Source organism: Stenotrophomonas sp. STEN035 (assembly GCF_056759935.1).
In genome coordinates this window covers 1-54,983 of sequence record NZ_JBRRDY010000007.1, presented here as the reverse complement: position 1 = coordinate 54,983, position 54,983 = coordinate 1, and the positions used below count along the sequence as shown (strand labels likewise).

The following is a 54,983-nucleotide window of genomic DNA, read 5'->3' as shown; positions in this document are numbered from 1 at the left end:
TGCGCGGCTGACGCGTGTGGATATCGCGGCCGATGACTTCGCCGGCCTGTATCCCGTGCAGTGGGCCATTGATCGCTACAACGATGGCGATTTCGACCGCCGCGGGCAGCGCCCGAAAGCGCGCCTGATCGATGACATGGGCAACCGCACTGGCAAAACGTTCTACGTCGGCAGTCGCAAGTCGGAGAATCAACTACGCGTCTACGAAAAGGGCAGGGAGCAAGGTGATCCTGCGTCCGAGTGGGTGCGCTATGAGGGCGAATTCCACGCCAGCAACCGGCGCGAACTGCCGCTCGACATGCTGGTCGATCCCGCGCCGTATCTGGTTGGCACCTATCCGGTGCTCGACTTCGTGGGCGGCATTGGCGAACGCCTGCGGATCGCGGTCGAAAAGATGATGGCGAACTGCAAGCGGTACGTGGCGCATTTCCGCCGGCAGTACGGCCCAATGCTCAACGCGATGTTGCACGCCGCTGGTGGCGATGAGGCCACGCTCGCACGGCTGGTGCTGGGCACCGCGCGCTCGACGTTGCCGGCGTGGTGCCCACGCCCTGATGACGCTGCACAGCTGTTGGTGGCCGTCCTGTTCGCACCTTCAAGCGAGATCGAATCCGAAACCCGGCAGGTGCCTGCCGGCGATTGAATCCTGCGCGCCTGATAGCTGCGGGCGCGGATGACAGGTAATGCAGCTGACTTTCGCCCGACATAGCGGGCACAACGGAGAAGAAATCATGAGCGGTATCAAGGTGACGGTTCTGTCGGCCCAGGTGGATGAGCGTGATGGCACGTTCGAGGGTCGCAGTGGCGAACAGATCAACTACACCACGCGCAAACAGAAAGCAAAGCTGGAAGTGGGCGGCTTCGCCTATCCGTTCGATGTGCGTCTGGAATCGGGCCAGCGGGCCTACCCGGTCGGCGAGTACCAGCTGGACATGGCGTCGATGGTCACCGTCAACCGTGGCGCGCTCAACCTGAGCAAGTACACCGCGCTCGTTCCGTTCAAGGCATAAGCCATGTCCACGCCGGAACCGCTCTACGTCGCCGCGTGTGCCGCTGAAAACATTCAGCAGGACGGCACGTGCGCGGTTCCCGTGTGGATGCCGTACCACCAGCCACTTCTTCCTCCCCTGGACTTGGCTGATGGAACCCTTGTGGCCTTCGCGATTGTTGCGGTTTGGGCTGTAGGGGTTAAAGCGCGCCTCGTATTCCGCGCGGCGCGTCTAGGGGTCTACTGAGAGAGAAAAAGCCATGAAGAATGTTGTCAATACTGCCCGCCGTTTCGGCGCTTCCACTGCCGGCAAGATCAGTGCCGGTGCTTCCGCCCTGATGGCGTCGGGTGCCGCGTTCGCCAGCGGCAGCGGTTCCCCGGGCTCGGCCATCGCCGGTGAGCTGGCGTCGGGCAAGAGCGAGGTCAACCTCGTGATCGCGGCGGTGGCTGTGATCCTGGGCGTGATCATCCTGTGGGGCTATATCAAGCGCGCTCGCTAACGGACGGGCGTCATGCCCGCGCTGTTAGCGGTCCTTGCGACTGCCGGCGAGGTTGCGACGGTAGTCATGTCGGCCATCGCAGTGATCCGTGCAACGGTGATGCTGTGGGGCTACGTCAAGCAAGCAAGGAAGTAGGGGGCTTTTGCCCCCTGCTTTTTTAGGGAGATAGAAACATGGGCTATTTCGTCATCATCGCAGTGTGCGGTGCCTGCTGGCTCGCATTTGAGGGCGTGTGATGCGCTGGCTTGCTCGCGTGTTCGCAAGCGCTATTGTGCGGCGTGTGGCTGCGCTGCTAGTTGTTTCTGTGCTGGCATGGTTGGGCATGGGTAGTGCGCATGCGCAGTCGTGCACGTTTGAGGCTCCTTGTGACCAGGGCACTGCTTATTCGGCCGCGAGTTCTTTGGCATCGAGCTATGAATCCCAGGTCAATGCAGAGCCGGGTTCGTTTGGTGATTGGAAGGGGGCTGTTCAAAACCCATCTTGTGCCGGCGATAGGTGTTATTACCGCTGCTACGTTTGGCGCCGCGTATCCGGCACTGCTGGCTGCTATGGTGGCAATCCGCTGGGTGATTACTACTACTGGAAAGATCGGACGTGCGATAAAACGCCGTCAAAAACAACGCCTTTCTTGCCTGTCACGGGTTCAACTGGTTGCAATCTCGGTTGTGTCGTGAAGTATGCGCAAAATGCCGATGAAACCAGCACGGTAAGCACTACGGGTGCAGTTTGTACCCCGGATGATTTGAAGAAAAATTGCCCGTCTGGGAGTTATTGGAATGGCTACATGGGTGTCTGTGAGCCGGTAGATAAGCCGTGTCCGCCGGATCAAAAAAAGGTCAACGGCCAGTGTGTTCCGGACGGTAAGTGCCCTAGTGGCATGGTTGCAGTGCCGGGCACAACACCGGGTGCCATTGAGCAAGGCGCCCTCTATTGCAAGCCGTCAGAAAATGAGTGTCCCGCAGGCAATGTAAAGAGTCCTTCCGGTCAGTGCCTTCCCGGTGAAGGTCAATGTGCAGCTGGTGAGGCTAAGGGCAAAGATGGCACGTGCAAGCGCGATGCTGATGGCAATGGGAAGCCGGACTCGGAAGAGGGGCCGGATGATCCAAACAAAGATTCCGCATCTGGCGGCGATAGCTGCAATGCGCCTCCGTCGTGTTCGGGAAATGCGATCTCCTGCATACAGGTAAAAATTCAGTGGCGCATTGATTGCAATACGCGCAAGAACAGGAACGTCACTGGCGGTACATGCTCGGCGATGCCGATCTGCACCGGGGACAAGTGCGACGCTTTGGAATACTCGTCGTTGCTACAGCAATGGAAGGCTGCATGCGCGCTGGAAAAGCTCGCAAAAAATGGTTCTGGTACGGGGACGCCGGGTGATGGTCAGGGCTGCGGCGCAGGTGATGCGAACTGCAATGGTGTCGCGGATGTGCTGGAAGGTTCGGGTCAAGCGAGCGATCCCGGCGACGGTACTGCCGATGTAGATGGCGCTAAAAAGTGGGGCATCGGTGTTTCTGCCAGCATGCTGGATCAAGGCAACATTTTCGGCGGCGGTTCGTGTCCGCAGCCGCCTTCCTTCCAGCTAATGGGTGTTGCGATCAGTGGCGCTGATTTCCCGTACTGGTGCAAGGCCATGGCAATTCTTCGCGGATTGATCCTTGTTTTCGGCGCGTTCACCGCGCTCAAAATTCTCATGGGTGGGGTGGGCTGATGGGTATCTTCAATCCGGGCGGCATGGTGTGGGATTGGATCGTCAAGGGCGTTACGCATGCTCTTGGCAAGGCTAAGGATGCTGCTGCCGGCATCGTCGGCAAGGTGCTTGCCACCTTCGGCCTGACCACGGTGACGTTCGATGCGGTGTTGCCCAACCTCAAACAGTTCATCCAATCGCAGATTGGCGGATTGGACGGTCCTGTTGCCCAGGTACTTGGCTATCTCGAAGTGGGTACGGCTATGTCGATGATCCTTTCCGCGCTCACGATTCGCATGGCATGGAAGGTGTTCGTCGTGCCTAAGTCCGTTGCCGATTCGCTTGGCGGGGGTCACTGACATGATCTACTGGTACACCGGCCAGCCGGGTCACGGTAAGACGTTGCATGCCATTGATCGGCTTTTGGAATTCAAGGATCAGGGACGCATTGTCTACGCCTGCAATATCCGCGAGTTCGACTATGCGAAAACTGGCGTGCTGGAAATGACGCCGGAACAGTTCAAGGATTGGCCTAATTTTTTGCCTGACGGTGCTGTCGCGCTAGTTGATGAGGCCTATGAGCACGGGATGCTGCCTAAGCGCCCTTCCGGCTCCAAAGTGCCGGAGCATGTCGAACAACTTGCGAAGCATCGTCATCGTGGCCTGGACTTCATTTTCGTCAGTCAGAGCCCGGACAAGCAATGCGATCAGTTCGTGCATGATCTGATCGAGCGCCACGTCCACGTGCGCCGTCGATTCGGAACCAAGTTCGTGCACCTGCGCGAATTCGACCGTTTTGAGGCTCAGGCGGAGAAAGCGGTTCCGTTGGTCACAAAGCGCAAGGCGCTGCCTAAGCGCCCGATGGGCACCTACAAATCGACGGAATTGGACACCACGGAACGGCGCATTCCTTGGTACTACATTGCGTTTCCTGTCGCGGCCGGGCTTGCGTTGTTCCTGATGTACTACTCCTTCGGTTCGATGGGTAAGCGGCTCGGTGGCGGCGAGGAAACGTCAACGGTTGCGGCACAGCAAAGCCACGCGGCAACGCCGCGCGACGGAGCGAATGCGACGGCGGGCGGCGGTGCTGCTGGCGCCCAGGTCTCTGCGGCCGACTATGCCAAGCGCTTCATTCCGCGCATCCCATCGGAGCCGTGGAGTGCGCCGGCTTACGATGACGTGCTGTCGCTGCCGAGCGAGGCTCCGCGCTTGTTCTGCATGTCGTCCATGGGCGGTGCCAATGCCCAGGGCAAGCATGCCGAGCCGTCGTGCAGCTGCGTTACAGAGCAAGGCACGCTCTACGTTGTCGATGAGCCGACCTGTCGTTTCGTCGCGCGTCGCGGGCAATATGAGCCGTATCGTGATGAGCGCAATGACCGCTTCGTTGATGGCCCTACGCAGATAGAGCGCAACCGGGAAGCCATTGCCGAGCGGGGCAGGGAAGGCGGTGCAGTGATAGGGCACAGCAAGCGCGGTCAAGGCACGTTCCCTGAGTCACCCGGCTACCAGACCAGCACGGTTACGCCGCCGACGACAAGCCTATGACTACCGGCGGCCGTGAACTGTTGAAGTGGCTGGCGCTGGCCGCGATGACGTGTGATCACGTGGCAAAGGTGCTGCTTGGCGGCTACGTGCCAGGTCTGTCGGAAGCCGGCCGCATCGCCTTCCCGTTGTTCGCGCTGGTGATGGCCTACAACCTCGCCCAGGGCGCGGATGCGGGGAAGTCGGTTCGTCGTCTCGCGCTGTGGGGTGTCATCGCACAGCCGGTCCACGCGTGGGCATTTGGTAACGCGTTACCGCTGAACGTGCTGCTTTCGTTCGCGCTCGCGGCGGCCTGCGTGTGGAGCATCCAGCGCCGGCAATGGGCGTTGCTGGTGCTGTTGGCCGGGCCTGTAGCGATGTTGGTGGACTACGGATGGGCTGGCCTGCTGCTGGTGCTGGCCGGCTGGTGGTTCTTCCTGCGGCCGACTGTAGGGCGGGGCGCGCTGGTCGTCCTTGCTATGGCCGTGCTGTGCGCTTGGAACGGCAATAGCTGGGCGCTGCTGGCGTTGCCGGTGCTTGGGCTCGCGTTGGCCAGCGTCCGGGTCCCGCGCACACGCTGGGCGTTCTACGGCTATTACGTGGGTCATCTGACCCTGCTGGCGTCGATCGCCACGGTTTTGCTAATCTGAATCGCAGCATAGGGGCTGCTTGTCTAGTGATTGGGGGTTTAATGTTCGGTCTATTCAAAAAGCAGCGTGGTGCCGATGGGCTTGATCCTTCACGTTGCATTGCTATTGCTGAAATGCATGAGCGTCGCGCTTCTGATCTTCGCAGCCGTTCAGCACCCCATGAGGTTGTCCAAGGGCAATTAGATTTGGCAAGTCATTGGCGTTCGCGGGCGGTCAGGGGCCGTTCTTTGGCTGTTTGATGAGCTTCCGTTTCTTGCTACCCTGAATTGCAGCGCAGGGGCTGTTGGCCTAGCAGATTTCAGGATGAAATACAATAAGGCAAGAATCGTGCCAGTTATCTGGTGTTCAGTTATCGTTTTGACTTCATTCATATTTGCGCAAGCGTGTCTTGCGCAGCGCGTCCATAGCGCTGTTGGGCCTGGAACGCCCCGAGTTACGGATACTCCGAAGGCGGCTCATAACTCGATGGCGAAAGGCGTTGAACCTTTTAACTGCGAGGCGCAGCGCAATAACCCGCATCCAACCATGTACGGGTTTTGTAAGCGCCTTGAGGCTAGGACTTTGTCCGATGAGGCTAGGCGCGCTGGCCGGCCCGGCCCTTCGTCTGACGTGATTACGTTGCCATCACTGGGGGCGCCTGGCGCTAAGGCCGTCGGTAGTGTGGTCTGCATTGGTGGTCAGGCAATGCGTCGGCTTTCCAATGGCTGGCAGCAAGTTTCTGCGCCAAGTGGTGGTTGGCAGCGGTGTCGTGAGGGGTGATCGGGGTGCAGGGGCTTTGCCCCTGCGGTGACGCCGTTACCCGGCGCGCGTCCCGAAGTGGCGCTCTCGCCAGTCGCCCAGGTCCACGACGACAACCTTCACCAACGACTGCTGACGGGCTTTTCTGGCCGCGTTCCGGGCGCGGGTAGCGTCCCGTAGTTCCGTGGCGTCCGCGCGCCACAGCAGGCCGCGCAGGCGGCGTTCTGGGATGCGTTCGCCGCTGGGAGCCACAAGGTCACGGCCGGCGAGTCGCCAGCCGGCCCATGGCCCGTGCAGGTCTACGTGGTTGTCCAGGACGTGCCGTGCGTGGTCACGGGCGCAGCTGTTCGGACAGGGTTGGCCGGACGGCCAGCACGGCGGCCGGCGGTCCATGTCGTAGGTGTTGCTCACGCCTCAATCTCCGTATCGGACGGTTGACGCTGCGGCAAGCAAGAGGTGATCCAAAGCCAAATCCAGCGCAGCCGGCGCAGCGCGGCCGCCTTCGCCTGCGCTAGGAGATTTCGCATAATGTATACAGCGTGGACGCCTGAATGCCCTTTTCTGCCGCCTGCACGTGCGCAGGGGAGGCGAGGCCGACCCCTATTGCTAGGGTCATAGCTGTCCCGGCCACTGTCTTCCATAGCGCTTTCACGCGAGGCGTGGGAGCGACCTCGATCTCGTGGGCGGCAACCGTGCTGCGGACATCCCAGCCGAGAGCTTGGGCGCAGCCAATAACGGCATCTACGTCCATGTCGCGTTTTCCCAGCTTGTAGTTGCTGAATCGCGCAATTGACAGCCCGCAGCGCTTGGCGATGGCTGTTTCAGATTCCCCGGCGAAACGCTCAAACAGTGCGTTTATCAGCTTTTCTTGCGTGGTCACTTTCGACACCTGTTGACATGCTCTCGACGGCTGTTTATACATTGCTCGCCCTCAACACACGTTGACGGCCCCACCCCGGTGCACCCCCACCGGGTGTGGGCATTCCAGGGTAGGGGAGGGGATACGGCATGATCGCCGCTCTGCTGCTTATCGCACTGACGTACATCGCGGTGGGTCTTGCCCGCTTGTACATCTGGTCGCTGAACTACACCGCTGCCGGCCTTGAAGCCGGTTACCGCGCCGAAGAACTGGTTGCCCAGGCACGTGCGGAGGTACGCCGATGAGCCGCCCGACCGATACCGAGCGCGGCGCCCGCATCGCACTGAGCTACGCCCAGGCGATGTTGTCGGCTGCTGATGGCGCCGACCTGTTCCCCGTGCGTCTGAGCCCCAAGCAGCGCCAGTTGTGGATGGGTATTGCCCGCGTGTCGCAGGAGCACCTGGCTGAGTGCAAGGCAATGCGGGAGGTGCGCCGTGGCTGATGGCGGGCAACTCGGGCGACTCCCCTCGTCTAACAGGGGAGTCAGTCGTTCAGGTAGCAGCGATGCCCGCCGCGAGGCATTGGCCCGTGGCCGTGAACGCCGTGGCCCTGCCGAATCGGAACTCCGCAAGGCGGCGGAATCTCCCTCCCGCACCTGGGCGGGCATCGACTGGTTGGCCGGCTCGGTGGATCTGTGGGACCTGCTGGACGCCTGCGGCTGGCGCGCCAAGACGCGCAGTATCAGCGGCGACGTGGGCGACCTGATGAGTATGGATGGGCTGGCCACCTACCTGCGTGCGTTCGGGCCAAAGCCTAAGGACGAAACCGAAGCGGGGGAGGGCGGCGAACTGGTAACGGGCCGTCGTGTGCCGTTCGTGCCCGCAGATGCGGTGATCGTGAGCATCGTCCAGGCGGCATTCCAGTACCTGTTTGCAGGTAGCGGATTGACGCTTGGCGTCGATGCAGGGCCGGGTTCGTTCTATGCCTACAAGTTCTCCCTGACCAACGTGTGGGGCGATTTCGCAGGCTCCATCGAAGTCGGTGGCCAGCTCACCCAGCGCAAGGGCGGAAGGCCCTCACTGCGCTTTGAATTGACAGGTCTTGGGTGCGGCCTATTCGAGCAGCGGGGCGACGTGAGCGCAGACCACGCGCAGCGGTGGTGCGCGCTTGGAGCGAAGCTCCAACACGTCGGCACGATGCTCACACGAGTGGATACGGCGTTCGATGACTTCGATGGCGTGCGCAACCTCGCCTTGGTGCGTGCGATGTATGAGGTGGGCGAGTTCGATTACAGCTTCGGCGGTGAGCGGAAGCGCCCCAAGCGCAAGGAGTTCATCAGCTCCGGCGACGGCGATACGTTCTACGTAGGCCAGTCCAGCAGTGAAAAGCAGCTGCGCGTGTACGAGAAGGGCAAGCAGCTTGGTGACCCGGATAGCCCGTGGGTGCGCTGGGAAATGCAGATGCGCAGCAGCACGCGTAAGCGCATTTCGCTGGACGTGCTGAACAACCCGTTGGACTACATGCGCGGGGCCTATGCGTGTCTGGACTTCGTTGCCTGCTGCGTTGCGCGACTGGTGGTCACTGAGGAAGTGACCAAGGCGACGTTCAAGTCGGTGATGCGCCATGCCAAGCGCATGTATGGCGCTAGCTTCAACCAGGTGATGCACCTGGCACCTACGCCAGAGCATTTCATGGATTTCATGGAGTTCATGCGGACCGACAAGGTTCCGAAGTGGGCGAAAACGGGGCGTCCAACCTGGGCGGACGTTACCGGCCCTTTTCAATGCCCAGATGATCTAGAGGACAACAGCCATGGCGCTGAATGAAGAAATCATCGTTGAGATTTTCCCCGGCTCGGTTGATGAGCGGTCGGGTACGTTCAAGAACGACGCGGGCGAAAACGTGGAATACACCACCCGCAAGCAGGGCGCGAAGCTGGAAACCATGGGCTTCGTGTACCCGTACGAAGTGCGCCTGGACAAGGGGCAACCCGCGTTCCCGCCGGGCCGCTATCGCATGGTCACCGGCAAGATGCTGACGGTGAACAAGGGCGTTCACAACTTCAGCAAGTTCGCTGTGCTGGAACCGGCTCCGAAGGGGGCCTAAGCATGTCTGGTCCCACTCTCTACCTTGCATGCAACGCAGAAGACTACGTTGTCGAGACGGGGGAGTGTGTCCAGCCCTACTACGCCTTGCCGCCCAGTTTCATCCCGTACCTGTCCTATCAAGATGGATTTCTCATTGGAGGGGCAATTGCGGGTGTGTGGGCGCTAGGCGTGGGGTTTCGGCTGTTGGTCAGAACAGCCGATGCCGCAAGACCGTAGTTCAACCACAACCAACCAACGAAAGGGGATACCCAATGAAGATTCGCAATCAGATCAAGAAGTACGGCGCTCACGTGAAGAGCGGTTACGGCAAGGCCGCTGCGGTCGTCGGCAGCGCGTTGTTCTCCGGCATGGCCATGGCACAGAGCGCGGGTCTCGGTGCCGACGCACTGACCGAGGTGTCGGCGATCAAGTCCGACGTGAGCGCCATCCTGAAGGTGCTGGTCGGCGTGGTGTTCCTGCTGGTCGCCTGGATGTACCTGAAGCGGGCGAAGTAAGCCGCATCGGGTCGATCAAGGGGGCGGGGTGGCCCCCTCTTCATTTCAGCAGAGGGGAAGGTTATGGATGGCTATTGGGTAATCATCGCGCTGCTCGGCGCGCTCTGGCTGGCGTTTGAGAAGGTATGAACCTCGCGCGTATCTTTGCCACTGCGCTTGCGCGTCGAGCGGCTGCGGTCATTGTGGTGTTTCTTCTCGCTGCGTTGGGTGTTGGTCATGCACGAGCTCAGGCTTCGTGCAATTTCCCCACCGAGTCTCAGGCCTATGCCGCTGCGCTGGATGCTGCAAAGAGGTGCGCCGCGCAGAGGGGGGCGGGCTGGTCGCCGCGCACGTACAAGAGTTCTCATCATGTATGCGCTGGTCAGTGGAACGGTGATGCGGCATACAGTCTTGGCGGGTATGCAGGGTGTAACGGAATCGGTGCTTCGTATACGTGGGGTTCCGGCGGCTCATGCTCTGACCGGCCCATCATCAACAATGCCGCGTTCTACGGTGGAACCTTCTGCAGTCAGGGTTGTGCTTACGAACCCGATGATGTGCCCAATAACCCTAACGCCATTACTTTCGGAATTAGCGATAAGTCGATCACGCAAGCAAAGCGGCTGCGGCCTACAGGCGGAACTTGTGAGTCGCTGCCTAATGATCCGATTCAGCCCAAGGATGATGTCTGCGTTCAGCAGGGTACGTTGACGCAATGCGTTACTCAGGATGGAAGAAGTTGCGCCGTGAGTAGCACCGGCAAATCCTTCTGCTGGGATCCCAGCGAACGTGGCACCAAGACCAGTGGTAACGAAGCCGCGACCAAAACGGACGCGGGCAAACCGCCCACAATGCCGCCTGTTCCACCTAAGAACGGTGGCGAGTGGGAGAACAAAGGTCAGGCCAACGTTTCCATCACCAATAACACTACGAACACCACGAACAATTACACCACCAATAACTGGCAATCCAGCTACGGCAGCGCGGGTTCTGGCGCGGCTGGAGGCGGCGCTCAGGGCGAAGGCAATGCAGGCTCTGGTGACGGCTCCGGCAAGGGTGATGGCGAAGGTGAGGGCGAGGGCAACAACGACCACGGCAGCGTCGGTGGTGGCGGTACGTGTACCCAGGGCTTTACGTGTACCGGTGGCGATCCGGTGCTGTGCGCGATCGCCCAGCAGCAGTTCATGGCGCGTTGTGAGGCTGAGAAGCGGGCTGGCGAGGGCGCAGCAGGTGCCGGTGATTTCCCAGGCGGTGGGGGTGACGGTGATCCAGACCCGAAGGATTTCAACAAGACCGTGACGGTCGGAGTTTCGATGATTGACCAGGGCGGGCTGGGTCTGTCGGGTCAATGTCCGCGCTTTGAAGGTGCGAGCACTAGTTGGGGTGATTTCTCGTTTGATGATGAATCTTGGTGCGAGGTCCTGAGCACGGCACGCACGTGCCTGCTCTTCATTGGGGCCTTCGTGGCGCTCGGCATTCTGATGGGGTGGGGAGGTAAGGACTGATGTGGGATACGCTGAAATCGATGCTGGTGGGGTATGCAGGGCATTTTCTGGCACTGCTTAAGACCGCTGCATCTCTTATCGTCGCGCGGGTCCTGGCCGCGTTTGGGCTGACGTGGGTCACATACGTCCAGGTGTTACCCGAGGTAAAGGATTTTGTCCGGGGCTACATGACGGGTCTTACCGGCAATGTTGCGCAGCTGGCCGGCGCCATGGGCGTTGATGTGTTTATTGTCATGGTGCTGAGCGCATGCGTGGCCAAGTACGGCATGCGTGCGTTCCTCGTCGGTATTGACCAGCTCCAGAAGATGATCGGCAACGCCGGGGGTTGACATGTATTTCCAGTTCACCGGGCAACCTGGTCATGGCAAAACCGTCCTGGCCATCGAGCGCGCCCTGGCCATGAAGGCCAAGGCCGACAAGCTCCATGCAGAGGATCCATCAAAGCACCCGCTGCGCGAGCTGTACGTGTGCAACGTGCGTGATTTCAACCACGGCGCAGCTAATGCGTTGCCGCTGTCGCCGGAAGAACTCAAGGGCTGGGCAGACCATCCCGACTACCTGGCGCGCATTGCCGAGTTCAAGGGCTCGGCAGCCTACCTGGGCGCGGGTGGCGTTAGAGAGCGCGAAGAGGTGTTCCAGGCATTCTTGGAAACGCCGGAAATGCTGATGCTGTCCAATGAGCGCATCAATCCGGCGTTTGAGAATGCCATCATCCTGGTGGATGAGGCTTACGAGAGCGGGATGTTTCCACGCCGGCCTGCAGGCCGGTTCCTGCCGCGCCACGTCGAGCGCGTTGCCAAGCACCGGCATTTCGGCATTGATTTCATCATGGTGTGCCAGTCGCCAAAGAAGCAGATTGACGATTTCCTGCACGACCTGATCGAAGAGCACTATCACATTCGCCGTCGCTTCGGCTTGCCGTTGGTCCACGTGAAGCGCTGGGATCGATTCGAGCCCAACCCGGATAAGGCAGTTCCGCTCACCAACACCAGGCGTAAATACCCTACGCGGGTGTTCAAGCTGTACACGTCGACCAAGTACGACACCAGCGAGAAGCGCGTTCCCTGGTACTACTGGGTGGCCATTGCCCTGGTTGCCTGGACACTGGGCGCCATCTACTTCGCGAAGGACCGAATCGACAGCAGAATGGCCGGAACCCCGACAGGGGAGGCCGCAGCGAAGGCCCAAGGAGCCGACGGAGCGCGAGCGACGGGGGCGACGATGGGCCGTAGTGAAGGCCGACGGGACAGGGGCACCGCCCAGGACTACGTCGCATCGTTTTCGCCGCGTGTACCGGCGCAACCGTGGTCAGCACCGGCCTATGACGCCCTCAACGTGCCAGGAGAGCCGCCGCGTGTGTTTTGCATGGTCGCTGGCCCTGGCAATGATGCCCAGGGCAACGCACGCGAGCTGAGCTGTGGTTGCAAGACGGAGCAGGGCACGCGTTATGAGATGGATTTTGATACCTGCGCAGCTATCGCACGTCATGGCCAGTACGAACCGTTCTTGCCGCGGCGCGATCGCAATAACCAGGAGAAGGTTGAGCAGCCGAAAACGGCTGCTACGGCGGCCTCCGGCACACCTGGTGCGGCCATCGGCCGGGTCAATCGGGCGCTAGGGACGTTCCCGGAAAATGAGCCGTACAAGGTCGAAAGCTACAGCACTATCCAAACCCGCCCCGGCTTTATGTGACACGTCACGAAAATAGGCGGTATTTTTCCCCTGTGTGATCGCGGCTCATGTCCAGCAAGGAGCCCGGGTATGTACAGGGGGATTCTTTTTGTGTTGTTGATGGGGACGACGGCGGGCGCATCAGCTCAGCAGGTTTTTAAGTGCGTCGTGCCCGGTAAGCCGGTGTCGTATCAATCACAGCCTTGCCCTGGGCAAGCTGTCAGGGCTTGGGATGCGGTTCCGGATCCTGATAACCCCTATCTACGCGCCAGGCTGGCACAGATGGATCAGGAGGTGAGGCAGCGCCGGGCCGCACAACGCCCTTACGTGGCGTCTACTGTTGGTGGCGGTGGTTACTCGGGGTCGAGGGGTTCAGCCCGTTCGATTTCAACCACAGGTTCCGCGACTTGCGAGGGTGCCAAGCAACACCGGGCAGCTGTCTATAACGCTGCTGGTCACCGTCGATCTTTTGCGTTGTCCAGGGCGATGGACGACGCCGTGTACAACGCCTGCAAGTAGCTGGGGTGTAGGGGCGGGCAGCCCCTACGGAGACGCTTCACCCGCGCCGATGGCGTGAAGGCCCACGGGTAGCCCGGACCACCGTTGCCCGGTCGGCGAACCTCGCGCCAGCCACTCCCGATGACCGCTGTTCTTGCCGGCGTCGGAGCACGTCCTGCAACCGGATCACGTGGCCACCTGGCATGCCGATTCCCGAAACCCTTGTGCTGCAGGGGTTTTCAGGGTGTCCCGATCGAGGATTAGGATCTCTGGCCGCGGCCATCATCGATCGCCATTCCCGCGCGATGTTGCAGGTTAGCGACCACCAGGTCATATCCTCGGGATAGAGGGTGTGACCCTCGGGGGTCCACATGTGGCCGCCTTGGAAACCGAAACCGGCCCAAGGGCCGGTCAGTTCGATGCGTTCGTGCGGGTCGTGCTTCATGCTTCGATCTCGTCCTTGCGTGGTGGACGTTGAGGCAAGCAGGAAGTGATCCAGAGCCAGACCCAGCGGAGCCGGCCATACGCAATTGCGCATAATGTATAAACGGTGCAGCCGAAACACCTGTTTCTGACGCTTGTACCTGGGCAGGGGAGGCGAGGCCGACCCCGATCACTAGGGCCATCGCAACTGCGCCAAGCTTTTGCGCAATCTGCTCCCAACGCGTCTTAGCTTCGCCCTCTGTTCGCGCTGCTTGGGCTATCGCGAGCCATTTGTCCGCGTTCTCTCCGGCCATCCTCGCTAGTGCCAACACGTCGCCATCTGTTGGCACCTTCTTTCCTGATTTCCAGTTCGTTATCAGCTGCTTGGAGCGATCCAAGCGTTCGCTGATATCCGTGTAGGTGGCTCCAGTTCGCTTGCGTGCCGCTTCGATCAGGTCAGCGATGGTTTCCATTTGTATTCCCGTGGGTTGACTTTCGTTTCCCCATCAGGATACTTCGGACTTGTATTCCGCAGGGGATACGCCCGCCCCCCGCCGCCCTAGACGGGGTGAGCGGGTTCTAGGGCACTAGGGCAGGGGAGTTGGGGCAATGCCAACAATCATTTCACTGGTTTTAATAGCCGCCGCAATGGCGGTTATCTGCGGGCTGATCCGCGCGGCCGATGCCTTCCTCAAGATGCGCACCACTGCGCGCACTCGCCATTTCCGCGATGAGCAGTTCGTCGCCCAAGCGGCTGCGGAGGTGCGCAATGTCTGACCTGGTTGCCGCGTTGTTCGCACGCCGTGACAGCGTCTACAAGAGCTTTCCTGCTGCTGATGTCTACGACATCGATAGGGATGCTCGCACCTGGCCGGGTGGTACTCCTGTTGTTGCGCATCCGCCTTGCCGTGGCTGGGGCCGCCTTCGGCAATTCGCCAAGGTACGCCCGGATGAACTCGACCTGGGCCGCTGGGCGGTTCAGCAAGTGCGCACCTTCGGTGGTGTGCTTGAGCATCCAGCAGAAAGCACGCTGTTTAATGAGTGCCGCATGCCGCATCCTGGCGAGTTTCCGGACGCTTTTGGTGGCTGGACGCTTGAGATTGAGCAGTTCCATTTCGGCCATCGCGCTGAAAAGCGCACCTGGCTGTACATCGTTGGTTGTGCGCCCGATCAGCTTCCAGCCATACCGCGGCGCGAGGGTCGCCCGACGCATTGCGTGCGCCCGACGAAGAATGGGCTGCGCCTTCCATCCATCGGCAAGGCAGAGCGCGAGCATACGCCGGCATCGCTGGCAGCCTGGCTCGTTGAGCTGGCCCGCAAATGCGAGTGTCGCCAATGAGCCGCACATCGGACACCGAACGCGGCGCGCACATCGCGCTAAAGCACGCAGACGGCGTGCTTTCCTCGGCAAATGGCGCTGACCTATTCCCGATCAAATTGACGCCGAAACAGCGGCAGCTCTGGCTCAGCATCAAACGTGTTTCGCAAGAGCACCTGGATGAATGTCGCGCAGCGCGTACCGCGTTGAAAGGCGGCTTGCAATGAAGCTGTTTGAGCTGATCGAAGTCAAGAAGAAAGCAAAGACCGAAGAAGAGCGCCGCGAGTTCGACCGACTGATTGAGGAACGAATCAGATGGATCGGCTCAGCGGGGCAGGGCGATGGACCATGAACGCTCACTTCCCGAACAGCCCCTGCTATCAGTGCGGGGGGAGCTTCCAGAAACTCCAAGCGTTGGATGCTCGACTGACCTGCTGCACGTCATGCGGTCTGTTGATCACCAAGCAGCCGGATATGCCGAGCTACTACAGCGCATCCCGTGGCAACAGTTCTGGACACTCACGTTCCGCGTCAGCAAAACAGGCCGCAACGGCGGCATGCACGAGGAAGCGGCTGATAAAGCGTTCCGCTACTTCGTCAGTTGCATTAACCGTGAAATCTACGGCCCCAAGTGGTCCACGCGTTGGCATGGCGGCATCCAGTGGGCACGCGGTCAAGAGTTCCACCGCGACGGTCGCTTGCACTTCCACGCTGTCACAGCAACTGCAACTGACGATATCAACCGGCTCATGTCGCGCTACGAATGGCACGAGTTCTGGTACCGGGAATTTGGACGCAATCGCATCGAAGCACCGCGTAGCCAGCTAGACATCACCGGCTATGTGTCGAAGTACGTAACAAAGGGCGGGACAGTCGATTTCAGCAAGAACTTTGGGGCATGGCAGCCACCAGGAATCGACTACACCCGCCGACCAGAGCAAGACGGCCTGATCCAGCCGAACCAGTAACACCGGATCACCGGGCGGACTGATGCAAGCATCGCGCAACGGGTCAACAAGCTGCTTTCTCCATCGCCTCCGTGGGGGGTAAGGGGGGACATAGCTTGACCCCACAGTACCGCCCGAACTTTGCCGCAATGCCAAACGAAGCCAATCAATCAACCAAGAGAGAAAACACATGAACGCTCCGAAGATCACGATCAAGTCCGAAGTGCAGACCCGTCACGTCACGACCTCAAAGGGCATGCAGAAGGCGATCTATAGCCAGCAGGCGACGTTGGAAACTGAAGAAATGCGTATCCAAGTGGAAGTTGAGGTTGATGGCCTCGACAAGGGCTATCAGGTTGGTTCTGTGAAGGAATGGGATGTCGTCAAGGACCTGGTGCCTGGTCGCTTCGGCATCGAGCTTGCTCGCCGCATGACGCTGATCGATCCGGCTGGCAGCACCAAGCCGCAACCGCGGGCGGCGGCATAACCCATGGCCGTGCTGATCCCCGCCTGTCGAGAAGCCGATTTGAGCCCGGCAGCGGGGACGTGCGCGGAAGTTATCTGGATCCCTCAGCCGTCACTACTGCCGGAACTGACGGTTGAGGGGGCCCACACCATCGGGGGCAGCATCGCGCTGCTGTGGGCTACAGCGTACGTGTTCCGGCTCGTTCGCAAACATCTCCAACAGTCCTAGGAGGACTACACATGAAGAAGAAGTTCCTTACCGCTCTCAAGGGCAAATTTCCTGCACTGGCCGGTGTGGGCGCAGCGTCTGTCGCGGCCGGTAGCGCGTTGGCCAGTGGTAGCGGTGGCGTTGATGTGGGGCCGGTCGTCACCGCGATCCAAGGCGCTGCTGCTCCCATTGCCAGTATCGGTGCTGCGGTGCTGGTGGTGATGGTCGGCATCAAGGTCTACAAGTGGGTGCGTCGCGCGATGTAACCACCTGGGCGGGCAGGGCCGATACCCTCCCGCCCAACTTATAGAGGTGTGTGATGGAAGGTTGGATTGTGCTGGGCGCGTGGGTCGTCGCGCTGATGATCATTTTCGTGGATTTTGACTGATGCGGTGGTTCGCTCGCATCTTCGCCAATGCGCTTGCGCGTCGTGTCGCTGTTCTAGTTGTCGCGAGTTTATTGGCGTGGGTGGGAATTGGTACTGCGCGTGCGCAGTCATCTTGCAGCTTTGCCACCGAGGGTGAGGCATACGCAGCGGCGGCAGATGCTGCTCAGCGTTGTGCAACTGCCAAAGGGCCGGGATGGTCGCCCAAAACCACGCGGTTCAACCACAACATTTGTGCCGGCCAATGGCAAGGCGTTGCACAGACTAATGGTGGAGAGGCTGGCTGCGCTGGAATCCAAGCATCGTTCACTTGGGGGGCAGGCGGAGGCTGTTCGTCTCGCCCCGCTCAGTCAACGCTATTCCTGCCTCCAGGTGGTTCTACCCGTTGCAATAACGGGTGCGAAGCGAAATACACATGGATGGGTGCTGATTCTCAGGGTCGCGAGACGACCATGGTCAATTTTACGGGGGCTGTCTGTAATCCCAGTAAAGGAAAGGAAGAGTGCAACGCGAAAAACGGAGGGGGCTCGACGCCGCCAACCTGGGTTTGGAATGGTTACCTGGGCGTCTGTCAGCCCATCAACACTGAGTGTCCGGCAGGGCAATCATCAACGCCTGATGGCAAGTGCAAGAGCAATGACGAATGCCCTGTCACGCACGTCTTGAACTCTTCTGGCGTATGCGTAAAGAAGGATGAGGATTGTGCCGCGGGAACTATTCGTGGTCTTGACGGCATGTGCAAGCAAGATGACGAGACCGACAAGAGCAAATGTGGTAGTGGCATGGCAAAGGGCAAAGACGGAACCTGCAAGATTGACGCTAACAACGATGGCATACCTGATTCCGATCAAGACCCTAACGACGACAAGAACAACAAGGATGGCAAGCAGTTCTCCGGCGGCGATAACTGCAATGTCCCTCCCACTTGCTCCGGTGATCCAATCATGTGCGGTCAAGCGCGGATTCAGTGGCGCATAGATTGCAACACTCGTAGAAACACGAACATTGCTGGTGGCATGTGTGGAAGCATGCCTGTGTGCACGGGCGAGAGCTGCAAGGCCATGGAGCATGCGCAGCTGATCATGCAATGGCGTACTGCTTGCGCTGTAGAAGAGTTAGCGCGAAAAGGCCTAAACGGCGACGGTGAGGGGCAGGGTACGACCCCTGTGCCTGACACCTCCGGCGTCGGCGATAGCGCGTTGGAATCTGCTTTAGGGGTGAACGGCGAAGGAGAGCCAGGAGACGCTTTTACTGACGGCTCTGAGGGAGGTCAGGAAGGCGGTATTCCCGGTGCGGATGGATTGGATGACAGCGGTTTTGGCTGGTCGCGCAGTTGTCCCTCTCCTCCATCCATTGATTTGATGGGTCAATCGATCACGTTCAATCTCGGACCGTTCTGCAATTGGATGGCGCTAGGCGGCTGGCTTGTCATGATCATGGCCGCTCTACTTTCACTTCGCATCATGTCTTCAGCTGGGAGCGCATAAATGCCTGCATGGCTTGCTGCATTGGTGCCGACGATTCTGGCTGCAATCGGCCAGGCGTTCCGAGCTTTCTGGCCTCAGGTCATTCGCGGCCTAGGCTGGTTGTTCAAAAGCAGGCTCGGTTTGTTCATCAGTTCTGCCTTTGTTTGGCTTGGTATCAACTTCGGAACGATCAAGCTGGTCATTGAGCCGACGCTAAATCAGCTGAAACAATTCTCACAGTCTGGTGCACCTGGTGGGGAGTTGGGAGCCGTCGCTGTGCAATGGGCTGGCATGCTCAACCTTGATCGCGCGATCACCATGATCATATCGGCCATTGTTGCCAAGCACGCGATCATGCAAGGGCGATTGTTCCTCTTTAAACGCGGCTTTGGAGCTACTCCGTAATGCCTATAGAACTGTTCACCGGTCTACCTGGCAATGGCAAGACGCTGCTGATGGTAGAGCGTCTGATGAAGGAATCTGAGGCCGCAGCACGTCCAATCATTGCAGCGGGGATCGACGGATTGCTCGACGGCGTGGCCACAATCTTGGATGATCCGCGGAAGTGGAACGATCACGACCCGAATGGCGATCCGACTTGTGATTGCCACGGTGATGGCAAGCTTCACGCGCATCGCATCCCCGATGGATCATTGATTTTTGTCGATGAAGCTTGGAAGTGGTTCGGTCACCTTCAAGACGCAACGCGGCAATCGACACCTGCGCACGTCCTGGCATTGGCTGAGCACCGGCATCGTGGTATCGATTTCGTGTGGACGACGCAGATGCCGGTGCAGCTGTTTCCGTTTGCTCGCTCGCTCATACAGAATCACCATCATGTGGTGCGTCGTTTTGGCACGCAGTTAATCGACGTCTACACCTGGCAAGAGCTTTGCGAAGATGTGAAGTCACTGCCGAAGCGAGATGCAGCGATAAAGAAAACCCGAATGCTTCCTAAAGAGTATTTCGGCAACTACAAGAGCGCCACGCTACACACGATCAAAAGGAAGATCCCGTTCCGCGTGCTGATGTTGCCGGTCTTGTTGGTAGCTGGTGTGTTAGCGGCGTATTTCGCCTACGCGTGGCTGAAACCCGAACATATGGCCAAGAAGTACGGCGGCGCGAGCTCGAACTCGGCGCAAGCCGAGTCGAGCCAAGCCGCAGGCATGGGGCAGGGGAGTGAGAAAAAGGAAAAACGCTTTCGCGATAGCGCGGACTATACAAAGCAACATCTGCCCCGTTTCGGCACGATGCCGTGGACAGCAGAAGTTTTCGATGGAAGAGATGTGGTTTCTGATCCCCGTTTGTTCTGCATGTCCAGCAATCCCGGTCCGGATAGCACGGGTAAGCACATCGACCACACCTGCACTTGCATTACGGAGCAGGGCAGCTACTACGAGCTGGACATTCATACCTGCCGGTTCGTTGCGCGTCGTGGTGAGCCGTACAACCCCTACAGGCAGCAATTTGAGCGCGACGGCGCCAACCGGATGGAGTCGGTGGCAACAAGTCCGGAGCGGGTCGCGCAGCCAGTACCTGGCGTTTCTATTTCTGCACCGAAGAGCGCGCTATGAGCAGTTCGGGCCGCGAACTATTGAAGTGGATCGCCTTGGTGCTTATGACTGGCGATCACGCGGTAAAAGTGCTGGCGGGCGGCTACGTGCCTGTGGTGTCCGAACTTGGGCGTTTGGCATTCCCGATCTTCGCGTTGGTCATGGCGTACAACCTGGCACAGCCGGGTGCTGATTATGCGAAATCAACTAAACGGCTCGCGATGTGGGGTCTCATTGCCCAACCGGTGCACGCCTGGGCCTTCGGTCACTGGTTGCCGTTGAATGTGTTGCTGACGTTCGCGCTGGCCGCTGCATGCTGTTGGAGTCTCCAGAATCGACGCTGGGGCGTCTTGGTGTTGCTTGTAGGGCCTTTGCCATTGTTCGTTGACTACCAGTGGGCTGGCATCGTTCTGGTAGCCGCGTGGTGGTGGTTCTTCAAGTCGCCGAATGTTGTCCGTGGCAATGGCACGATCTGGGTTGCAGTCGGTCGGTTCTGGCTGGCTGTCGCTGCTTTCGCACCGTTGTGCGTGTACAACAGCAATCCGTGGGCCTTCGCGGCGCTGCCGCTGATCCTCTGGGTGGCTGATCCGGTTCGTAGGTTGCCGGTCGTCAGGCGGACGCGGCTGGGGTTCTATGCTTACTACGTGGTTCACTTGGCATTGCTTGCCTTTATTTCGTGATGAATCACGAAATTAGCAAGGGTCATGCGGTAGATCTCGCCAACCGCCTTCGATTCGCTCAAACCGTCGGCCTTGAATGCAACGTTGTCCTTGGATTAGTGGGGCTCTTGGTGCATAGCGTGGCTGCGGCTCTACCGTTATGTGCCGTTGTAGCTCAGCCAATTCCCTTGCCGTTTCTGCCTGCGTTTCGGCTTCCCAGCGTTTCAGCTCGGCCTTAAAGCGAGCTTCTTCCCTTGCTGTCATCGGTCGCGTGAGTTCCGCCGATATTGCCGCTGCCTGGCGCCGGGCGTTCCATTCGATCAACCCCATGGCAATTAGAATCAAGGCTGCAGCGCAGAGCGCTATTTTCAACCACATGGCTGAGTCGTTCTCTGGTCGGCGGGTCGGCCCTCTGTAGCTCCGTGGCCTGAATTCCAGATCGGTCACTTCGACCTTTTTCCCCAGTTTTGGTTCTTCTCGATCCATGAATCCCCCTGATTTTTTCCTGCCCGGATTGTAGCCGGGGTGTAGGGGCAGGGCCCCTACGTTGGCGTTTCACCCGCGCCGGTGTCGGGTAGGCCCTCTGGTAGCCCGGACTACCGTTGCTCGGTCGGCGAACCTTGCGTGCTCAACCCCGGCCGACTGCTCTAATTTTCGGCGCCGCAGAACGTCCTGCAGGAAAATCACCTTGGAATCGCTTGTGCTGCAAGGGTTTCCGGAAACCACCGATCGACAAACACCAGGTCTTCCGGCTTCCATCATCAAGCGCCATTCCCGAGCGATATTGCAGGTCAGCGACCACCAGACCATATCTTCTGGATAGAGCGTGTGGCCCTCAGGCGTCCACATATGTCCGGCCTGAAAACCGAAACCGGCCCAAGGGCCGGTCAGTTCGATACGTTCGTGCGGGTCATGCTTCATGCCTCAATTTCCCCCGAATCCTTAGGAGGCCGGGATGGTAGGTGAGAAGAGATCCAGAGCCACACCCATCGGAGCCGGCCCATCAGCCATTTCGCATAATGTATATTATGTAAAATAAATTGCCGGGTTAGGATGCCACTGCGTTCACGTCAAGTGGCAGCCTCGTTGATCACGAACAGTACTGTGCTCTGTCTGCCGATGCTGCATCGGCAGCCTCTGGAACCCCATAGTGATCGTCAAGGCGTCTTGGTGCCAGATCTGCGCTTCGAAGAGTCCGTTTCTCGCCAGATCTGGTGTGCTTGAGCCTGCGCAGACACTCAGATTTGGCGAAGCTCCATGAGCTTGGTTTCGGCGTGTCGTTCATCCCTCGAGCATCGATAGCGAGTGAGGCGAATTAAGTGACGCATCATTAAATCGATTGTCGCTCGTGCTACAGGCAGACCCCTGGCTATTCGTGTGAACTTGGAGTCGCTGGTATTGGCGACAAAGCGCGCGACACGTGTTCGCACTGTTCTTTGTCAAACGACGCCGCTGTTTGCGCGCCTTCGTTCGCTCCGTGTCTGTGGCTTGCCGTGATCCAAAGGGGTGAAGTGCACCATTTGGTTCTAACACGGTGCAGGAATTCCTAAATTTAGTGATTCGTCACTTTATGGCCGATTGGGGCCGCGCATTATCTATTCGCAGCGTCACCACACCTGCGAACGACGCCTGCCATTGGGCCAGCGGTTGCCCTTCGCCATGTCCATGCCTGTCGCACGCCATTACATGAGATATTGAAATTAAGACTCATTCGCAATAGCATCGCGGCCAAACCTCTACTGGCAGGCCGCCGCCGCCCTGCCCCTGAATGTGTCTCCTGCCAAGGCCACCTCCTTGCTGCCTCGTCTTTTGCCCGCGCGTCTGCCGCGTCACTCCGTCCTGTACATCTGCCTTTCCGCCGCCTGCTTGAATGTGCAGGCCCAAACCGCAGTGCCCAACCCCGTCACCCAGGTCGCCAAGGAGGCAACTGAACTCGACACCGTGCGGGTGAAAGGTGAGCGCCTGGGCTTGAACCTCAACCTGGATGCCAGCGCCGGCGCGCTGGGCACCAAACGACTGCTGGACACGCCGTTCTCGGTAACCGTGGTCGAGCAGGAAGACATTGAGAAGCGCGGCGCCACCACACTGGGCGATGTCTTCATCAATGACCCCTCGGTTTACGCAGCCGAGCCTTCGGCAACGACTGCTTGGTGGGGCACGCAGATCCGAGGCATCGGCGTCAGCAACCACTATGTGGATGGCGTGCCGATGTTGATGGAATGGGGTGGCGAGTATCCGCTCGAAGCCGTCGAATCGGTGCAGGCATTGAAGGGGCTCGGCGGCTTCATGTACGGCTTTGGCTCGCCCGGCGGCATCATCAGCTACCGCAGCAAGCGGCCGACCAGTGCCCCGATGCTCTCCACGACGCTGGGTTGGCGCAACGACAGCGCATGGTCCGCCCGCGTTGACGCCAGCACCCGCGCCAACGGCCCGGATTCATTTGGTGTCCGCGTCAACCTGGCCAAGGACGGCGGCGACGCCTACAACGGCGCAGGACTGGACCGCGAAGTCATTGCGATAGCCGTGGAGCAGCCCATCGGAGAGGCGCTGGTATGGCACGCCGAAGTGCTACGTGAGGACAACAAGCTCAAGCACGAGCCGATGTACTTCTACTGGGACAGCTACCAGGGCGACCGCCTACCCCGCCCCAGCTACGACTACGAGAACGTTCGCGTCCGCAATTCCTACTACCAAGCGAAGACCACCAACACCACCACCGGCCTGCAATGGCGTGTGAGCGAGGATTGGAACGTGGATTTCACCATTGGCGGCAGCCGACGCGAGCACTACTCCAACAAGATGTTCGGCAACCTGCTCAATGAGGCGGGTGACTACGAGGGCAGCGTCTACAACTTTGGCGCCGATCTTCGTAGCAGCGTTGCCCAGGTGCTGGTCACCGGCAGCGTCGACACCGGAACGATACGCCATGAACTGGTGTTCGGCACTGCGATGCAGCGCAGTTGGGACCGTTGGAGCAATGAGTTCTACTGGAGCAATGACTTCTCGGGCAATCTTTACCAGCGACAGGATTTCATCTCGTACCACGTTCCGGATTTCAGCTTCGCTGCGGTGAGCTCGGATGAGAGGCAGAAGTCGGTGTTCGCCAGCGACACCCTGCACTTCGGCGAGAAATGGCAGGCGATACTCGGTGCGCGCTATGTCGATTACGAACAGCGCGACAAGGACGGCGACCCGACCGTGGATTCGGGTTACGCCACCTCTGCACTTACACCAACGCTGGCATTGATCTACAAGCCGGTGGAAGCGGTATCGATCTACGGCAGCTACGTGGAGTCGCTGGAGTCTGGCGGACGCGTTGGCTTCGACAGCGAGCCACCTTACGCCAATGCCGGCCAGGTGCTGGACGCCACCATCAGCAAGCAATACGAGATCGGTGCCAAGTACCAGAGCGGCAGGCTCGGATTCACTACCGCTGCATTCCGCGTTGAACGCGGCGCGAAGATCGACCAATGGCGTGATGGCCAGCGCTACCTGGTGCAGGACGGTCTCACCCTGTACCGCGGCTTCGAGGCGATCGCCAGCTACGGCGTGACCGACAGTCTGGATATCGGGCTGGGCGGTCTGTGGCTGGACGCCAGTCTGGAAGATCTTGCACCGGAGAACGCTGCGCTGCGCGGCAACCGCCCGGCGGGTTCGGCGCCGCGTAGCTACGTCGCCAACTTCGACTACCGCCCTGCCCTGCTGACCGGCTTCAGCCTGCACGGCACGGTGCGCTATTCCGGCGAGCAGTATTACGAAGATGCCAACCGCATCCTCATTCCAGGGCGCACGATTACCGACCTCGGCTTCCAGTACCGCACCACGCTGGCAGGTCGTGACGCCACGCTGACCGGCAACATCAACAACGTGTTCAACCGCAGGTATTGGAACCTGGACATGCTTGGCGAAGCACGGAACGCTTCCCTGGATCTACGCATCGACTGGTAACCCGCGACGCGATGCTCGTGCTCGAGCAGGCATTGCGTATTACCTGGTACAAAAACCCGGGACGATGGTTACGGGCTGCGGCGTCTGTGTGTGGGACCTTCAGGCTGTCGATCACCCATTAAAGTGACTCACCACTTTAATCGGCAGCCATCGAACAAAGACTTCCTCAGCCCAGCTGATCCAAGGCCTCACGCAACGCGCTGACCGCGCTGCTTTCTGTTTGAATCCAATCGTTGTCCAAGCCCTGCAAGGCAGGGTTCTGGTAGCGCATGGCGGACTGTCGCCGCGCCTTGGCCGAAGCATGCAGCTGCAGGCAGCCAGTCTGTCGGACGACGTTGGCGATGTTCTGGGCATTCAGGCCTGCGCCGGCCATCAAGTCCAAGCGTGTTCCGGCCTGTTCCGCCAGATTGGCCAGCACAGCACTGCCTTCAGCAGCACTGGCGTGGCCACCGGAGCTGAGGATGCGTTTGATCCCGAGCTCAACTACCTGCTCCAGCGCAGCAGGCAGGTCGCGGGCGGCATCGAAGGCGCGATGGAAGGTGATATCCATTGGCCCGGCCGCGCTCACCAGTTCACGGCATAGCGGCATGTCGATCTCGGCGTCAGCGGTTAGTGCGCCAATCACCACGCCATCGCAGCCCAGCTGCCGACAATGCGCGATGTCGCGCAGCATGATCTCTGCTTCCACGCTTCCGTAGTGAAAGTCACCAGAACGCGGGCGTATCAATACGAACAACGGGATCTGCAGCTGCTCGCGTGCAACCGCGATGCTGCCAGACGATGGCGTTGTGCCGCCTTGTTCCAGATTCTCGAACAATTCAATGCGATTGGCGCCGCCTTGTTGTGCTGCCACGGCCGACATCGCCGAGTTGCAGGCGATCTCCAGCAGATACGTCGAACTCACGCCTGCGTGCTCGTGTAAACCGATGCCGATTCAAGCAAGGCATCCTGCTTGCTGCTGTCGCATACCGCGTAGACGAAGCCCTTGTGCAGCGCATACGCGCCCACTTCACCGCTGCGGTTCATTGCCAGGAAGCAGACCTGCAAGGTGCGGCTGGCTTCCGGGCGCTTGCGCACCACCCGCTGGATGGCTTCGCGGCAGGCGTCGGCCGGTGAGCGGCCTTGTCGCATCAGCTCCACCACCAGGAACGAAGCCGCATTACGGATCATCTCCTCGCCCATGCCGGAGGCCGTGGCGGCGCCCACTTCGTTGTCCACGTACAAGCCAGCGCCGATGATCGGGCTGTCGCCAACGCGCCCGTGCATCTTGAACGCCATGCCGCTGGTGGTGCAGGCACCGGCCATCTGCCCCTTGGCGTCGATGGCGATCATCCCCAGCGTGTCGTGGTTGTCCTTGTCACCGGGAATGCCACGCCGCTCGGCGTTGATCTGCGGCGCGTAGTGTTCGGTCTTCAGCCACTCGCGCCAAGCCTTTTCCGCTTCCGGAGTGAGCAGGTTCTGGCGTTCGAAGCCTTGTTGCACGGCGAACTGTTGAGCGCCCTCGCCTACCAACATGACGTGCGGCGTCTTTTCCATCACCGCCCGGGCGACGGAGATCGGGTGCAGGATGTCGACCAATGCCGCCACCGATCCGCAACGCCCGTCGCCAGCCATGATGCTGGCATCCAGGCTCAACACGCCATCGCGATCCGGATTGCCGCAGTGGCCGACAGTTGGATTGCAGAGATCGCTTTCGGCCCAGCGGGCGCCGGCTTCCACCGCATCCAGTGCGCTGCCGCCAGCGGCCAACACCTTCCATGCGGCCTGGTTGGCGCCGACGCCGAAATCCCAAGTTGATACCACGCGCGCGCCGCTTGCAGCCATTGGCGATGCCAGCAACCCCGGCGCCGCGCTGCCCAATACGCCAATAAGCGCGGACGACTGCAGGAATTGTCTGCGGGTACTCATGCCTGGGTTCTCCTAAGTTGTGTCAGCGTGCTGCGAGTTTGTCCACGTGCCAAGCCAGGGCGCCGAGTACACCAAGCTCACCGTGCTCAACACGCCAGACCGGTACGTGCCGCAGCGCCTGCGACAAGCGGTCCTTGGCAAGGAAACGTTGCTGGAAGCCGCCGGCATGCAATGGGCCACTCAAATGGCCCGTGATGCCGCCGGTCAGGTAAACCGCGCGGGCGCCAAAGGTCAGTGCCAGATCGCCCGCCAGGCTGCCCAGCCATGCGCAGAACACCTCGATGCTTTCTGCCGCCAACGGGTCTGCGTCGCTAGCGGCTGCTGCGACCAGATCAGCGGGACTACGCCATTGCGGCGTACTGCCACGCAGCTCGCACAAGCTGGTGTAGAGCGTCACCAAGCCCGGACCGGACAGGATCCGCTCGTTGTCGATGTGCGTGTAGTGCCGCGACAGCAGACGCAATACGTCCTGCTCCAGTGCCGTGGAGCCAGCCAGTGCCGCGTGCCCGGCTTCACTGGCGAGTACCGAGGGACTTCCGCCGGGCAGGTACACGGCGACGCCCAAGCCGGTGCCGGGTCCGAGCACCACCGCCGGACCTGGCACCACCTGGGAGGGATCACCGCAGATCAGGTGCAGCGAATCGGCCTCGGCATGTGCCATCGCTTGGGCGACGGCGACAAAGTCATTGATCAACTCCAGCGTGTGCATGCCCGATTCACGGCGGGTTGCCGCCAGCGATACCGGCCACGCCAGGTTGGTATTGAGCAGGGTGTCGCCGTCACCATCAAGGACGCCGGCGATGGCGACGACCGCGTGTGCGATCGGCGGTGCATCAGTTTCGCGCACCAACCAATCCGCGTAGTCGCGCAGGATAGCGGCAAGGCTGGGGTGTTCGGCACAGGTGTACTTGCGGAAACCCCGGACGCTCAACGCGCTGGAACTGTCCAGTCGGGTCCAGCCCAGACGTGCATAAGTGCCGCCGACATCCGCGCCGATGATGGCGTTGCCCAATTCAGAATCCTGGATTGCTTCGCTGCGAGCCGCGTCATCCGACGCTGGTCTGCTCATTCGTGTGCCCGCTTTTGCTGCATATCCAGAAAACGCTCAATTTGTGGTGGGCGCATGATGCGGTATCGACTGCGGCATTGAAAGCGGGCTCAAGTCAGGTGGCGCAACGCGCGCCAGGTCCACCAGCCCAGGGCGGTCATCGACAGTGAGCCGCCCAGATGCAGGCCGATCATGACCAGTCCCCAGCCCAACTGTTGGCGTTGCAGCAAGTACACCACTTCGGCGGAGAACGTCGAAAACGTGGTCAAACCGCCGAGCAGTCCGGTGACCACGAACAGTCGCCATTGTGGTGACAACTCAGGTCGGGTGGCAAAAAAAGCCAGCGCCAGACCGATGACGTAGCCACCGAGCAGATTGGCGGTGAGCGTCCCCAGCGGCACGGTGTTGTGTAGCGGGTTCAGCCAAAGGCTCAGCGCATAGCGCAGCCAAGCACCGAGTGCCGCGCCAACGCCGATGGCCAGGAAGGAAAGCCACATGGGTTCAAGCTCCGGGCACGGGTTGGCGGGTGACGGTCATTTGCGCTGTGCGCGGGCCTGTTCACGGGCGGTGCGCAGGCGGTCAAGTTTGTCTTTCAACTTGATCTCCAGCCCGCGCTCCACCGGCTTGTAATAGACCTGTTCGCCCATCTCATCCGGGAACGCGGTCTGGTCCAGCGCAATGCCGCCTTCGACATCGTGGTCGTACTGGTAGCCCTGACCGTAGCCCAGCGTCTTCATCAAACGGGTGGGTGCGTTGCGCAGGTGCATCGGCACCGGCTGGGTGCCGTACTTGGCGATATCGGCACGGGCCGCGTGCAGCGACATATAGGCGGCGTTGGATTTGGCGGTGCTGGCCAGATACACGACCAGATTGGACAGGGCGATATCGCCTTCCGGTGCGCCGATGCGGTCATAGGCGTTCCAGACATTGATCGCCATTTCCAGCGCACGTGGATCTGCCAGGCCGACGTCTTCCACCGCCATGATGGTCAGCCGGCGCAGCAGATAGGACGGATCGCAGCCACCATCGAGCATGCGTGCCAGCCAGTAGATGGCGCCGTCCGGGTTGGAGCTGCGCACCGACTTGTGCAGTGCCGATATCTGGTCGTAGAACTGCTCGCCGTTCTTGTCAAAGCGGCGGGTGCGGTCGGCCAGCACCTGCAGCAGGGTTTCCGGGGTGATTTCACCGCCCTCGCCTGCAGCCAGTTCTGCGGCGATTTCCAGTAGGGTCAGGGCGCGGCGCACGTCGCCATCGGCGGCCCTTGCGATTTCCAGCAACGACTCGGCCGAGACCGTGATTTCCTGCTCACCCAGCCCGCGCTCCTTGTCGTCCAAGGCCCGCTGCAGCGCTTCCACCACGTCTTCGGGCGAGACCGACTCCAGCACGTGCACGCGGCAACGCGACAGCAGTGCCGAGTTCAACTCGAACGATGGATTTTCGGTGGTCGCGCCGACAAAAATGATCGTGCCGCGCTCGATGTGCGGCAGGAAGGCATCCTGCTGCGCCTTGTTGAAACGGTGTACTTCGTCGACGAACAACACGGTGCGGCGCCCGTCGGCGAAACGATGTGCGGCTTCGGCCAGCACCTGGCGGACATCCGGCAGACCAGACAGCACTGCCGAAATCGCCTTGAACTCGGCATCGGCGTATTGCGCCAGCAACAAGGCCAGCGTGGTCTTGCCGCAGCCCGGCGGGCCCCACAGGATCATCGAATGCACGCGCCCGGATTCGACCGCGCGGCGCAGTGCCGTGTTGGGTGCGAGCAAGCGCTTCTGGCCGACCATCTCGTCCAGCGCACGCGGGCGCATGCGCTCGGCAAGCGGACGCATATTGTCCCGGTCCGCTGTTAGCAGGTCGGCGGGAGCTTCATCAAGAAAGATATTTCGGGATCTGGCCACGCCCGCATTCTAGCAGCGTGGCCGCCCTGCCCCGGCCTCGAAAGCCCGGCTTGGATTCAGCGGTCGCCGACCACGTCGACGTCCTTGCCCGGCACGAAGCGGAAGGTGCCGGCAGCAAAGCTCGGGTTCTTCTTCCAGCCGCTGAAGCTGATGATGGTGCGCTGGCCGACCGCGTCGGTCAGCTCCATCCGCGACAGCGCGCCACCGGCGAAGCCCAGTGCGGCGACATCGAAGCTGGCCTGGGTATCGCGCTTGGGGGTGAGCGAGAGCCACTGCATGCCGTCGCGCGGCGCGGCTTCTTCGCTGATGTCGTACTGCTGTTCCAGCAGTGCCGGGTTGATCAGCGCGGTGAGCGGATTGTTCTGCTCCTCGGTGCCCTGCGGGCTGACCCGGGCCTGCTCCAGGTCCGGCTCGTAAACCCACAGCTTGCTGCCGTCAGCGATGATCAGCTGCGGATGCGGGCGGGTGTATTCCCAGCGGAACTGACGCGGTGCCGACAACGCAACACGGCCGCTGGACGACTCCTTGACCCGGCCACGCTGATCCACCACCTGCTGCGCAAATTGGCCATCAAGGCCGCGCAGGCCGCTGGTGAAGGACTTCAGGTCGTCGCGGGCGCCGGCACGGGCATCCGCAGCAAGGCCGGCACAAGCCAGGGCAACAGCAAGAACGGAGTGGCGCAGGAATGCAGTCATGGCGGCTTGGGATAGTTGTGTCGTTGGTGAGGCAGAGTCTGCCTCTTTCAAACTGAATGGGCGGCAATCAATCGCTGAATGCCGCCCATTCGTTCAGTGCTTGGGCGGCGGCGGAGCCAGCACGGTGCGGTCGCCGTTGTGCTCGGGCGCGGTGACAACACCGGCCGCTTCCATTGCCTCGATCAGGCGCGCGGCGCGGTTGTAGCCGATCTTCAGGCGACGCTGCACGCCGGAAATGGACGCGCGGCGGGTTTCGGTCACGATGCGCAGGGCTTCGTCGTACAGCGGATCGGACTCGTCGCCGCCGCTGCTACTGCTCTCAGGCAAGCCGTTGGCACCGACCACTATGCCATCGCCCATGGTCTGCACTTCGTCCAGCACACCCTCGATGTAGTCAGTGGGCCCGCTGGCCTTGAGGTGCTCGACCACGCGGTGCACTTCTTCGTCGGAGACGAAGGCGCCGTGCACGCGGTCCGGCATGGCCGTACCCGGCGGCAGGTACAGCATGTCGCCGTTGCCCAGCAGCGCTTCCGCGCCGGACTGGTCGAGGATGGTGCGGGAGTCGATCTTGGAGCTGACCTGGAAGGCGATGCGGGTCGGGATATTGGCCTTGATCAGACCGGTGATCACGTCCACCGACGGGCGCTGCGTGGCCAGGATCAGATGGATGCCGGCCGCACGTGCCTTCTGTGCCAGGCGCGCGATCAGCTCTTCGACCTTCTTGCCGACGATCATCATCATGTCGGCGAATTCGTCGATGAAGATGACGATGAACGGCAGCGGTTCGAGCGGACGCGGCGCCTCGCCCATCTCCGGGTTGGGCTTGAACAACGGGTCCATCATCGGCTGGCCAGCGTCGATGGCGTCCTTAACCTTCTTGTTGAAGCCGGCCAGGTTACGCACTCCGACCGCGCTCATCAGCTTGTAGCGGCGCTCCATTTCGGCCACGCACCAACGCAGGCCGTTGCCGGCCTCCTTCATGTCGGTGACCACCGGGGCCAGCAGATGCGGGATGCCCTGGTAGACGCTGAGCTCCAGCATCTTCGGGTCGATCATCAGCATACGCAGGTCTTTCGGGCTGGCCTTGTACAGCAGGCTCAGCACCATCGCGTTGACCGCAACGGACTTGCCCGAGCCGGTGGTACCGGCCACCAGAAGGTGCGGCATGCGCGCCAGGTCGGCCACGCTGGGGCGGCCGGCGATGTCCTTGCCCAACGCCAGGGTCAGCACGCTGGCCGACTTGTCGTATTCCTTGGAGCGCAGCAGCTCGGACAGGAAGATCATCTCGCGGGTGACGTTGGGGATTTCCAGGCCAATCACCGACTTGCCCGGAATCACGTCAACCACGCGCACCGACTTGACCGACAGGCCGCGCGCGATGTCCTTGTCCAGCGAACTGATCTGGCTGACCTTGATGCCCGGCGCCGGCTCGATTTCGAAACGGGTGATCACCGGGCCCGGATAGGCGCCGACAACTTGCGCATCGATGCGGAAATCCTTGAGCTTGAACTCGATCTGCCGCGACAGGGTTTCCAGCGTCTGTTCGTCGTAGCCCTTGGCCTGCGGCTTGGGATCGTCGAGCAGGGCCAGCGGCGGGATGTCCGAGCCGTCGCCGTTGACGCCCTGGAACATCGGAATCTGCGTCTCGCGCTTGGCGCGGTCACTCTTCTCGATCACCGGTGCCGGACGCGGTTCGATCTTCACCGGCTCGCGCTTGGCGCGTACCTCGGCGTCCACCTTGCGCACTTCCTCGCGCTCTTCACGTAGCACTCGGGTCTGCTGCCACTCATTGGCCTGTTCTTTCTTCTTGTTGAGCAACGGGCCCAGGGCCAGCACCCACTTGCCGATCTTCTCCATCACCGCGAACCACGACAGCCCGGTGGCCAAGGTGATCGAGGTCAGCAACAGCACCAGCAGGAACAGATTGCTGCCCACCGGCCCAAAGCCGGTCTGCAGGGACTTGCCGACCAGCACGCCCAGGCCGCCACCTGCGCGGGCGACGTCGCCCGGCGGCAGACGCAGGTACAGGAAGCCGGTGGCACCAATCAGGAAACCGACGATGCCGACCAGACGCAGCGCCGGGCCCAGATCATCCTGGCCGCGCTCATCGGTCTTCTTCAGGCCGAACATGGCGATCCATGCGACCGCAGCCAGCATCACCGGGATCAGGTAGGCCACGTAGCCGAACAATTGGCGCAGCACATCGGCAATCCAAGCGCCGACCTTGCCGCCCATGTTGTGGACGGGCGCAACCACCGAGCCCGACTGCGACCAGCCCGGATCGGCAGGCGAATACGTGAACAGACTGGCGAGCAGGTACAGCAGCGCCGGCGCAATCGCGATCAGCGCCAGATCACGCCACAGCTTTTGTCGACGCGGATTGTCTACTGCAACTGCCGACTTGCGCGCTTCAGCGGTAGCCTTGGGGCTCTTGTCGCGTTCCGGGACCTGTTTCGCCACCTTTGACCAGACCTTAAAAATGCACGGTTAGTGATTGATATTAAACGACAGATCGTCGGGTTTCACCCAATTACAGCGCAGTGCGGTACGGCTGACAGACAGAAAACGTCAAAAAGCCGCCAGACAGAGGCGGCGGCAATGCGGGAAACAGCAGAGTTGTGTGCAACGGGCCGCGCAGTTCCATTCACGTGCCTTGATTCACCGAGGTCGGACCGCCACTCTATTGGCTTGCCCGGACAGCTGCGGACTGCCGCGTTCGGGCCACCAATCCTGACTTTCGCGAGTATACATGAGCACTTCCAGCCTCCCGACCAAGCACTCCCGCCTGTTGATCCTCGGCTCTGGCCCCGCCGGCTGGACCTCTGCGGTCTATGGCGCGCGCGCAAACCTGAAGCCGCTGGTCGTCACCGGCCTGCAGCAGGGTGGCCAGCTGATGACCACCACCGAGGTCGACAACTGGCCGGGCGATGCCCACGGCCTGATGGGTCCGGACCTGATGGCGCGCATGCAGGCGCATGCCGAGCGCTTCGAAACCGAAGTTGTGTTCGACCACATCCATACCGCCGACCTGTCCAAGCGCCCGTTCACCCTGACCGGTGACAGTGCCCAGTACACCGCCGATGCGCTGATCATCGCCACCGGCGCCACCGCCAAGTACCTGGGCATTCCGTCCGAGGAAGCCTTCAAGGGCCGCGGCGTGTCGGCCTGCGCCACCTGTGACGGCTTCTTCTACCGGGACCAGGATGTGGTCGTGGTCGGCGGCGGCAACACCGCTGTCGAAGAAGCGCTGTACCTGTCCAACATCGCCCGCAAGGTCTACCTGGTCCACCGCCGCGACACCTTGAAGGCGGAGAAGATCATGCAGGACAAGCTGTTCGCCAAGGTCGCCGCCGGCAAGATCGAAACCGTGTGGCACCACCAGGTCGACGAAGTGCTGGGCAATGACGCTGGCGTCACCGGTGTGCGCGTGAAGTCCACCATGGACGGCAGCACCCGGGATATCGAAGCCCATGGCTTCTTCGTCGCCATCGGCCACCAGCCCAACACCGAGCTGTTCACCGGCCAGCTGGCAATGAACAACGGCTACCTGGAAATCCGCTCGGGTCTGGGCGGCAATGCCACCATGACCTCGGTCGAAGGCGTGTTCGCCGCCGGCGACGTCGCCGACCAGCACTACCGCCAGGCCATCACCTCGGCCGGTTTCGGCTGCATGGCCGCGCTGGATGCCGAGCGCTTCCTGGACGAAAAGGGCGCCTGAGCGCCCTGCCCCACTAGCCCGGCATGGACAAGGTATTGATCAAACAGCTGCTGTTCCATGGCAGCTGGTTGGTTTTTCCTGCCATGGTCTGGCTGCTATGGCGGTGGCGCAATCCGCGCCACCGGCCGGTGCTTGCGGTGCTGCTGCTCGGCTGCGGCGTGTTCGTCTGGGCACGCTTCATCGAGCCGCAGATGATCGTGATCAGGCACACCACACTGGAAGGTACCGGCACCGCTACACGTATCGCGCTGGTCAGTGACATCCACCTGGGCGTCTACAAGGATCGGCGCTTCCTTGAGCGACTGGTGAAGCGCATCAACGATCAGGATGTCCATGCGGTGGCGATCGCCGGCGACCTGACCTACGAGCCGCAAGGCCTGTCGCTGCAGGAGTTGTTCGCGCCGCTGGCTGACCTGCGCGCGCCTGCGTTTGTGGTGCTCGGCAACCATGACCAGCAACAGCCCGGCCCGGACATCGACAAAGCCTTGCGTGCCGCACTCGCCGCGCACGGCATGAACGTCATCGAAGGACGTCTACTCAGGGACGCCGACGGCGTGAACTGGGCCGGCCTCGGAGACCGCTGGGCAGGCCGGGATGACGCGCGCTTCCTGCTCGGGGGCGAGGCACTGCTCGGCCCCACGATTGTCCTTGCCCATAACCCCGACAGCGCCATGCAGGTGTGCGCTGGCAATGTGGCCGTCGTGCTCGCCGGGCATACGCATGGCGGACAGATCCGCATCCCCTGGCTGTACCGCAAGGTCATTCCGAGCGCTCATGGCTTCGATCGCGGTGAGCAGGTGATGCAGGGCGCCTGCGGTCCGATACGTGTTTTCACCACCAGCGGTACCGGAGAGATCGGCCTGCCATTGCGCCTGTTCAACCCACCCGTCATCGATGTACTGACGTTGGAACCATGAACCTGCCTTTGCAACTTCGCGTCCTGCCCAGCCTTGCAGCATTGCGCGCCGCGCAGTGGGATGGCCTGCATGACGGAAGCAACCCCTTCATCAGCCACGCCTTTCTCAGCGGGCTGGAGCAGCATGGCTGCCTGCGCCCGGAATGGGGCTGGCAGGCCCAGCACCTGAGCCTGTGGCGCGACGACGAACTTGTCGCCGCCGCACCGGGTTACCTGAAGCAGAATTCGCACGGCGAGTTCGTGTTCGATCATGCTTGGGCCAACGCGTATGCACGCCACGGTCTGGAGTACTTCCCAAAATGGCTGTGCGGCGTACCCTATTCGCCGGTCACCGGGCCGCGCTTGCTGGCCCGTTACGACGCTGATCGGCAGGCATTGATCGAGGCCATCGTGCGCCATGTGGAGGACAACGACTTGTCGTCCGCACATATCAATTTCCATCTCGCCGATGAAGACCCACTGTTCGGCGCGCAATGGCTGCAGCGCGATGACGTGCAGTTCCAATGGCAGCGCCAGCCGGACTGGAAGAACTTCGATGACTTCATCGGCGCGATGGATCACAAGCGGCGCAAGAACATCCGCCAGGAGCGCGCCAAGGTTGTCCGCGCCGGTATCAGCTTCGTCGTGCGCCACGGCGATGAGGCCAGCGCGGACGAGTTGCGCGCAATGCACGGCTTCTATCTGCAGACCTTTGCCGAGTACGGCAACGCACCGGCACTGACCTTGGCCTTTCTGCGCCACATGGCCGCGCAGATGCCGCGTCAGCTGGTGTTGTTCCTGGCGATCCAGGATGGTGAGCCGATTGCAGGCGCGCTATGCCTGCGTGGTACCGATACGCTGTACGGGCGCTATTGGGGCGGCGCCACCCTGCCCGGCCTGCACTTCGAGACCTGCTATTACCAGGGCATCGAATATTGCCTGCGCGAAGGCCTGCAGCGCTTCGAGCCCGGCGCGCAGGGCGAACACAAACTGGCACGCGGCTTTCTTCCGACACAGGTTCGCAGCCACCATTGGCTTGCCCATCCGCAGTTCCGCGAGGCGGCACGCGACTGGTGCGGCCACGAGCGCGAGGATGTCGCGACCTATTCCGCAGACCTGATGCGCCACTCGCCCTTCAAGCAGGAAGATCCATCGCAATGAGCAACAAAGGTCCGTTCCTGCTGGACAGCGCCAGCGATGCGCCGTTCCCGCCCGCCGAGCTGGCCTTGCAGGAGCCTGATGGCCTGCTTGCGATTGGCGGTGACCTGAGCCCGGTGCGGCTGCTCAATGCCTATGCCGGCGGCATCTTTCCATGGTTTTCCGAGGGCCAACCGCTGCTGTGGTGGTCACCGGACCCACGCATGGTGCTCCGCACCGATCAGGTCCACCTGTCCTCGCGCTTCCGGCGCGGGCTGCGCAAAAGCAACTGGACGGTGCGCGCTGATACAGCGTTTTCCGAGGTCATGCAGGCCTGCGCCTTGGCGCCGCGTCCCGGCCAGGATGGCACCTGGATCACCGCCGACATGCACAAGGCTTATGTCGCCCTGCACCAGCTCGGCTACGCGCATTCGGTGGAGGTGTTTGATGGCGAAGCGTTGGTTGGCGGCATCTATGGCGTCGCCATCGGCCAGATGTTCTTCGGCGAAAGCATGTTCAGCGGCCGCAGCGGCGGCTCCAAGGTGGCACTCGCGGCCCTGGCCAGCACCCTGGCCGAGTGGGGCTGGCCATTGATGGATGCACAGGTGGAGAACCCGCACCTGCTGCGGATGGGCGCCGAGCATCTGCCACGCACAGTGTTTCTGGAAAGCGTGCGCCAACTGGTCCAGCAGCCCAGCGATGCAGGCAGTTGGACGCGCAGATTTGGCGAACTGGCCGCCTCGGCGTTGGCCTGAATGCTGGTGCTTAACGCAAACTTTGCATCCTTGGCCGCGACAGCGTAAAATGCCCGCCCTTAGGCCCATTGGCCGTCCGCAGAACCGCACAGGACTACATGTCGAAAGACGACTCCATTGAGTTCGAAGGCACCGTCAGCGAGACGTTGCCGAACACCACGTTCCGTGTTCGCTTGGAAAATGGGCATGAAATCATCGCCCACATCTCCGGCCGCATGCGCAAGAACTACATCCGCATCCTGACCGGTGACCGCGTCAAGGTTGAGATGACGCCGTACGACCTGACCAAGGGCCGTATCACCTACCGCATGAAGTAATGCGGTAAGTCGAGCGTTAGCAGAAAGCCAGCCTTCGCGCTGGCTTTTTCGCGTGGCCAAGATTCCCTGTAGTGCCGAGCCATGCTCGGCAGAGGCGTTCCCAGCAATGCCCCTTGTAGTGCCGAGCCATGCTCGGCAGAAGCGTTCCCGGTAATGCCCCATGCCGAGCATAGCTCGGCACTACAGAGGCAACGAAGCCCCCCTCCCCAACCCTCCCCTGCGCCTTCGGCACAAGGGAGGGGGCGTGGAGCACAAACAAAAACCCCGCATCGTTTGATGCGGGGTTTTTGTTTGTGCCGAAAAAATCCCGGCTTCGCGGTTTACACCGCTCCTACAAGAGTGTGGTTACACCGTCGCCGGCAACAGGTGCTCCGGCTCGGACTCGGTTTCCACGATCAGCTCACCGTCGCGCACGTCGATGCTGACCTTGCCGCCGTTCAACAGCTTGCCGAACAGCAGCTCGTCGGCCAGCGGACGCTTCACCTTGTCCTGGATCACCCGGTACATCGGGCGTGCCCCCATGTCGGCGTCGAAGCCGTGGTGGGCCAGCCATTCGCGCGCGGCCGGGGTGGCCGACAACGAAACGTGCTTGTCCTGCAGCAGCATTTCCAGCTCGATCAGGAACTTGTCCACCACCCGCAGGATGTGATCAAAGCCCAGCGGCTGGAACTGCACCACCGCGTCCAGGCGGTTGCGGAACTCCGGAGTGAAGCTCTTGCGGATCACTTCCATCGCATCGGTGGCATGGTTCTGCTTGGTGAAGCCGATCGAGCGACGCGCCGCCTGGGTGGCACCAGCATTGGTGGTCATCACCAGGATCACGTTCTTGAAATTGGCTTCACGGCCATTGGTGTCGGTGAGCACGCCACGATCCATGACCTGCAACAGGATGTTGAAGATGTCCGGGTGCGCCTTCTCCACCTCGTCCAGCAGCAGCACGCAGTGCGGGGTCTTGACGATTTTCTCGGTCAGCAGACCGCCCTGGTCAAAGCCGACATAGCCCGGAGGCGCGCCGATCAGGCGGCTCACCGAATGCGGCTCCATGTACTCGGACATGTCAAAGCGCACCAGCTCGATACCCAGCTGCAGTGCCAGCTGGCGGGTCACCTCGGTCTTGCCGACGCCCGTGGGGCCGGCGAACAGGAAGTTGCCGATCGGCTTGTCCGGACTGGCGAGACCAGAACGCGACAGCTTGATCGCTGAAGCCAGCGATTCGATACCCTGGTCCTGGCCGAAGATCACCATCTTCAGATTGCGCTCAAGGTGCTGCAGCACATCCTTGTCGGTGGCGGTGACCTGCTTGGCCGGGATCCGCGCCATCTTGGCGACGATGGTCTCGATCTCCTCGACGTCGATACGCTCCTTGCGCTGCCCTTCCGGCAACAGGCGCTGACGCGCACCTGCCTCATCGATCACGTCGATGGCCTTGTCCGGCAACAGGCGATCAGCAATGTGCTTGACCGACAGGTCCACTGCCGCCTGCAGGGCATCGTCGGCGTAGGTCACGCCGTGGTGTGCTTCGTACTTCGGCCGCAGGCCCTTGAGGATCTCGTAAGTCTCGCCCACGGTGGGCTCAACGATGTCGATCTTCTGGAAGCGGCGCGCCAGGGCACGATCCTTTTCGAAGATGCCACGGTATTCCTGGAAGGTGGTCGAGCCGATGCAGCGCAGTTCGCCCGAGGCCAGCGCAGGCTTGATGAGATTGGACGCATCCATGGTGCCGCCGGACGCCGAGCCGGCACCGATGATGGTGTGGATCTCGTCGATGAACAGCACCGAGTTGGGTATCTTCTTCAGCGCGGTGATCACACCTTTCAGGCGTTTCTCAAAGTCACCGCGGTACTTGGTGCCAGCCACCAGCGCACCCAGATCCAGCGAATAGATCACCGCATCGGCAAGCACATCCGGCACTTCTCCGTCGACGATGCGCTTGGCCAGGCCTTCGGCGATGGCGGTCTTGCCAACGCCGGCTTCGCCGACATAGAGCGGGTTGTTCTTACGACGACGACACAGTACCTGGATGGTGCGCTCGATCTCATCGCGGCGCCCAACCAGCGGATCGATCCGCCCGGCCTTGGCCTGTTCGTTGAGATTGCTGGCGAACTCGGTCAGGGAATCACCCTTGCCTTCGCCATCGCTGCCCTCGGCCCTGCCCTCGCCTTCAAGTGGGGAAGACATTTCCGGGTCATCGCCACTCTTGCCCACGCCATGGGACAGGTAATTGACCACATCCAACCGGGTTACGTCCTGCTGGTTGAGGTAATAGACGGCGTGCGACTCTTTTTCGCCGAAGATAGCGACCAGCACATTGGCGCCGGTGACCTCCTTTTTGCCGGAGGACTGTACGTGATACACGGCCCGCTGCAGTACCCGCTGGAAGCCCAAGGTTGGCTGGGTGTCACGGCCATCGTCCTCGGCCAGCAACGAGACCGAGGCATTGATTGCCTTCTCGAGTTCGCGGCCCAGTCGTTCCAGGTCCGCGCCACAGGCTTTGAGCACGGCCTGCGCCGACGCATTCTCCAACAACGCCAACAGTAGATGTTCAACCGTCATGTACTCATGACGGGCTTCTCGGGCGCGCTTGTAGCACTGACCAATGGTCTGCTCGAGGTCTTTACTGAACATAAGGCACTCCGGTTGCGGTTGGAGACAATATGCGGCCTGACGACGATTTTTCCAGCACCTTAATGACGAAGATGTAGACAACGCACCCGCAATCTCAGCAAATCGCCCATACCCGTGAATCCTGCATTCAGTTTCGACGGAAGAACAGGGGGTTGGAGCCGGATTGCGGGCACCAAGCGAAACGCTTCGTTCTGCCACCTCCGACTCCCGTGCACCGGCACACCTGCAGTTTTACAGCAGACCAGCGGCCACTGCGGCACCGATGCTGATAACCGTGCCGCATGGGCAAAGAGCGGGGCGCACTGTCGGCGCCCAAGGCAGGCTCAGGCCCGCTCCATCGTGCACATCAACGGGTGCTGGTTCATGCGCGAGAACTCGTTGACCTGGGCAACCTTGGTCTCGGCAACTTCGCGGGTATACACACCACAGATGCCGCGGCCGCGGGTATGGACGTGCAGCATCACCTGGGTGGCCTTGTCCATATCCATGGAAAAGAAGCTCTGCAGGACGGTCACCACGAAGTCCATCGGGGTGTAATCGTCATTTAGCAGCATCACCTGGTACTGCGGCGGGGGCGCAACCTCGGGCTTGCCGGGCGCTACCAGCAGGCCGTGTTCGCTGTCGTGTTGGGTCTTCTGGGACATCTGTCGATTATAGCCGTTCCAGGTGGCTGTCTTTTGACCATTGGACGCCGGCCCCCTCGCCCCCGCACAATTTACCGGCTAACCATCCATTCCTTGGGGAAAACATGAAGAAGTCTGTACTCAGCATCGCCTTGCTGGCCCTGGCCACGGCTGCCACCGGAAGCGCCTTTGCCGGTGAGCCGGACCGTGCTGTCGGCCGCGTGCTCGATACGCTCAAGTACAAGTATGAAGTGGACAGCGATGGCGACTACCAGCTGGTCTTTGAAATGGATGACGACCGTACCCAGCTGGTGTACGTGCGCTCCAATGTCGAGACCTACGGCAGCCATCACGTCCGCGAAATCTGGTCGCCGGGCTACAAGTCCGATGGCCCGCAGTTTCCGGCACTGGTTGCCAACCGCCTGCTGGAAGACTCCAACGACTCCAAGCTCGGCGGCTGGGTAAAGCAGGGCGAAATAGCGATGTTCGTGGTCAAGGTTGATGCCAATGCCAGCGCAGAGGTGATTTCCGATGCCATCGACGCTGCCGCCAAGAGCGCCGATGCGATCGAACTGGAAATGACGTCCAAGGACGAGTACTGAGCGTGAATGCTTTGCAGTCCCAGCGATGGGCGCCACATGTGACCGTGGCCACCGTGGTCTCCCGCGCAGGGCAACTGCTGCTGGTAGAGGAAGAAAAAAGCGGCCGGAGGGTATTGAACCAGCCGGCCGGCCACCTCGAGCCAGGCGAAAGCCTGCTTGAGGCGGCCGTGCGTGAAACCCGCGAAGAAACCGGCTGGGACGTGCGCCTGACCGGTTTCATCGGCAGTTATCAGTGGACAGCTGCCGATGGCACGCCGTTCCTGCGCTTTGCCTTCGCCGCCGAGCCGCTGCAGCATCACCCGGAGCAGACGCTGGACGCCGGCATCGTGCAGGCGCTGTGGATGAGCCCGGTTGCACTGCAGGCCGACATGGCGCGACTGCGTAGCCCGCTGGTCTGGCATACGATCTCCGACTGGCTGGCCGGGCAGCGTTACCCGCTTTCGATCGTGCGACAGGTGGCACCGTGAGCAATCCCAATATCGTGGTGGGCGTTTCCGGCGGCGTGGATTCGTCGGTGGCCGCACTCACCCTGGTCCAGCAAGGCCTGGATGTCGTCGGCTTGTTCATGCAGAACTGGGCTGACGATGGCAGTGGTCATTGCCGCGCCGAAGATGACCGCCGCGACGCGGTGGCGGTCTGTGGGCGGCTCGACATTCCGTTTCATTTCCGCGATTTCTCCAACGAATACTGGCAGGGCGTGTTCGAGCACTTCCTGGCCGAATATGCGGCCGGCCGCACGCCCAACCCGGACGTGCTGTGCAACCGCGAGGTCAAGTTCAAGCACTTCCTGGACGCCGCGCGCGAGCTGGGCGCCGAGCGCATCGCCACCGGCCACTATGCCCAGGTCGACCACTCCGGCGGCCGCTGGCGCCTGCTGCGCGGTGCCGATCGCGGCAAGGACCAGAGCTACTTCCTGCACCAGCTGGGCCAGGCCCAGCTGGCAGCCACCCTGTTCCCGATCGGGCACATGGAAAAGAGCGAGCTGCGCCGCATTGCCCGCGAGGCTGGCCTGCCCACCCATGCCAAGAAAGACTCCACCGGAATCTGCTTCATCGGTGAACGCGATTTCCGCGAATTCCTTGGTCAGTACCTGCCGGCCCGCGAAGGTGAGATCCAGGACCCCGATGGCCAGGTTATCGCCCGTCACCCCGGCGTGTTCTATTTCACCCTGGGCCAGCGCGAAGGCCTGAACATCGGCGGCGTGCGCGGCCGCCCTGCCGCACCTTGGTTCGTGGTCGGCAAGGACGTGGCACGCAATATCCTGTACGTCGACCAGGGCCATGACAGCCCGTGGTTGCAATCCAACTGGCTGCGCAGCGAAGCCATGCACTGGATTGCCGGCACCCCACCCGCCCGTGAATTCGAATGCACCGCGCAGACCCGCTACCGCCAGCCGGACGAAGCCTGCACCGTGAAGGTGCGTGATGACGGTACGCTGGACGTGCATTTCGCTCGCCCGCAACGCGCCGTTACCCCCGGCCAGTCGCTGGTGCTGTACGACGGCATGGAATGCCTGGGCGGCGCAGTAATCGCCGGCACCGATGCACCCCTGGAGCGCCGTTTGGCTGCCCCTGTTTCCCCTTGAGAGATGACCATGACTTTTTCCATCGATGACCGCGTACTCGCCTTGGCTGGCATTGCCCAGGCCTTGCAGCAGGTGCGCCGCATCGCAGAAACCGGCCATTCGGAAAGCGCCGTGGTGCGCACCGCAATGGACAGCGTGCTGCGTATTGATGCCAGCTCGCCCGCTGCCGTGTACGGCAGTGCCACCCAGGTTGAGCCTGGCCTGCGCCTGCTGCGCGATTACTTCCGCAACCAGGGCAAGGACGATCTGCTGCCACGGCTTGCGCTGTCGGTGATGCAGCTGGAACGCCGCTTCGTGCGTGAAGGCGCCACGGTCGACAAGGTTGAAGCCGGCATCGAGCGCGCCGCCAGCATTGCCCGGGAGCGCGGCGACAGCTGCCACCCGGACGTACTGAGCGCGATGGGCGCGTTGTATGCGGACACCATCAGCCAGCTCAAGCCGAAGATCATGGTGCAGGGCAACCCGCACTACCTGGGCCAGGCAATGGTGGTATCGGAGATCCGTGCGCTGCTGCTGGCCGCAGTACGCTCGGCGGTGCTGTGGCGCCAGCTGGGCGGCGCGTACTGGGATTTCCTGTTCTCGCGCAAAGCCATGCTCGAAGCCATCGAGCGCCGTCTTCGCTGATTTTCTAGGCCCGCAATCGCATGGGTTGCGGGCCTGCATCGCAAAACCTCCCGGGATTCACGCCAGTGGGCTAAAGACACCCTGCCCACTGCCGATACTGCATTCGTGACTCTCCCGAGAACGTCCATGTATTCACGTATTGCAATCCGTTTGGCAGCCCCGCTTGTCCTCACCCTTCTGGTTGTGGTCGCTGCCGCCCTGTCCTGGCCCTCCGCGGCCCTGTGGGCGATCCTGACCACCATGGTGCTGAGCTGGCTGGTGTTTGCCTGGTGGAGCGTGCATTCGCAAAGCCAGCGCTCGCCCGAGCACGCCAAGGTATTGAAAGAGCAGGACCAGCTGCTCAACGAGCTGCGCAGCTTTGTCAGCAACGAAATCGATGGCTCGCGCAGCGAGATCGAGCGCGCCCGTGAGCTGATCCGGCAAGCCGTCGGCGGGCTCGGTGGCAGCTTCGATGCGATGAGCCGCAAGTCACGCCAGCAGAGTCAGGCGCTGGCCCGCATCGTTGACCGCGCCGGTGACGAGGGTGGCGGTGGCAATGGTGGCGTCGACGTCGCCCGTTTTGCCCAGAACGCCAGCCATCAGATGGAACAGCTGGTGGAAGCGCTGGAGCAGGTCAGCGGCCAGAGCAGCAACACCGTGCAGCACATCGACCAGATGGCGCAGCACCTGGACGGCATCTTCGCCCTGCTCGAAGACGTCAAGTCGATCGCCGACCAGACCAACCTGCTGGCCCTGAATGCCGCCATTGAAGCCGCGCGTGCCGGCGAAGCCGGTCGTGGCTTCGCCGTGGTGGCCGACGAGGTGCGCAACCTCTCCGAGCGCTCCACCACCTTCAACGAGCAGATCCGCAAGCTGGCGCACAGCTCCAAGGACGCGATCGCCAAGGTGCGGGAAACCGTCACCCACATGGCCTCGCGCGACATGGACCGCTCCCGCGAAGCGCGCCACGAAGCCGCCTCGATGCTGGACAGCGTGGCTGCGATCAATGCCTCGCTGGGCGACGGCATGCGCGAGATCTCCGAATGTGGCCGCGCCATCGACGGCAGCGTCGCTGAAGCCGTGCGTGCCCTGCAGTTCGAAGACATCGCCACCCAGGCCCTGGGTGGTGCACATACGCATCTTGACCGTCTTGGCGCGATCAACCGCGAAGCCGTCGCCTTGCAGGAACTGCTGCATCGTAACGGCGGCGTGTTTGACGGCGAAATGGTCAGCGCGCTGCAGCGCACCGGCAGCCGCCTGCGCGAAATGCGCGTGGAATGGGAGCGCCCGCCGCACAAGCCGGTGTCCCAGCAGAGCATGGGCGCAGGCACGGTGGAGTTGTTCTGATTTCCCCCTGCACCCGTTTTGCATCGAAGCCCCGGCCCTTGCCCGGGGCTTTGCTGTTGCTGCAAGCGCACTGATATATGCTGACACCCCGCTCCACCGCCAACAGCAATGCCGAGCCAGCAGCGCAGTCTGATGACGCCATGCCTCCATCGACTACTACCGCCAAAGACAGCTCGTTGAGCCGCCGCGAACAGCTCGCACTGCTTGAACAGCGTGCGCAGCAGGAGCTGCTGGAGCTGCGAGCACGGCGCGACCAAGCCCAAAGCCCTGGCCGCGCCGAGGACGTCGATTGGCTGACAACCTGCATCGACTGGGACCTGTCCGTTTCCTGAGCCCCCCTCAAGCTGCGCTTGGCCGGGCTACACATCCGCGCGCACCGTGGTCCTTCTGCGGGAGCGGCGCAAGCCGCGAAGCAAGCACAGCATCAGTTCTCGACCTGCAAGCAGCGCCAGCGTCGCCGCTTACGCTGCTCCCACAGACAAACAGCATGGCGGCCCGGGCCTGCGCGCGCTCCACGCTTTTTGTGGGAGCGGCGTAAGCCGCGAAGCAAAGACATCATCAGATGAAGGCCTGTCCCCATTGCCAGCTTCGCGGCTGACGCCGCTCCCACACGCAAAGACAAAGAAAAAGCCCAGCTGCGGATCACGCAGCCAGGCTTGGTTGTCTGCTTTGCCGACCGTCAGTGCGTAGCGCTGATCGTCGAGATCGAGCCCAGGCTGGGCAGTTCAAGCAGCTCGCCCGGGCCGCTGCGCAGCCACTGCACCATCTCGCGCGGACGCAGTGGCCGCGAGAACAGATAGCCCTGCAGTTCGTCGCAGCCCTGCTGGATCAGCATCGTCGCTTCGGCAGGGGTCTCCACGCCTTCGGCCACCACCAGCATGCCCAGTGCGTGGCCCAGATGCACGATGGCCTGGGTAACCTCGGCGGTACCGACATCGTGCAACATGCCCTGCACGAAGCTGCGGTCGATCTTCAGCCGTTGCACCGGAAAGCGATTCAGATAGTGCAGGTTCGAGAAGCCGGTACCGAAGTCGTCCACAGCAAGCGGAATGCCGTGCTGTTCGAAGACATCAAAGCACTGGCGTAGCGCATCGGTATCCCTGATCAATGCCGACTCGGTCAGCTCCAGCTCCAAGCGTTGTGGCGGCCAGCCATACTGCTGGCAGATGCTGACAACGCGCTCGGCGAAGCCGCGATCACGTAGCTGCAATGCCGACACGTTGACTGCAATACGCTCGAACTTCAGCCCGGCCTGCTGCCAGACCACAGCTTGCCGGCAGACTTCCTGCAGCACCCAGTCACCTATATGGATGATCTCGCCGCACTTCTCGGCAATCGGAATGAATTCGGCCGGGCTGCATGAGCCAATCCTGCCACTGTTCCAGCGCAGCAACGCCTCGATCGAGGGCGTTGCATCGCCATTGGCGTGCACCAAAGGCTGGTAGACCAGGCTGAACTCGTCGCGCTCGACCGCACCATGCAGCGCATGTTCGATCTCGACCCGACGCTGGGTCCGCGCCAGCGCATCCTGGCTGTAGTACTGGTAGGTATTGCGGCCAGCCTCTTTGGCAGCGTGCATCGCTGCATCGGCGGCACGCAGCAGGCTGTCGAAGTCGTTGCGCCCTTCGTCAAGCAGCGCGATACCGACGCTGGCGCCAACCTTCAAGGTGACATCCTCGCGGTAGAGGGGCTCGGCCAGCGAGGCAATCAGCTTGCGCGCCACATGCCCGGCGTCATCCGGCTCAACCAGGTTACGCAGGATCACGATGAACTCATCGCCATTGAAGCGGGCGAACAGATCGGCGTTGCGCAGGTTCTGGTGCAGGCGTGCCGCAGCGGCTTTCAGCAACATGTCGCCGGTGGCGTGACCAAAGGTGTCGTTGATGCTCTTGAAGCCATCCAGATCAATGAACAGCATTGCGAGGACGGCACCGCGTTCGCGCGCCTCGATGATCGCTTCGGAACCCTGCTCGCGCAGCAGCATGCGATTGGGTAAGCCGGTCAGCAGGTCGTAATGCGCCAACAGTTCCAGCCGCTCATCGGCCTCGCGTTCGCGGGTGATATCGCGGAACAGCACCACGAAGCGCTCAGGCAGGCCATCGCGTTGATCGAGTTCGATCAGCACCTGCACCCACACCCGTTGTCCGGAGGGGCGGTAGAAACACAGATCAAGCTGCTCGGGAAGCCCGCCTTCGGCGATGCGCAGCAATGCCGACTCAAAGTTGTCGCGCGAGTCCGGCATGTACAGGTCCAATGCCTGGTCCAGGGTCACCGGTGCCTTGCGCAGGCCATGGATGCGGTAGCACTCCTCGGTCCATTGCATCGCACGGGTGCTGACCTCGATCTCGCAACCGCCAATACGGCCCAGCGCGGACACCCGGTTCAGCAATTCCGTACGCCAGCGTATCAAGGCATCGGTACGGCGCTGATTGCTGATGTTCTGCACCTGCCCCAGCACCCGCTGCAGGCCGCCGGCACCGTCGTAGTCAAGCTCCACCCAGATACGCAGCTGCTGCTGGGTCACCGGGTCGCGACCCCAGGTGATATCGAAGCTGCCACCTTTGGCCTCATCCAGCAGACGCCGCCAGCTGCAGAACAGATGCGTGCGTGCCTCGCTGGCAAGGTTGCGCAACCACTGCCGGCCGGTAGGTAGTGCGGCATCGCTCCAGCCAATGGCAGCGGCGAATTCCTCCGACCACTGCACGCGCTTGCGCTGCGGCTCCCACACCCAGCTGCCCATGCCGGCCACACGCTGCGCGCGGCGTAGCAAGGCCTGCTGCGAGCGCAGTTCGTCCTCCAGCGATTTCTGTTGCTGGATGTCGGTATAGGTGCCAACCATCCGCAACGGCTGGCCATCGCCAGCGCGGGTGACTACCTGACCGCGGTCCAGCACCCAACGCCAACTGCCATCAGCCTGACGCAGCCGAAACTGGCAGGCAAACGGCACCTGCGGGTCATGCAGGTGTGCGGCAATGGCTTGACGCAGCAGTAGCTGGTCTTCCGGATGCGCTTCATCAAGCAGGCCTATGCCGGGCTGCGTGGCATTGGGGGCATGCGCCGGGCTGGCGCGGGTAACCGAATCGCTGACGATATCCCAGTCCCACAAGCTATGACCTGCCGACTCCATTGCCATCGCCCAACGGGCGTTGCGCGCCTCGGTGTCGCTGGCCACGGAATACAGGTAGCCCAGCGGAGTCGCGGAGGGCGATTGGACCACACTGAGCCAACCGTCCAGCCGCTGGCCTGCCCCCGGTAGTGGGCAGGCCACTGCCTCGTGTTGGTCCAGCCGTTGGCGGATACCAGCAAGTTGCGAGCAATAACGTGACAAGCGTTCGGGCAGGCCAAGCTCCCTGGCCATGCCATTGGCGGCCAATGGTTGCCCGTCCGTGTCCAACAGCACGACGGCCGCGTTCAACGGATGACGAAGCAGGCTAGCTATGACGCCGCGATCCACGCGATCTATCTCCATGCCCGACAAACCGGGTACCCATTCGATAACGGCAGCGACGCGGCAGAATTGAGCACTTCGTCGTGCGCTCTGTGCACAAGCCGCTAAACTGGGGCGACGCTTGTCCGAAACCACCTCTCATCATGCAAGCCGATCCGGTATCTTCCGCTCCACCCGTGCCCGTCGCGCTCCTGCGGCGGCGCGCATGCACGCTATGGCTGCTGGCTGTGGCCGGTTTTTTGGCGGCTGGCATGGCGGTATTGCTTGCAACGGACGCGAATTCGGTCGGCTGGCGGGCGCAAAGTGTGACGACGATCGCGATGGCGATTTGTGCGACGTTGGTTCTGCTCTGGTGGCAGCTCCGGCCTTTGAAACCGGCAGCCCGCCTCGGGCAGCAATTACCTGCCGAATTCGGGGAGCTGGCGGCGCTGCTGCCTGATGGGGTACTGATTTCTGACGGCGATACGGTGGTCTATGCCAATCCAGCTGCAAGCAGCATTCTGGGCATTGGCGGCGGCCGCGGCGATACCACCGCGCAGTTACTGGCCGGCTTGAGCGCACATGATCCGCGGTCTAAAAACAGCGAACTGCCGGTGCAACTATGCCGGATAGGTGGCGAGCCGTTCCACGCCATGGTGATCACCCAGCAGCTGCAACATGGGGATCGGACCTGCCAGCTTTTTGTCATTCGTGACTTGAGTGAGCTGGAGCACGGCAGGGTTGCCTTGGCCGCCAGCAACAGCGAGTTGCAGGCCATGGCGGGCCGCTTGTTCTCCTTGCAGGAGGATGAGCGCCGCTCGATCTCACGCGATCTGCATGACGATATCGGCCAGGCCATCACCGCGATGAAGCTGGCCGCCTGCGCCGCTCGCGATGAAGACAACAAGCCACGGCGGCAGGACGATATCGACCAGATCGTCGAGCTGGCAGACAGCACGGTCATCAAACTGCGCAATCTTTCGATGCTGCTGCGACCGCCACAGCTCGATGCCCTTGGCCTGGAAGCTGCTCTGCGATGGCAGGCCGGGCTGCTGTTCCGCTCCACCGACGTGGAGTTGCTGCTGGACGTGGATGCGCTGCCGCGCCGGCCCAGCAACGAGGTCGAGCAGGCCTGCTTCCGGATTGCCCAGGAAAGCCTGACCAATGCACTGCGCCACGCCTGCGCCAGCCAGGTATCGCTGTCGCTGCGTGACGGCAGCAATGGCGATCTGCACCTGCAGGTAGTGGACGATGGCGAAGGCTTTGATCCGGCGGGTCCACGCGGACTGGGCATGATCGTGATGCGCGAGCGTGCCCAGAGCGCCGGCGGCAGCTTGCATATCGAAACTGCGCCGGGGGCCGGCACCCGTATTGATCTGCGTTTACCCTACGCAATGGACGCACAGTGACCCCCAAAGGACCCCGCCCGATGTGGAATGCCAGCCCCTCTTCGCTTGGTGACCGCAATGACGCGCGCCCTGCCCGGCTGGGCGCTGGCAACCCTGAGCTCGCCACCCTGGTGGACGCCGCCAACCGTACCGGCACATCGTTGATGCTGTTGCATCTGGATATCGACCACTTTGCCTCGGTCAACGAGAACATGAGTGCCGAGGTGGGTGATCAGGCCCTGATCCTGATTGCTGAACGTCTGCGCGGATTTCTCGGCGAACGCGGCAAGCTGTGGCGCCACGGCAGCGATGAATTCCTGATCGCGGTACCTCGCGGCAGCCAGACCCCTGCACCGGAGGACTTCGCCGAGCAGGTACGCCAGCAGATCGAGCTACCCCTATCGGTACTGCCCTACACCCTGTTCCTGACCGCCAAGATCGGGGTTGGCCTCTGCCCGGAGCATTCCAATACCGCCACCGGAGTGCTGGATCTGGCCGAAGACGCCCTGCATCAGGCCGGCCGTGAAGGCGGTAATGCCGTGCACGTGCACGTGCTGCACAAACCCAGCAGCGCCCACAGCGAGAGCATCATCTCGCGGCAGCTGGTGGATGCCATCGACAACGGGGAACTACGCCTGCGCTACCAGCCCTTGGTCAGCGCCCGCGATGGCCACGTCATGGGCATGGAGGCGTTGCTGCGCTGGCAGTCCCCTACCCTGGGCATGCTGGTCCCCGAGCGCTTCATGCGCACCGCCGAGCGGTTGGGCATCATCGTGCAGATCGGTGCCTGGGTACTGGAAACCACCTTGCGTCAGGCCAAGGTCTGGCGTGATCAGGGCTTCGATGATTTCAACGTAGCGGTCAACGTGTCGACCCTGCAGCTGCTGCGCCCGAACTTCTTCACCGAAGTGATGGCGATGCTGCAGTCCATCGGCGTGCCGGCACGCATGCTGACCCTGGAAATCAACGAGAGCGCGCTGACCAACAACGTCAACTTCGTTCACGAGACTTTGGCCAACCTTCGCAACGAAGGCATCAGCCTGTGCCTGGACAACTTCGGCACGGGCGACTCGAGCTTGAGCGCGCTGGTCCGTTATCCGGTGGACAAGCTCAAGATCGACCGCAGCTTCATCAAGAGCGCACCTGCCGCAAACCGCGAGGCTGCGATCAGCCGCGCCATCATCGCCATGGGCCACCAGCTGGGCATGACGGTGATTGCAAACGGCGTGGAATCGCAGGCCCAGCTCGGTTTCCTGCGTCGCAATGACTGCGATGTATTCCAGGGCTATCTGTTTGGCGAACCGATGTCGGCCGACGCCGCTGGCATGACCTTGCGTCGACGCTACCTGCGGCCGGAAGCGTTCGCCGAGACCCGCCCTGACCGCACCTTGTTGCTTCTGGACGACGAAGAAAACGTGCTGCGCTCATTGGTGCGCCTGTTCCGTCGCGATGGCTATCGGATCCTTGCCGCCGGCAATGTGCGTGACGCCTTCGATCTACTGGCGATCAATGACGTACAGGTAATCCTGTCCGATCAGCGCATGAGTGATATGAGCGGCACCGAGTTCCTTGGCCGGGTAAAGATGTTGTACCCGGACACGATCCGCTTGGTTCTGTCGGGCTATACCGACCTTAACACCGTCACCGACGCGATCAACCGCGGCGCCATCTACCGCTTCCTGACCAAACCATGGAATGACGACGACCTGCGCGAACACATCCGCCAGGCCTTCCGTACCCATGATGAAAAGCAGGGTGTGGGGGCTTCGTAAGCAACGGCCGGGTCGTTTCGGCTTTTGTGGGAGCGGCGTAAGCCGCGAAGCCACCAATGGCTAAACCGCTATCCGTGCAATGCAATTGCACGATGCGTCGATGAAGGGCTACCTGCCGGAGATCTACACCCGCAGGTACTACGAGGACTGACACTTCATCAGCTTCGCGGCTTACGCCGCTCCCACAATCCTGCGGCACCACAATTCGGCAGCCGCGCAGCCGATCATTTCGGCTGGCGGATCGGTAGCACAATGCGGAAGCAGGAGCCCTCGCCTACCGTGCTGTCCAGGTCGATGCGGCCGTGGTGCTTGTTGATGATGCCGTAGGAGATCGACAGACCAAGACCGGTACCGCTGCCGACCGGCTTGGTGGTGAAGAACGGGTCGAAAATGCGCTGGCGCAGTTCCGGCGAAATGCCTGCACCGTCATCCTTGAACTCCACCCAGACTTCATCACCGCTGACACCTGTGCTGACCACGATATTGCCGCGATCGGCAATGGCATGACCGGCATTGAGCAGCAGGTTCATATAGACCTGGTTGAGCTCGGACGGCAGGCACTCGATCATCGGCAGTTCGCCGTAGTGACGCTCCAGCGTGACCTTGTACTTGAGCTCGTTCCAGATGATGTTGATGGTCGATTCGAGGCCGGCATGCAGGTCGACCAGCTTCCACGACTCGTCGCGGCCGGAGTACGAGAAGTCTTTGAGATCGCGCACGATGCGGGTCACCCGCTCGATGCCTTCGCGTGACTCGGCCATCAGCTGCGGCAGGTCCCGGCTGATGAAATCGATATCCAGACGGTCACGGATATCGTCGATTTCGGGAATCAGCGCCTTCGGGTCAGGTGCGCGCAAGGCGCGCTCGTAGGCCTCGATCACCGTGAACAGGCTGCGCAGATACTCCTGCAGGCTGCCCAGGTTGGAGTGGACATAGCCGATCGGGTTGTTGATTTCGTGCGCGACGCCTGCAGCAAGCTGGCCGATGGAGGCCATCTTCTCGGACTGCAGCAGCTTCTCCTGGGTGCCGTTCAAGCGCAGATAGGCCTGACGCAGCTCGGCATGACGCTGCTGCAACTCGCGCTCGTAGTCTTCTGGGCCGTCGATATGCTGGAACAGGGCCAGAAACGCCTCGCCAGCCTCATCACTGTGATGGTGCAGATGCAGGGTGATGACCCGCTCACCGACCGGCAAGCTGCCAATCCAGCTGCCCGAATCGCGGGCCTGCGACAGCGCGAAAGGTGGCAACAAGGCTTCAAGCTGGCGGCCAAGATCAACGCTGCCAGGACCGTCCACGCCAAACAACTCGCGCACGAGGCCATTGGCGATGCTGACTTCGAACTTGCCGCTGAACACCAGCATACCGTGCTGGACGCGCTCACCGAGGGCTCGCAATGTGGCCGCCGAGGGGGTTGGCATGAGAATGCTGCTATCGAACTGGGTCACGGCGGTCGGTACAAACTTGGGAACAGACCGCCACTATAGCTGGATGTGCGTATTCGATCGCGGCACTGGCGCCGCATTTGCTACAGGTCAGGCAACGGCCAGCGGCCGCCGCGCATGCACGGTTTGCGCCTGCCCCTTGGCATCGTAAGAAGGCGCGTTCTCGCTGCGGCCCAGCTGACGAAGAGCCCAGTTGATCTCGCGACGACGGCGCGCCAGCAATACGCCATTGGCGTGGTTGCGCTCGGCCAACTCCTTGAGCTTTTCTGCCTCATGCAGCGGCGGCTGTCGTTCCAGCTCGCGCAGGGCATCCAGCTTTCTGCCGGTGGCTGCTACCAGGGCCGGCACGTCGTGCTCGGCCAAGGCGCGTTGTTCGCGGTCAAGCGCTTCGCTCAGGCGCTGCAACGGGTCGCCCATGGAGAGGTTCATCCCTGCAACTGCTGGTCCAGGCCCAGCATGCGCGTGGCGATGGCATCGGGATTGATCTTGTAGCTACCGTTTTCCAGCGCCTCGCGCACCGCTTGGACGCGGGCCTGGTCAATGGCCGGGGCGGCGCTCAGCTCGCGCTGTACGGCCTGCAGTTGGGTAGCCTCGCCGGTCAGGCGCACGCTGTCGGCAGCCTCAACGGGCTTGGGCTTGGCATCGCCTGTGGCGGCCACTTTGGTGTTGATGGCCACGCTGCGCAATTGCGCTGCGGCCGGTATACCACCGTCGATTTTCTGGCTCATGTGATGGAGTCCTGATTCGGTTCAAAAACGATAACGGCGGCACTGGGTGTTTCTTTAGCGATTTATCGGCTGACCAGCACGTCGCCGGCAGGGGTGGCAATTCCCTGCATCACCCGGCGTGAAGACAGGTTCTCGACCGAGACCCGCTCACCCTCACCCGCATCCCCCAGCGCCTTGCCCGCCATCCGCACTTCTACCCCGCCCCGGCGCGACACCAGGGCGACATTATCGCCACGACGCACGGTGCGAGGTGCAACCAGATCTGTCGCCGACAGCAGGCTGCCGGCGCTCAAGGCGCGCCGAGCGACCCGGCCAACGGCCGCCTCCGGCTTCAACAGCACGGCACCGGCCAAGCGCGCGGTATCGCGCTTCACGCTGCTTATATCGGCCGCAGCCAGGGTTTCTCCAGCGGCTATGCCGCGCGCCAAAACCAGCACCTGCTGCTCGCGGCGGACCTTGACCGGGACGAACAAGCGCCAGCCGCCTGCCTGTGGGCAGGCGACCTCGACCGTGGTGTTGGCGGTAACTTTGGCCTGCAACGGCTGCGCGCAGGCGGGCAAGCGTAGGTTGGCGTCGAGATTGGCTTCCCCGCTCTCGCCTGCCGTCAACGTGGCCAATGCAGCAGCACGGATGGTTTCCACCGGCTGGAACGCGGTGGCCCAGGCCAGTGAAGGCAGCAGCAGACAAATAGAAAGGAGTAAGCGCATCGGCGGCAGCCACCCGGCTCTGGAATAGTTCGATGAATCACAAAGCAAGTGCCGTGCCAGTCCTGGCCAAGGCGGACACTCAAGTTGTCGCCACCTGCCGCCGATACAGCATTCATGTCACAAGACCTGCTCAACAGAATTGACCAGCGCACCCGGCTGGCCGGCCATAACCGCCTTGCTCTGCTGCTGTTTCGCCTTGGCGGACGTCAGCTTTTTGGCGTGAATGTCTTCAAGGTCCAGGAAGTGCTACGTCGCCCGGCATTGTTCCAGGTGCCAGGGTTGCCGACCCAGTTTGCCGGCGTGGCCGACGTTCGTGGCCGCTCGGTCCCGGTGCTGGATCTTGGCTTGGCTATCGGCCACCCCGAGCGCGAACCAGAAGCGGACACAACGCCGGGCTACCTGGTGGTGACCGAGTTCAATCGTTCGGTACAGGGATTTCTGGTCAGCGGGGTTGAGCGCATCGTCAATATCGCGGTGGAAGATATCCACCCGCCGCCGGAATTGGGCGCTGAATCGACGTATTTGACCGCAGTTACCCGCTTCCAAGGCGAGTTGATCCAGGTGATCGACGTGGAGAGCGTGCTCGCCGATATAGCCCAGGTGCGTAGCGAGGCGGTGCTGGATCCATCCATGGCACTGCCAGCCGACGCGCCGCCGATGCAGGTGCTGGTGGTCGATGATTCGCGTGTAGCCCGCCAGCAGATCCGCAGCGTGCTGGACCAGTTGGGGGTCAGCGCCACCCTGCTGTCCGATGGCAAGCAGGCACTGGAACACCTGTTGCAGATCCATGCTTCGGGTGAGAACCCGGCTGAGCGCTACGCGATGGTGATTTCCGATATCGAAATGCCGGCGATGGACGGCTACACACTGACGACGGAAATCCGCCGCCATGCGGGGCTGGCCGGCCTGTACGTGCTGCTGCATACCTCGTTGTCTGGCGTGTTCAACAACGCCATGGTGGAGCGTGTGGGTGCCAATGCGTTTGTGGCCAAGTACAGCCCGCATGAGCTGGCTGATTTCGTGTTGCAGCGGCTGCGCCATGTGGCTGAGACGCAGTACGCGTATAGCTGAGCCTGGCTTCCTGTAGTGGGGGGCGGCGCGCCAGCGCGCCGCCCCGCCGCAGCCCTAAGGACCAGCAGGGCCCCGGAACCTCGCGGGGGACAGACGGGCGGCGGTAGCGGCGTCGTGGC

At 61.8% G+C, this 54,983-nt stretch carries 58 protein-coding genes and 2 pseudogenes (1 of these 60 running past the window's edge); 42 read left to right on the top strand and 18 right to left on the bottom strand.

Annotation, left to right across the window (positions count from 1 at the left end; all coding sequences use genetic code 11):
* The 8 genes from ACVOLL_RS05380 to ACVOLL_RS05345 all read left to right on the top strand — a co-directional run.
* Nucleotides 1–643, top strand: the 3' portion of a protein-coding gene (locus tag ACVOLL_RS05380; RefSeq protein WP_481511955.1) for a replication initiation factor domain-containing protein. It extends 407 nt beyond the left edge of the window; 643 of the gene's 1,050 nt are visible here — the last part of the coding sequence; its start codon lies off the left edge, out of view; the stop codon is at nucleotides 641–643.
* 88 nt (nucleotides 644–731) lie between these two features.
* Nucleotides 732–1,010 carry a single-stranded DNA-binding protein gene (locus tag ACVOLL_RS05375; RefSeq protein ID WP_481511954.1) on the top strand — a complete coding sequence of 93 codons (279 nt, stop codon included), beginning with the start codon at nucleotides 732–734 and terminating at the stop codon, nucleotides 1,008–1,010.
* Between the two features lie 238 nt (nucleotides 1,011–1,248).
* On the top strand, nucleotides 1,249–1,488 hold the full coding sequence (locus ACVOLL_RS05370; protein WP_481511953.1) for a hypothetical protein: 240 nt from the start codon (nucleotides 1,249–1,251) through the stop codon (nucleotides 1,486–1,488).
* Nucleotides 1,489–1,500: 12 nt separating this feature from the next.
* A complete protein-coding gene (locus ACVOLL_RS05365) occupies nucleotides 1,501–1,623 on the top strand; it encodes a hypothetical protein (protein WP_481511952.1) in 123 nt (40 codons plus the stop codon).
* A gap of 100 nt (nucleotides 1,624–1,723) precedes the next feature.
* Entirely contained in the window at nucleotides 1,724–3,199 is a 1,476-nt protein-coding gene (locus ACVOLL_RS05360; protein ID WP_481511951.1) for a hypothetical protein, read from the top strand.
* Complete coding sequence (locus ACVOLL_RS05355; RefSeq protein WP_481511950.1) at nucleotides 3,199–3,537, top strand: DUF2523 domain-containing protein; 339 nt, start codon at nucleotides 3,199–3,201, stop codon at nucleotides 3,535–3,537. Before ACVOLL_RS05360 ends, ACVOLL_RS05355 begins: the two co-directional genes overlap by 1 nt.
* Before the next feature lies 1 nt (nucleotide 3,538).
* Nucleotides 3,539–4,723, top strand: a complete 1,185-nt coding sequence (locus ACVOLL_RS05350; protein WP_481511949.1) for a zonular occludens toxin domain-containing protein — start codon at nucleotides 3,539–3,541, stop codon at nucleotides 4,721–4,723.
* Nucleotides 4,720–5,349, top strand: coding sequence for a TraX family protein (locus tag ACVOLL_RS05345; RefSeq protein WP_481511948.1), 630 nt, complete (start codon nucleotides 4,720–4,722; stop codon nucleotides 5,347–5,349). The genes ACVOLL_RS05350 and ACVOLL_RS05345 overlap by 4 nt, the downstream gene beginning before the upstream one ends.
* 795 nt (nucleotides 5,350–6,144) lie before the next feature.
* On the opposite strand, the gene ACVOLL_RS05340 is transcribed toward ACVOLL_RS05345, so the two are convergent.
* Nucleotides 6,145–6,498, bottom strand: coding sequence for a hypothetical protein (locus tag ACVOLL_RS05340; protein ID WP_481511947.1), 354 nt, complete (start codon nucleotides 6,496–6,498; stop codon nucleotides 6,145–6,147).
* A gap of 100 nt (nucleotides 6,499–6,598) precedes the next feature.
* Entirely contained in the window at nucleotides 6,599–6,967 is a 369-nt protein-coding gene (locus ACVOLL_RS05335) for a DUF3693 domain-containing protein (RefSeq protein WP_481511946.1), read from the bottom strand.
* Between the two features lie 128 nt (nucleotides 6,968–7,095).
* Here ACVOLL_RS05335 and ACVOLL_RS05330 point away from each other — a divergent pair, with 128 nt between their 5' ends.
* The 8 genes from ACVOLL_RS05330 (at nucleotide 7,096) to ACVOLL_RS05295 (ending at nucleotide 12,724) form a co-directional block, all read left to right on the top strand.
* The gene (locus ACVOLL_RS05330; protein WP_481511945.1) at nucleotides 7,096–7,251 is read left to right on the top strand and encodes a hypothetical protein; all 156 of its coding nucleotides are present in this window, start codon (nucleotides 7,096–7,098) and stop codon (nucleotides 7,249–7,251) included.
* Complete coding sequence (locus ACVOLL_RS05325; RefSeq protein WP_481511944.1) at nucleotides 7,248–7,448, top strand: hypothetical protein; 201 nt, start codon at nucleotides 7,248–7,250, stop codon at nucleotides 7,446–7,448. The genes ACVOLL_RS05330 and ACVOLL_RS05325 overlap by 4 nt, the downstream gene beginning before the upstream one ends.
* Complete coding sequence (locus tag ACVOLL_RS05320; protein ID WP_481511943.1) at nucleotides 7,441–8,772, top strand: replication initiation factor domain-containing protein; 1,332 nt, start codon at nucleotides 7,441–7,443, stop codon at nucleotides 8,770–8,772. Before ACVOLL_RS05325 ends, ACVOLL_RS05320 begins: the two co-directional genes overlap by 8 nt.
* Entirely contained in the window at nucleotides 8,759–9,052 is a 294-nt protein-coding gene (locus ACVOLL_RS05315; RefSeq protein ID WP_481511942.1) for a single-stranded DNA-binding protein, read from the top strand. Before ACVOLL_RS05320 ends, ACVOLL_RS05315 begins: the two co-directional genes overlap by 14 nt.
* A 253-nt stretch (nucleotides 9,053–9,305) precedes the next feature.
* Nucleotides 9,306–9,548, top strand: coding sequence for a hypothetical protein (locus ACVOLL_RS05310; RefSeq protein WP_481511941.1), 243 nt, complete (start codon nucleotides 9,306–9,308; stop codon nucleotides 9,546–9,548).
* 125 nt (nucleotides 9,549–9,673) lie between these two features.
* Nucleotides 9,674–11,032, top strand: a complete 1,359-nt coding sequence (locus ACVOLL_RS05305) for a hypothetical protein (protein WP_481511940.1) — start codon at nucleotides 9,674–9,676, stop codon at nucleotides 11,030–11,032.
* Entirely contained in the window at nucleotides 11,032–11,361 is a 330-nt protein-coding gene (locus tag ACVOLL_RS05300) for a DUF2523 family protein (RefSeq protein WP_481511939.1), read from the top strand. The genes ACVOLL_RS05305 and ACVOLL_RS05300 overlap by 1 nt, the downstream gene beginning before the upstream one ends.
* A gap of 1 nt (nucleotide 11,362) precedes the next feature.
* Nucleotides 11,363–12,724: a zonular occludens toxin domain-containing protein gene (locus ACVOLL_RS05295; protein WP_481511938.1), complete on the top strand. Its 1,362-nt coding sequence runs from the start codon at nucleotides 11,363–11,365 to the stop codon at nucleotides 12,722–12,724.
* Nucleotides 12,725–13,259: 535 nt separating this feature from the next.
* Here ACVOLL_RS05295 and ACVOLL_RS05290 read toward each other — a convergent pair.
* Both ACVOLL_RS05290 and ACVOLL_RS05285 read right to left on the bottom strand, forming a co-directional pair.
* The gene (locus tag ACVOLL_RS05290) at nucleotides 13,260–13,646 is read right to left on the bottom strand and encodes a DUF3653 domain-containing protein (RefSeq protein ID WP_481511937.1); all 387 of its coding nucleotides are present in this window, start codon (nucleotides 13,644–13,646) and stop codon (nucleotides 13,260–13,262) included.
* 124 nt (nucleotides 13,647–13,770) lie between these two features.
* A pseudogene (locus ACVOLL_RS05285) lies at nucleotides 13,771–14,097 on the bottom strand (DUF3693 domain-containing protein); the annotation flags it as partial.
* A 136-nt stretch (nucleotides 14,098–14,233) separates the two neighbouring features.
* Here ACVOLL_RS05285 and ACVOLL_RS05280 point away from each other — a divergent pair.
* The 12 genes from ACVOLL_RS05280 to ACVOLL_RS05225 all read left to right on the top strand — a co-directional run bounded on the left by ACVOLL_RS05280 (nucleotide 14,234) and on the right by ACVOLL_RS05225 (nucleotide 24,573).
* The gene (locus tag ACVOLL_RS05280) at nucleotides 14,234–14,401 is read left to right on the top strand and encodes a hypothetical protein (protein ID WP_481511936.1); all 168 of its coding nucleotides are present in this window, start codon (nucleotides 14,234–14,236) and stop codon (nucleotides 14,399–14,401) included.
* On the top strand, nucleotides 14,394–14,963 hold the full coding sequence (locus tag ACVOLL_RS05275; protein ID WP_481511935.1) for a hypothetical protein: 570 nt from the start codon (nucleotides 14,394–14,396) through the stop codon (nucleotides 14,961–14,963). The genes ACVOLL_RS05280 and ACVOLL_RS05275 overlap by 8 nt, the downstream gene beginning before the upstream one ends.
* Nucleotides 14,960–15,169, top strand: coding sequence for a hypothetical protein (locus ACVOLL_RS05270; protein WP_481511934.1), 210 nt, complete (start codon nucleotides 14,960–14,962; stop codon nucleotides 15,167–15,169). Before ACVOLL_RS05275 ends, ACVOLL_RS05270 begins: the two co-directional genes overlap by 4 nt.
* Nucleotides 15,166–15,294: a hypothetical protein gene (locus ACVOLL_RS05265; RefSeq protein WP_481511933.1), complete on the top strand. Its 129-nt coding sequence runs from the start codon at nucleotides 15,166–15,168 to the stop codon at nucleotides 15,292–15,294. Before ACVOLL_RS05270 ends, ACVOLL_RS05265 begins: the two co-directional genes overlap by 4 nt.
* The gene (locus tag ACVOLL_RS05260) at nucleotides 15,284–15,910 is read left to right on the top strand and encodes a rolling circle replication-associated protein (RefSeq protein ID WP_481511932.1); all 627 of its coding nucleotides are present in this window, start codon (nucleotides 15,284–15,286) and stop codon (nucleotides 15,908–15,910) included. The genes ACVOLL_RS05265 and ACVOLL_RS05260 overlap by 11 nt, the downstream gene beginning before the upstream one ends.
* 169 nt (nucleotides 15,911–16,079) lie before the next feature.
* Complete coding sequence (locus ACVOLL_RS05255) at nucleotides 16,080–16,376, top strand: hypothetical protein (protein ID WP_481511931.1); 297 nt, start codon at nucleotides 16,080–16,082, stop codon at nucleotides 16,374–16,376.
* A gap of 218 nt (nucleotides 16,377–16,594) precedes the next feature.
* A complete protein-coding gene (locus tag ACVOLL_RS05250) occupies nucleotides 16,595–16,828 on the top strand; it encodes a major capsid protein (RefSeq protein WP_481511930.1) in 234 nt (77 codons plus the stop codon).
* A gap of 538 nt (nucleotides 16,829–17,366) precedes the next feature.
* Complete coding sequence (locus ACVOLL_RS05245) at nucleotides 17,367–18,434, top strand: virulence factor TspB C-terminal domain-related protein (RefSeq protein ID WP_481511929.1); 1,068 nt, start codon at nucleotides 17,367–17,369, stop codon at nucleotides 18,432–18,434.
* A complete protein-coding gene (locus ACVOLL_RS05240; RefSeq protein WP_481511928.1) occupies nucleotides 18,435–18,818 on the top strand; it encodes a DUF2523 family protein in 384 nt (127 codons plus the stop codon).
* Nucleotides 18,818–19,987, top strand: a complete 1,170-nt coding sequence (locus ACVOLL_RS05235) for a zonular occludens toxin domain-containing protein (RefSeq protein ID WP_481511927.1) — start codon at nucleotides 18,818–18,820, stop codon at nucleotides 19,985–19,987. Before ACVOLL_RS05240 ends, ACVOLL_RS05235 begins: the two co-directional genes overlap by 1 nt.
* Nucleotides 19,984–20,646: a TraX family protein gene (locus ACVOLL_RS05230; protein WP_481511926.1), complete on the top strand. Its 663-nt coding sequence runs from the start codon at nucleotides 19,984–19,986 to the stop codon at nucleotides 20,644–20,646. Before ACVOLL_RS05235 ends, ACVOLL_RS05230 begins: the two co-directional genes overlap by 4 nt.
* A 1,869-nt stretch (nucleotides 20,647–22,515) precedes the next feature.
* The gene (locus tag ACVOLL_RS05225) at nucleotides 22,516–24,573 is read left to right on the top strand and encodes a TonB-dependent siderophore receptor (RefSeq protein WP_481511925.1); all 2,058 of its coding nucleotides are present in this window, start codon (nucleotides 22,516–22,518) and stop codon (nucleotides 24,571–24,573) included.
* 166 nt (nucleotides 24,574–24,739) lie between these two features.
* Here the strand turns inward: ACVOLL_RS05225 and ACVOLL_RS05220 are convergent, their stop codons facing one another.
* From ACVOLL_RS05220 to ACVOLL_RS05190, 7 genes are all read right to left on the bottom strand, one after another.
* The gene (locus tag ACVOLL_RS05220; protein WP_481512025.1) at nucleotides 24,740–25,435 is read right to left on the bottom strand and encodes a copper homeostasis protein CutC; all 696 of its coding nucleotides are present in this window, start codon (nucleotides 25,433–25,435) and stop codon (nucleotides 24,740–24,742) included.
* Between the two features lie 38 nt (nucleotides 25,436–25,473).
* Nucleotides 25,474–26,481, bottom strand: a complete 1,008-nt coding sequence (locus ACVOLL_RS05215; protein WP_481511924.1) for a glycosylasparaginase — start codon at nucleotides 26,479–26,481, stop codon at nucleotides 25,474–25,476.
* Between the two features lie 22 nt (nucleotides 26,482–26,503).
* Entirely contained in the window at nucleotides 26,504–27,493 is a 990-nt protein-coding gene (locus ACVOLL_RS05210; RefSeq protein ID WP_481511923.1) for a glucokinase, read from the bottom strand.
* A gap of 146 nt (nucleotides 27,494–27,639) precedes the next feature.
* A complete protein-coding gene (crcB, locus tag ACVOLL_RS05205; RefSeq protein ID WP_481511922.1) occupies nucleotides 27,640–28,026 on the bottom strand; it encodes a fluoride efflux transporter CrcB in 387 nt (128 codons plus the stop codon).
* 36 nt (nucleotides 28,027–28,062) lie between these two features.
* Nucleotides 28,063–29,358, bottom strand: a complete 1,296-nt coding sequence (locus ACVOLL_RS05200) for a replication-associated recombination protein A (RefSeq protein WP_481511921.1) — start codon at nucleotides 29,356–29,358, stop codon at nucleotides 28,063–28,065.
* A gap of 125 nt (nucleotides 29,359–29,483) precedes the next feature.
* Nucleotides 29,484–30,122, bottom strand: a complete 639-nt coding sequence (lolA, locus tag ACVOLL_RS05195) for an outer membrane lipoprotein periplasmic chaperone LolA (protein ID WP_481511920.1) — start codon at nucleotides 30,120–30,122, stop codon at nucleotides 29,484–29,486.
* A 93-nt stretch (nucleotides 30,123–30,215) separates the two neighbouring features.
* Nucleotides 30,216–32,582, bottom strand: coding sequence for a DNA translocase FtsK (locus ACVOLL_RS05190; RefSeq protein ID WP_481511919.1), 2,367 nt, complete (start codon nucleotides 32,580–32,582; stop codon nucleotides 30,216–30,218).
* A 289-nt stretch (nucleotides 32,583–32,871) separates the two neighbouring features.
* Between ACVOLL_RS05190 and trxB the strand changes: the two genes are divergently transcribed.
* The 5 genes from trxB (at nucleotide 32,872) to infA (ending at nucleotide 36,944) form a co-directional block, all read left to right on the top strand.
* Nucleotides 32,872–33,840, top strand: coding sequence for a thioredoxin-disulfide reductase (gene trxB / locus ACVOLL_RS05185; protein ID WP_481511918.1), 969 nt, complete (start codon nucleotides 32,872–32,874; stop codon nucleotides 33,838–33,840).
* A 23-nt stretch (nucleotides 33,841–33,863) separates the two neighbouring features.
* Complete coding sequence (locus ACVOLL_RS05180) at nucleotides 33,864–34,757, top strand: metallophosphoesterase (protein ID WP_481511917.1); 894 nt, start codon at nucleotides 33,864–33,866, stop codon at nucleotides 34,755–34,757.
* Complete coding sequence (locus tag ACVOLL_RS05175; RefSeq protein ID WP_481511916.1) at nucleotides 34,754–35,896, top strand: GNAT family N-acetyltransferase; 1,143 nt, start codon at nucleotides 34,754–34,756, stop codon at nucleotides 35,894–35,896. The genes ACVOLL_RS05180 and ACVOLL_RS05175 overlap by 4 nt, the downstream gene beginning before the upstream one ends.
* On the top strand, nucleotides 35,893–36,627 hold the full coding sequence (aat, locus tag ACVOLL_RS05170; protein WP_481511915.1) for a leucyl/phenylalanyl-tRNA--protein transferase: 735 nt from the start codon (nucleotides 35,893–35,895) through the stop codon (nucleotides 36,625–36,627). The genes ACVOLL_RS05175 and aat overlap by 4 nt, the downstream gene beginning before the upstream one ends.
* Nucleotides 36,628–36,725: 98 nt before the next feature.
* Entirely contained in the window at nucleotides 36,726–36,944 is a 219-nt protein-coding gene (gene infA, locus ACVOLL_RS05165) for a translation initiation factor IF-1 (protein ID WP_005409596.1), read from the top strand.
* 345 nt (nucleotides 36,945–37,289) lie between these two features.
* Here infA and clpA read toward each other — a convergent pair whose 3' ends face one another.
* Complete coding sequence (clpA, locus tag ACVOLL_RS05160; protein WP_481511914.1) at nucleotides 37,290–39,569, bottom strand: ATP-dependent Clp protease ATP-binding subunit ClpA; 2,280 nt, start codon at nucleotides 39,567–39,569, stop codon at nucleotides 37,290–37,292.
* Nucleotides 39,570–39,892: 323 nt separating this feature from the next.
* Nucleotides 39,893–40,213: an ATP-dependent Clp protease adapter ClpS gene (gene clpS, locus ACVOLL_RS05155; protein ID WP_282272346.1), complete on the bottom strand. Its 321-nt coding sequence runs from the start codon at nucleotides 40,211–40,213 to the stop codon at nucleotides 39,893–39,895.
* 104 nt (nucleotides 40,214–40,317) lie between these two features.
* Between clpS and ACVOLL_RS05150 the strand changes: the two genes are divergently transcribed.
* The 6 genes from ACVOLL_RS05150 (at nucleotide 40,318) to ACVOLL_RS05125 (ending at nucleotide 44,661) form a co-directional block, all read left to right on the top strand.
* The gene (locus ACVOLL_RS05150; protein ID WP_481511913.1) at nucleotides 40,318–40,794 is read left to right on the top strand and encodes a hypothetical protein; all 477 of its coding nucleotides are present in this window, start codon (nucleotides 40,318–40,320) and stop codon (nucleotides 40,792–40,794) included.
* Between the two features lie 2 nt (nucleotides 40,795–40,796).
* On the top strand, nucleotides 40,797–41,261 hold the full coding sequence (locus tag ACVOLL_RS05145; RefSeq protein WP_481511912.1) for an NUDIX hydrolase: 465 nt from the start codon (nucleotides 40,797–40,799) through the stop codon (nucleotides 41,259–41,261).
* Nucleotides 41,258–42,379: a tRNA 2-thiouridine(34) synthase MnmA gene (gene mnmA, locus ACVOLL_RS05140; protein WP_481511911.1), complete on the top strand. Its 1,122-nt coding sequence runs from the start codon at nucleotides 41,258–41,260 to the stop codon at nucleotides 42,377–42,379. Before ACVOLL_RS05145 ends, mnmA begins: the two co-directional genes overlap by 4 nt.
* 9 nt (nucleotides 42,380–42,388) lie before the next feature.
* Nucleotides 42,389–43,003: a high frequency lysogenization protein HflD gene (hflD, locus tag ACVOLL_RS05135; protein ID WP_481511910.1), complete on the top strand. Its 615-nt coding sequence runs from the start codon at nucleotides 42,389–42,391 to the stop codon at nucleotides 43,001–43,003.
* 126 nt (nucleotides 43,004–43,129) lie between these two features.
* Nucleotides 43,130–44,329: a methyl-accepting chemotaxis protein gene (locus ACVOLL_RS05130; RefSeq protein ID WP_481511909.1), complete on the top strand. Its 1,200-nt coding sequence runs from the start codon at nucleotides 43,130–43,132 to the stop codon at nucleotides 44,327–44,329.
* A 77-nt stretch (nucleotides 44,330–44,406) separates the two neighbouring features.
* Complete coding sequence (locus ACVOLL_RS05125; RefSeq protein WP_481511908.1) at nucleotides 44,407–44,661, top strand: hypothetical protein; 255 nt, start codon at nucleotides 44,407–44,409, stop codon at nucleotides 44,659–44,661.
* A 347-nt stretch (nucleotides 44,662–45,008) separates the two neighbouring features.
* On the opposite strand, the gene ACVOLL_RS05120 is transcribed toward ACVOLL_RS05125, so the two are convergent.
* Nucleotides 45,009–47,783 carry a bifunctional diguanylate cyclase/phosphodiesterase gene (locus ACVOLL_RS05120; RefSeq protein WP_481512024.1) on the bottom strand — a complete coding sequence of 925 codons (2,775 nt, stop codon included), beginning with the start codon at nucleotides 47,781–47,783 and terminating at the stop codon, nucleotides 45,009–45,011.
* Between the two features lie 428 nt (nucleotides 47,784–48,211).
* On the opposite strand from ACVOLL_RS05120, the pseudogene ACVOLL_RS05115 reads away from it, so the two are divergent.
* A pseudogene (locus ACVOLL_RS05115) lies at nucleotides 48,212–49,165 on the top strand (sensor histidine kinase); the annotation flags it as partial.
* A 20-nt stretch (nucleotides 49,166–49,185) separates the two neighbouring features.
* The gene (locus ACVOLL_RS05110) at nucleotides 49,186–50,916 is read left to right on the top strand and encodes an EAL domain-containing protein (RefSeq protein ID WP_481511907.1); all 1,731 of its coding nucleotides are present in this window, start codon (nucleotides 49,186–49,188) and stop codon (nucleotides 50,914–50,916) included.
* 224 nt (nucleotides 50,917–51,140) lie between these two features.
* Here ACVOLL_RS05110 and ACVOLL_RS05105 read toward each other — a convergent pair whose 3' ends face one another.
* From ACVOLL_RS05105 to flgA, 4 genes are all read right to left on the bottom strand, one after another.
* A complete protein-coding gene (locus ACVOLL_RS05105; RefSeq protein WP_481511906.1) occupies nucleotides 51,141–52,334 on the bottom strand; it encodes an ATP-binding protein in 1,194 nt (397 codons plus the stop codon).
* Nucleotides 52,335–52,448: 114 nt separating this feature from the next.
* On the bottom strand, nucleotides 52,449–52,787 hold the full coding sequence (locus ACVOLL_RS05100; protein WP_481511905.1) for a flagellar protein FlgN: 339 nt from the start codon (nucleotides 52,785–52,787) through the stop codon (nucleotides 52,449–52,451).
* Nucleotides 52,784–53,086 (bottom strand): flagellar biosynthesis anti-sigma factor FlgM, encoded by a 303-nt coding sequence (gene flgM / locus ACVOLL_RS05095; RefSeq protein WP_481511904.1) that lies wholly within the window; start codon nucleotides 53,084–53,086, stop codon nucleotides 52,784–52,786. Before flgM ends, ACVOLL_RS05100 begins: the two co-directional genes overlap by 4 nt.
* A 62-nt stretch (nucleotides 53,087–53,148) precedes the next feature.
* Nucleotides 53,149–53,793, bottom strand: a complete 645-nt coding sequence (gene flgA, locus ACVOLL_RS05090) for a flagellar basal body P-ring formation chaperone FlgA (RefSeq protein ID WP_481511903.1) — start codon at nucleotides 53,791–53,793, stop codon at nucleotides 53,149–53,151.
* Nucleotides 53,794–53,907: 114 nt separating this feature from the next.
* On the opposite strand from flgA, the gene ACVOLL_RS05085 reads away from it, so the two are divergent.
* On the top strand, nucleotides 53,908–54,864 hold the full coding sequence (locus tag ACVOLL_RS05085; protein WP_481511902.1) for a chemotaxis protein: 957 nt from the start codon (nucleotides 53,908–53,910) through the stop codon (nucleotides 54,862–54,864).
* The last annotated feature ends 119 nt before the right edge of the window (nucleotides 54,865–54,983 follow it).

Excerpts from the sequence above, each read along its gene's own strand:
- ACVOLL_RS05130 (WP_481511909.1), top strand. The coding sequence starts at position 43,130 with ATGTATTCACGTATTGCAATCCGTTTGGCAGCCCCGCTTGTCCTCACC.
- ACVOLL_RS05085 (WP_481511902.1), top strand. The coding sequence starts at position 53,908 with ATGTCACAAGACCTGCTCAACAGAATTGACCAGCGCACCCGGCTGGCC.
- clpS (WP_282272346.1), bottom strand. The coding sequence starts at position 40,213 with ATGTCCCAGAAGACCCAACACGACAGCGAACACGGCCTGCTGGTAGCG.
- ACVOLL_RS05310 (WP_481511941.1), top strand. The coding sequence starts at position 9,306 with ATGAAGATTCGCAATCAGATCAAGAAGTACGGCGCTCACGTGAAGAGC.
- ACVOLL_RS05200 (WP_481511921.1), bottom strand. The coding sequence starts at position 29,358 with ATGCGTCCGCTTGCCGAGCGCATGCGCCCGCGTGCGCTGGACGAGATG.
- ACVOLL_RS05240 (WP_481511928.1), top strand. The coding sequence starts at position 18,435 with ATGCCTGCATGGCTTGCTGCATTGGTGCCGACGATTCTGGCTGCAATC.
- ACVOLL_RS05245 (WP_481511929.1), top strand. The coding sequence starts at position 17,367 with ATGGGTGCTGATTCTCAGGGTCGCGAGACGACCATGGTCAATTTTACG.
- ACVOLL_RS05235 (WP_481511927.1), top strand. The coding sequence starts at position 18,818 with ATGCCTATAGAACTGTTCACCGGTCTACCTGGCAATGGCAAGACGCTG.
- ACVOLL_RS05295 (WP_481511938.1), top strand. The coding sequence starts at position 11,363 with ATGTATTTCCAGTTCACCGGGCAACCTGGTCATGGCAAAACCGTCCTG.
- ACVOLL_RS05350 (WP_481511949.1), top strand. The coding sequence starts at position 3,539 with ATGATCTACTGGTACACCGGCCAGCCGGGTCACGGTAAGACGTTGCAT.
- flgA (WP_481511903.1), bottom strand. The coding sequence starts at position 53,793 with ATGCGCTTACTCCTTTCTATTTGTCTGCTGCTGCCTTCACTGGCCTGG.
- trxB (WP_481511918.1), top strand. The coding sequence starts at position 32,872 with ATGAGCACTTCCAGCCTCCCGACCAAGCACTCCCGCCTGTTGATCCTC.
- ACVOLL_RS05110 (WP_481511907.1), top strand. The coding sequence starts at position 49,186 with ATGTGGAATGCCAGCCCCTCTTCGCTTGGTGACCGCAATGACGCGCGC.
- lolA (WP_481511920.1), bottom strand. The coding sequence starts at position 30,122 with ATGACTGCATTCCTGCGCCACTCCGTTCTTGCTGTTGCCCTGGCTTGT.
- hflD (WP_481511910.1), top strand. The coding sequence starts at position 42,389 with ATGACTTTTTCCATCGATGACCGCGTACTCGCCTTGGCTGGCATTGCC.
- ACVOLL_RS05375 (WP_481511954.1), top strand. The coding sequence starts at position 732 with ATGAGCGGTATCAAGGTGACGGTTCTGTCGGCCCAGGTGGATGAGCGT.
- ACVOLL_RS05260 (WP_481511932.1), top strand. The coding sequence starts at position 15,284 with ATGGACCATGAACGCTCACTTCCCGAACAGCCCCTGCTATCAGTGCGG.
- ACVOLL_RS05100 (WP_481511905.1), bottom strand. The coding sequence starts at position 52,787 with ATGAACCTCTCCATGGGCGACCCGTTGCAGCGCCTGAGCGAAGCGCTT.
- ACVOLL_RS05360 (WP_481511951.1), top strand. The coding sequence starts at position 1,724 with ATGCGCTGGCTTGCTCGCGTGTTCGCAAGCGCTATTGTGCGGCGTGTG.
- ACVOLL_RS05280 (WP_481511936.1), top strand. The coding sequence starts at position 14,234 with ATGCCAACAATCATTTCACTGGTTTTAATAGCCGCCGCAATGGCGGTT.
- ACVOLL_RS05370 (WP_481511953.1), top strand. The coding sequence starts at position 1,249 with ATGAAGAATGTTGTCAATACTGCCCGCCGTTTCGGCGCTTCCACTGCC.
- ACVOLL_RS05325 (WP_481511944.1), top strand. The coding sequence starts at position 7,248 with ATGAGCCGCCCGACCGATACCGAGCGCGGCGCCCGCATCGCACTGAGC.
- ACVOLL_RS05215 (WP_481511924.1), bottom strand. The coding sequence starts at position 26,481 with ATGAGTACCCGCAGACAATTCCTGCAGTCGTCCGCGCTTATTGGCGTA.
- ACVOLL_RS05250 (WP_481511930.1), top strand. The coding sequence starts at position 16,595 with ATGAAGAAGAAGTTCCTTACCGCTCTCAAGGGCAAATTTCCTGCACTG.
- flgM (WP_481511904.1), bottom strand. The coding sequence starts at position 53,086 with ATGAGCCAGAAAATCGACGGTGGTATACCGGCCGCAGCGCAATTGCGC.
- ACVOLL_RS05330 (WP_481511945.1), top strand. The coding sequence starts at position 7,096 with ATGATCGCCGCTCTGCTGCTTATCGCACTGACGTACATCGCGGTGGGT.
- ACVOLL_RS05150 (WP_481511913.1), top strand. The coding sequence starts at position 40,318 with ATGAAGAAGTCTGTACTCAGCATCGCCTTGCTGGCCCTGGCCACGGCT.
- ACVOLL_RS05180 (WP_481511917.1), top strand. The coding sequence starts at position 33,864 with ATGGACAAGGTATTGATCAAACAGCTGCTGTTCCATGGCAGCTGGTTG.
- infA (WP_005409596.1), top strand. The coding sequence starts at position 36,726 with ATGTCGAAAGACGACTCCATTGAGTTCGAAGGCACCGTCAGCGAGACG.
- ACVOLL_RS05355 (WP_481511950.1), top strand. The coding sequence starts at position 3,199 with ATGGGTATCTTCAATCCGGGCGGCATGGTGTGGGATTGGATCGTCAAG.
- ACVOLL_RS05365 (WP_481511952.1), top strand. The coding sequence starts at position 1,501 with ATGCCCGCGCTGTTAGCGGTCCTTGCGACTGCCGGCGAGGTTGCGACG.
- ACVOLL_RS05345 (WP_481511948.1), top strand. The coding sequence starts at position 4,720 with ATGACTACCGGCGGCCGTGAACTGTTGAAGTGGCTGGCGCTGGCCGCG.
- ACVOLL_RS05230 (WP_481511926.1), top strand. The coding sequence starts at position 19,984 with ATGAGCAGTTCGGGCCGCGAACTATTGAAGTGGATCGCCTTGGTGCTT.
- crcB (WP_481511922.1), bottom strand. The coding sequence starts at position 28,026 with ATGTGGCTTTCCTTCCTGGCCATCGGCGTTGGCGCGGCACTCGGTGCT.
- ACVOLL_RS05290 (WP_481511937.1), bottom strand. The coding sequence starts at position 13,646 with ATGAAGCACGACCCGCACGAACGCATCGAACTGACCGGCCCTTGGGCC.
- ACVOLL_RS05275 (WP_481511935.1), top strand. The coding sequence starts at position 14,394 with ATGTCTGACCTGGTTGCCGCGTTGTTCGCACGCCGTGACAGCGTCTAC.
- ACVOLL_RS05305 (WP_481511940.1), top strand. The coding sequence starts at position 9,674 with ATGAACCTCGCGCGTATCTTTGCCACTGCGCTTGCGCGTCGAGCGGCT.
- ACVOLL_RS05105 (WP_481511906.1), bottom strand. The coding sequence starts at position 52,334 with ATGCCAACCCCCTCGGCGGCCACATTGCGAGCCCTCGGTGAGCGCGTC.
- ACVOLL_RS05125 (WP_481511908.1), top strand. The coding sequence starts at position 44,407 with ATGCTGACACCCCGCTCCACCGCCAACAGCAATGCCGAGCCAGCAGCG.
- aat (WP_481511915.1), top strand. The coding sequence starts at position 35,893 with ATGAGCAACAAAGGTCCGTTCCTGCTGGACAGCGCCAGCGATGCGCCG.
- ACVOLL_RS05220 (WP_481512025.1), bottom strand. The coding sequence starts at position 25,435 with ATGTCGGCCGTGGCAGCACAACAAGGCGGCGCCAATCGCATTGAATTG.
- ACVOLL_RS05265 (WP_481511933.1), top strand. The coding sequence starts at position 15,166 with ATGAAGCTGTTTGAGCTGATCGAAGTCAAGAAGAAAGCAAAGACCGAA.
- ACVOLL_RS05315 (WP_481511942.1), top strand. The coding sequence starts at position 8,759 with ATGGCGCTGAATGAAGAAATCATCGTTGAGATTTTCCCCGGCTCGGTT.
- clpA (WP_481511914.1), bottom strand. The coding sequence starts at position 39,569 with ATGTTCAGTAAAGACCTCGAGCAGACCATTGGTCAGTGCTACAAGCGC.
- ACVOLL_RS05255 (WP_481511931.1), top strand. The coding sequence starts at position 16,080 with ATGAACGCTCCGAAGATCACGATCAAGTCCGAAGTGCAGACCCGTCAC.
- ACVOLL_RS05300 (WP_481511939.1), top strand. The coding sequence starts at position 11,032 with ATGTGGGATACGCTGAAATCGATGCTGGTGGGGTATGCAGGGCATTTT.
- ACVOLL_RS05270 (WP_481511934.1), top strand. The coding sequence starts at position 14,960 with ATGAGCCGCACATCGGACACCGAACGCGGCGCGCACATCGCGCTAAAG.
- ACVOLL_RS05175 (WP_481511916.1), top strand. The coding sequence starts at position 34,754 with ATGAACCTGCCTTTGCAACTTCGCGTCCTGCCCAGCCTTGCAGCATTG.